51 protein-coding genes and 2 tRNA genes (2 of these 53 running past the window's edge) are annotated in these 57,671 nt (G+C 40.8%); 39 read left to right on the forward strand and 14 right to left on the reverse strand.

Features of this window, described 5'->3' with window-relative positions; genetic code table 11:
* The 9 genes from infC to J3L16_RS04360 all read left to right on the forward strand — a co-directional run.
* Nucleotides 1–71: the 3' portion of a translation initiation factor IF-3 gene (gene infC, locus J3L16_RS04320; RefSeq protein WP_207611861.1), read on the forward strand. 493 nt of this gene lie to the left of the window's left edge; 71 of the gene's 564 nt are visible here — the last part of the coding sequence; the start codon falls outside the window, past its left edge; it ends in the stop codon at nt 69–71.
* A 110-nt stretch (nt 72–181) separates the two neighbouring features.
* Nucleotides 182–379: a 50S ribosomal protein L35 gene (gene rpmI, locus J3L16_RS04325; RefSeq protein WP_207611667.1), complete on the forward strand. Its 198-nt coding sequence runs from the start codon at nt 182–184 to the stop codon at nt 377–379.
* A gap of 17 nt (nt 380–396) precedes the next feature.
* Nucleotides 397–753, forward strand: a complete 357-nt coding sequence (gene rplT / locus J3L16_RS04330; protein WP_207611668.1) for a 50S ribosomal protein L20 — start codon at nt 397–399, stop codon at nt 751–753.
* 200 nt (nt 754–953) lie between these two features.
* Nucleotides 954–1,934: a phenylalanine--tRNA ligase subunit alpha gene (pheS, locus tag J3L16_RS04335; protein WP_207611669.1), complete on the forward strand. Its 981-nt coding sequence runs from the start codon at nt 954–956 to the stop codon at nt 1,932–1,934.
* Nucleotides 1,935–1,945: 11 nt separating this feature from the next.
* Nucleotides 1,946–4,333, forward strand: a complete 2,388-nt coding sequence (gene pheT / locus J3L16_RS04340; RefSeq protein WP_207611670.1) for a phenylalanine--tRNA ligase subunit beta — start codon at nt 1,946–1,948, stop codon at nt 4,331–4,333.
* Between the two features lie 3 nt (nt 4,334–4,336).
* Complete coding sequence (locus J3L16_RS04345; RefSeq protein ID WP_207611671.1) at nt 4,337–4,636, forward strand: integration host factor subunit alpha; 300 nt, start codon at nt 4,337–4,339, stop codon at nt 4,634–4,636.
* Complete coding sequence (locus J3L16_RS04350) at nt 4,636–5,184, forward strand: hypothetical protein (RefSeq protein WP_207611672.1); 549 nt, start codon at nt 4,636–4,638, stop codon at nt 5,182–5,184. The genes J3L16_RS04345 and J3L16_RS04350 overlap by 1 nt, the downstream gene beginning before the upstream one ends.
* A gap of 16 nt (nt 5,185–5,200) precedes the next feature.
* The gene (gene nagZ, locus J3L16_RS04355; RefSeq protein ID WP_207611673.1) at nt 5,201–6,178 is read left to right on the forward strand and encodes a beta-N-acetylhexosaminidase; all 978 of its coding nucleotides are present in this window, start codon (nt 5,201–5,203) and stop codon (nt 6,176–6,178) included.
* Nucleotides 6,171–7,538: an SLC13 family permease gene (locus J3L16_RS04360; protein ID WP_347564639.1), complete on the forward strand. Its 1,368-nt coding sequence runs from the start codon at nt 6,171–6,173 to the stop codon at nt 7,536–7,538. The genes nagZ and J3L16_RS04360 overlap by 8 nt, the downstream gene beginning before the upstream one ends.
* Before the next feature lie 35 nt (nt 7,539–7,573).
* Here the strand turns inward: J3L16_RS04360 and J3L16_RS04365 are convergent, their stop codons facing one another.
* Genes J3L16_RS04365 through J3L16_RS04375 form a run of 3 tightly spaced genes read right to left on the reverse strand, consistent with a single transcriptional unit; the run spans nt 7,574 to nt 12,897 of the window.
* Entirely contained in the window at nt 7,574–8,797 is a 1,224-nt protein-coding gene (locus J3L16_RS04365) for a CsiV family protein (protein WP_207611674.1), read from the reverse strand.
* On the reverse strand, nt 8,797–12,291 hold the full coding sequence (gene mfd / locus J3L16_RS04370) for a transcription-repair coupling factor (protein WP_207611675.1): 3,495 nt from the start codon (nt 12,289–12,291) through the stop codon (nt 8,797–8,799). Before mfd ends, J3L16_RS04365 begins: the two co-directional genes overlap by 1 nt.
* Nucleotides 12,292–12,303: 12 nt before the next feature.
* Nucleotides 12,304–12,897, reverse strand: coding sequence for a PilZ domain-containing protein (locus tag J3L16_RS04375; protein WP_207611676.1), 594 nt, complete (start codon nt 12,895–12,897; stop codon nt 12,304–12,306).
* A gap of 99 nt (nt 12,898–12,996) precedes the next feature.
* On the opposite strand from J3L16_RS04375, the gene J3L16_RS04380 reads away from it, so the two are divergent.
* From J3L16_RS04380 to J3L16_RS04390, 3 genes are all read left to right on the forward strand, one after another.
* On the forward strand, nt 12,997–14,190 hold the full coding sequence (locus J3L16_RS04380) for a lipoprotein-releasing ABC transporter permease subunit (RefSeq protein ID WP_207611677.1): 1,194 nt from the start codon (nt 12,997–12,999) through the stop codon (nt 14,188–14,190).
* An 85-nt stretch (nt 14,191–14,275) separates the two neighbouring features.
* Nucleotides 14,276–14,839 carry a phosphoribosyltransferase family protein gene (locus J3L16_RS04385; protein WP_207611678.1) on the forward strand — a complete coding sequence of 188 codons (564 nt, stop codon included), beginning with the start codon at nt 14,276–14,278 and terminating at the stop codon, nt 14,837–14,839.
* A gap of 17 nt (nt 14,840–14,856) precedes the next feature.
* Complete coding sequence (locus J3L16_RS04390; protein WP_207611679.1) at nt 14,857–15,138, forward strand: SelT/SelW/SelH family protein; 282 nt, start codon at nt 14,857–14,859, stop codon at nt 15,136–15,138.
* A gap of 107 nt (nt 15,139–15,245) precedes the next feature.
* Here the strand turns inward: J3L16_RS04390 and xthA are convergent, their stop codons facing one another.
* On the reverse strand, nt 15,246–16,055 hold the full coding sequence (xthA, locus tag J3L16_RS04395; RefSeq protein WP_207611680.1) for an exodeoxyribonuclease III: 810 nt from the start codon (nt 16,053–16,055) through the stop codon (nt 15,246–15,248).
* A 92-nt stretch (nt 16,056–16,147) separates the two neighbouring features.
* On the opposite strand from xthA, the gene J3L16_RS04400 reads away from it, so the two are divergent.
* The 4 genes from J3L16_RS04400 (at nt 16,148) to J3L16_RS04415 (ending at nt 19,375) form a co-directional block, all read left to right on the forward strand.
* Nucleotides 16,148–16,522 (forward strand): DUF2750 domain-containing protein, encoded by a 375-nt coding sequence (locus J3L16_RS04400; RefSeq protein WP_207611681.1) that lies wholly within the window; start codon nt 16,148–16,150, stop codon nt 16,520–16,522.
* Nucleotides 16,509–16,922 (forward strand): SufE family protein, encoded by a 414-nt coding sequence (locus tag J3L16_RS04405; protein WP_207611682.1) that lies wholly within the window; start codon nt 16,509–16,511, stop codon nt 16,920–16,922. Before J3L16_RS04400 ends, J3L16_RS04405 begins: the two co-directional genes overlap by 14 nt.
* A 2-nt stretch (nt 16,923–16,924) precedes the next feature.
* The gene (locus J3L16_RS04410) at nt 16,925–17,530 is read left to right on the forward strand and encodes a YigZ family protein (protein WP_207611683.1); all 606 of its coding nucleotides are present in this window, start codon (nt 16,925–16,927) and stop codon (nt 17,528–17,530) included.
* Between the two features lie 144 nt (nt 17,531–17,674).
* Nucleotides 17,675–19,375 carry a S8 family peptidase gene (locus J3L16_RS04415; RefSeq protein ID WP_207611684.1) on the forward strand — a complete coding sequence of 567 codons (1,701 nt, stop codon included), beginning with the start codon at nt 17,675–17,677 and terminating at the stop codon, nt 19,373–19,375.
* Nucleotides 19,376–19,448: 73 nt separating this feature from the next.
* Here J3L16_RS04415 and J3L16_RS04420 read toward each other — a convergent pair whose 3' ends face one another.
* Nucleotides 19,449–20,672, reverse strand: coding sequence for a glycosyltransferase family 4 protein (locus J3L16_RS04420; protein WP_207611685.1), 1,224 nt, complete (start codon nt 20,670–20,672; stop codon nt 19,449–19,451).
* A gap of 384 nt (nt 20,673–21,056) precedes the next feature.
* Here J3L16_RS04420 and J3L16_RS04425 point away from each other — a divergent pair, with 384 nt between their 5' ends.
* Together J3L16_RS04425 and J3L16_RS04430 are read left to right on the forward strand one after the other, a co-directional pair.
* Entirely contained in the window at nt 21,057–21,902 is an 846-nt protein-coding gene (locus J3L16_RS04425; protein WP_207611686.1) for an HDOD domain-containing protein, read from the forward strand.
* Between the two features lie 37 nt (nt 21,903–21,939).
* A complete protein-coding gene (locus J3L16_RS04430; RefSeq protein ID WP_207611687.1) occupies nt 21,940–22,740 on the forward strand; it encodes an alpha/beta hydrolase in 801 nt (266 codons plus the stop codon).
* 8 nt (nt 22,741–22,748) lie between these two features.
* Here the strand turns inward: J3L16_RS04430 and glgC are convergent, their stop codons facing one another.
* Nucleotides 22,749–24,032: a glucose-1-phosphate adenylyltransferase gene (glgC, locus tag J3L16_RS04435; RefSeq protein ID WP_207611688.1), complete on the reverse strand. Its 1,284-nt coding sequence runs from the start codon at nt 24,030–24,032 to the stop codon at nt 22,749–22,751.
* A gap of 305 nt (nt 24,033–24,337) precedes the next feature.
* On the opposite strand from glgC, the gene J3L16_RS04440 reads away from it, so the two are divergent.
* Nucleotides 24,338–25,729 carry a transporter substrate-binding domain-containing protein gene (locus J3L16_RS04440; protein WP_207611689.1) on the forward strand — a complete coding sequence of 464 codons (1,392 nt, stop codon included), beginning with the start codon at nt 24,338–24,340 and terminating at the stop codon, nt 25,727–25,729.
* Between the two features lie 4 nt (nt 25,730–25,733).
* Here the strand turns inward: J3L16_RS04440 and J3L16_RS04445 are convergent, their stop codons facing one another.
* Nucleotides 25,734–27,392 (reverse strand): FapA family protein, encoded by a 1,659-nt coding sequence (locus J3L16_RS04445; RefSeq protein ID WP_207611690.1) that lies wholly within the window; start codon nt 27,390–27,392, stop codon nt 25,734–25,736.
* An 87-nt stretch (nt 27,393–27,479) separates the two neighbouring features.
* Entirely contained in the window at nt 27,480–28,907 is a 1,428-nt protein-coding gene (gene sbcB, locus J3L16_RS04450; RefSeq protein ID WP_207611691.1) for an exodeoxyribonuclease I, read from the reverse strand.
* A 156-nt stretch (nt 28,908–29,063) separates the two neighbouring features.
* Between sbcB and J3L16_RS04455 the strand changes: the two genes are divergently transcribed.
* The 3 genes from J3L16_RS04455 (at nt 29,064) to J3L16_RS04465 (ending at nt 33,929) form a co-directional block, all read left to right on the forward strand.
* Entirely contained in the window at nt 29,064–29,474 is a 411-nt protein-coding gene (locus J3L16_RS04455) for a CBS domain-containing protein (RefSeq protein ID WP_207611692.1), read from the forward strand.
* Nucleotides 29,475–29,572: 98 nt separating this feature from the next.
* Nucleotides 29,573–33,529, forward strand: a complete 3,957-nt coding sequence (gene hrpA, locus J3L16_RS04460) for an ATP-dependent RNA helicase HrpA (protein ID WP_207611693.1) — start codon at nt 29,573–29,575, stop codon at nt 33,527–33,529.
* A gap of 97 nt (nt 33,530–33,626) precedes the next feature.
* The gene (locus J3L16_RS04465; RefSeq protein WP_207611694.1) at nt 33,627–33,929 is read left to right on the forward strand and encodes a PilZ domain-containing protein; all 303 of its coding nucleotides are present in this window, start codon (nt 33,627–33,629) and stop codon (nt 33,927–33,929) included.
* Here J3L16_RS04465 and J3L16_RS04470 read toward each other — a convergent pair.
* Together J3L16_RS04470 and rnhA are read right to left on the reverse strand one after the other, a co-directional pair.
* Nucleotides 33,926–35,110, reverse strand: a complete 1,185-nt coding sequence (locus tag J3L16_RS04470; protein ID WP_207611695.1) for a class I SAM-dependent methyltransferase — start codon at nt 35,108–35,110, stop codon at nt 33,926–33,928. The two genes, J3L16_RS04465 and J3L16_RS04470, sit on opposite strands and share 4 nt — an antisense overlap.
* Nucleotides 35,111–35,191: 81 nt before the next feature.
* On the reverse strand, nt 35,192–35,659 hold the full coding sequence (rnhA, locus tag J3L16_RS04475) for a ribonuclease HI (protein ID WP_207611696.1): 468 nt from the start codon (nt 35,657–35,659) through the stop codon (nt 35,192–35,194).
* Between the two features lie 46 nt (nt 35,660–35,705).
* Here rnhA and dnaQ point away from each other — a divergent pair, with 46 nt between their 5' ends.
* The 6 genes from dnaQ (at nt 35,706) to J3L16_RS04505 (ending at nt 40,039) form a co-directional block, all read left to right on the forward strand.
* Nucleotides 35,706–36,413, forward strand: coding sequence for a DNA polymerase III subunit epsilon (gene dnaQ, locus J3L16_RS04480; RefSeq protein WP_207611697.1), 708 nt, complete (start codon nt 35,706–35,708; stop codon nt 36,411–36,413).
* 49 nt (nt 36,414–36,462) lie between these two features.
* Nucleotides 36,463–37,758, forward strand: a complete 1,296-nt coding sequence (locus J3L16_RS04485) for a TIGR03503 family protein (protein WP_207611698.1) — start codon at nt 36,463–36,465, stop codon at nt 37,756–37,758.
* A 142-nt stretch (nt 37,759–37,900) separates the two neighbouring features.
* A tRNA-Asp gene (locus J3L16_RS04490) sits at nt 37,901–37,977 on the forward strand.
* 25 nt (nt 37,978–38,002) lie between these two features.
* A tRNA-Asp gene (locus J3L16_RS04495) sits at nt 38,003–38,079 on the forward strand.
* A gap of 23 nt (nt 38,080–38,102) precedes the next feature.
* Complete coding sequence (locus J3L16_RS04500; protein ID WP_207611699.1) at nt 38,103–38,804, forward strand: ABC transporter ATP-binding protein; 702 nt, start codon at nt 38,103–38,105, stop codon at nt 38,802–38,804.
* Nucleotides 38,801–40,039, forward strand: coding sequence for a lipoprotein-releasing ABC transporter permease subunit (locus tag J3L16_RS04505; protein WP_207611700.1), 1,239 nt, complete (start codon nt 38,801–38,803; stop codon nt 40,037–40,039). The genes J3L16_RS04500 and J3L16_RS04505 overlap by 4 nt, the downstream gene beginning before the upstream one ends.
* Here J3L16_RS04505 and J3L16_RS04510 read toward each other — a convergent pair.
* Complete coding sequence (locus tag J3L16_RS04510; RefSeq protein WP_207611701.1) at nt 40,036–41,349, reverse strand: dicarboxylate/amino acid:cation symporter; 1,314 nt, start codon at nt 41,347–41,349, stop codon at nt 40,036–40,038. The genes J3L16_RS04505 and J3L16_RS04510 overlap by 4 nt on opposite strands.
* A 99-nt stretch (nt 41,350–41,448) precedes the next feature.
* Here J3L16_RS04510 and J3L16_RS04515 point away from each other — a divergent pair, with 99 nt between their 5' ends.
* Nucleotides 41,449–43,674: an Ig-like domain-containing protein gene (locus tag J3L16_RS04515; protein WP_207611702.1), complete on the forward strand. Its 2,226-nt coding sequence runs from the start codon at nt 41,449–41,451 to the stop codon at nt 43,672–43,674.
* Nucleotides 43,675–43,718: 44 nt separating this feature from the next.
* Here J3L16_RS04515 and astB read toward each other — a convergent pair whose 3' ends face one another.
* Nucleotides 43,719–45,059 carry an N-succinylarginine dihydrolase gene (astB, locus tag J3L16_RS04520; RefSeq protein ID WP_207611703.1) on the reverse strand — a complete coding sequence of 447 codons (1,341 nt, stop codon included), beginning with the start codon at nt 45,057–45,059 and terminating at the stop codon, nt 43,719–43,721.
* 278 nt (nt 45,060–45,337) lie between these two features.
* Here astB and topA point away from each other — a divergent pair, with 278 nt between their 5' ends.
* The 4 genes from topA to J3L16_RS04540 are packed head-to-tail and all read left to right on the forward strand — an operon-like array spanning nt 45,338 to nt 49,544.
* Nucleotides 45,338–47,974: a type I DNA topoisomerase gene (topA, locus tag J3L16_RS04525; protein ID WP_207611704.1), complete on the forward strand. Its 2,637-nt coding sequence runs from the start codon at nt 45,338–45,340 to the stop codon at nt 47,972–47,974.
* Nucleotide 47,975: 1 nt separating this feature from the next.
* Nucleotides 47,976–48,524 carry a DUF2058 domain-containing protein gene (locus J3L16_RS04530; RefSeq protein ID WP_207611705.1) on the forward strand — a complete coding sequence of 183 codons (549 nt, stop codon included), beginning with the start codon at nt 47,976–47,978 and terminating at the stop codon, nt 48,522–48,524.
* A gap of 14 nt (nt 48,525–48,538) precedes the next feature.
* Nucleotides 48,539–48,997, forward strand: a complete 459-nt coding sequence (locus J3L16_RS04535) for a GNAT family N-acetyltransferase (protein ID WP_207611706.1) — start codon at nt 48,539–48,541, stop codon at nt 48,995–48,997.
* Nucleotides 48,990–49,544 carry a nucleotidyltransferase family protein gene (locus J3L16_RS04540; protein WP_207611707.1) on the forward strand — a complete coding sequence of 185 codons (555 nt, stop codon included), beginning with the start codon at nt 48,990–48,992 and terminating at the stop codon, nt 49,542–49,544. The genes J3L16_RS04535 and J3L16_RS04540 overlap by 8 nt, the downstream gene beginning before the upstream one ends.
* Nucleotides 49,545–49,576: 32 nt before the next feature.
* On the opposite strand, the gene rne is transcribed toward J3L16_RS04540, so the two are convergent.
* Nucleotides 49,577–52,417, reverse strand: coding sequence for a ribonuclease E (rne, locus tag J3L16_RS04545; protein WP_207611708.1), 2,841 nt, complete (start codon nt 52,415–52,417; stop codon nt 49,577–49,579).
* Nucleotides 52,418–52,881: 464 nt separating this feature from the next.
* Here rne and rluC point away from each other — a divergent pair, with 464 nt between their 5' ends.
* On the forward strand, nt 52,882–53,826 hold the full coding sequence (rluC, locus tag J3L16_RS04550; RefSeq protein ID WP_207611709.1) for a 23S rRNA pseudouridine(955/2504/2580) synthase RluC: 945 nt from the start codon (nt 52,882–52,884) through the stop codon (nt 53,824–53,826).
* Nucleotides 53,827–54,498 (forward strand): HAD-IA family hydrolase, encoded by a 672-nt coding sequence (locus tag J3L16_RS04555; protein ID WP_207611710.1) that lies wholly within the window; start codon nt 53,827–53,829, stop codon nt 54,496–54,498. It abuts the gene before it with no gap.
* Here J3L16_RS04555 and J3L16_RS04560 read toward each other — a convergent pair.
* Nucleotides 54,495–55,121: a nucleoside triphosphate pyrophosphatase gene (locus J3L16_RS04560; protein WP_207611711.1), complete on the reverse strand. Its 627-nt coding sequence runs from the start codon at nt 55,119–55,121 to the stop codon at nt 54,495–54,497. The two genes, J3L16_RS04555 and J3L16_RS04560, sit on opposite strands and share 4 nt — an antisense overlap.
* Nucleotides 55,122–55,169: 48 nt before the next feature.
* Between J3L16_RS04560 and yceD the strand changes: the two genes are divergently transcribed.
* The 4 genes in view from yceD to J3L16_RS04580 are tightly spaced (at most 18 nt apart) and all read left to right on the forward strand, a layout consistent with a single transcriptional unit that may run on beyond the window.
* Entirely contained in the window at nt 55,170–55,691 is a 522-nt protein-coding gene (gene yceD, locus J3L16_RS04565) for a 23S rRNA accumulation protein YceD (RefSeq protein ID WP_207611712.1), read from the forward strand.
* Nucleotides 55,692–55,700: 9 nt separating this feature from the next.
* Complete coding sequence (rpmF, locus tag J3L16_RS04570) at nt 55,701–55,871, forward strand: 50S ribosomal protein L32 (protein WP_207611713.1); 171 nt, start codon at nt 55,701–55,703, stop codon at nt 55,869–55,871.
* Nucleotides 55,872–55,889: 18 nt separating this feature from the next.
* Nucleotides 55,890–56,927 (forward strand): phosphate acyltransferase PlsX, encoded by a 1,038-nt coding sequence (gene plsX, locus J3L16_RS04575; protein WP_207611714.1) that lies wholly within the window; start codon nt 55,890–55,892, stop codon nt 56,925–56,927.
* Nucleotides 56,924–57,671: the 5' portion of a beta-ketoacyl-ACP synthase III gene (locus J3L16_RS04580; RefSeq protein WP_207611715.1), read on the forward strand. Its footprint extends 218 nt past the window's final position; 748 of the gene's 966 nt are visible here — the first part of the coding sequence; it begins with the start codon at nt 56,924–56,926; its stop codon lies beyond the right edge, outside the window. Before plsX ends, J3L16_RS04580 begins: the two co-directional genes overlap by 4 nt.

Here is a 57,671-nt window from a genome sequence, read left to right on the forward strand (position 1 = left end):
TCGAGTCTTTTCCTCATAGAGTAGAAGGCCGACAAATGATCATGGTTATGGCCCCAACCAAGAAGCAGTAATGGTTTAAAGTTTTCGTCACTGCACATGTCGAAACACCTTGCTGCATAATTTTAATGACTGATACTGACTGCACGGTAAAGGTCGATATTAACAATGCGGAGTTTTAGCAATGCCTAAAATGAAAACAGTAAGCGGAGCTGCAAAACGTTTTAAAAAAACGGGTTCAGGTCGCTTTAAAAGCAAACAGTCTCACTTGCGTCATATTTTGACTAAGAAGAGCTCTAAGCGTAAACGTCACTTACGTGGCAAAAAATTGGTACATGCAGCTGACACTAAGTTAGTTCAACGCATGTTACCTTACGTTTAAGCATAGGAGACTGAATAATGGCTAGAGTAAAACGCGGCACGGTCGCACGTGCACGTCACAAGAAAGTCCTTAAACAGGCAAAAGGTTATTACGGTGCTCGCAGTCGCGTATATCGCGTTGCGGTACAAGCTGTAACTAAAGCAGGTCAATACGCATACCGTGACCGTCGTCAACGTAAACGTCAATTCCGTCAATTGTGGATTGCGCGTATTAACGCTGCGGCTCGTCAAAATGGTTTGTCTTACAGCCGTTTCATCAACGGTTTGAAAAAGGCATCTGTAGAAATTGATCGTAAGATACTCGCTGATATCGCTGTTCACGACAAGACTGCATTTACTGCACTTGTTGAAGCCGCGAAAGGCGCGTTAGCTTAAATATAACGAATATAGCTTAAGTTCTTAGAATACGGCGAGCCAGGATGTGCTCGCCGTTTTTCTTTATTGGAAGAGTGTTTTCTTGCCAAATCAGGTAAAATGCATACCAAAGAGAATATTCTTCCAATGAAACAGACTAGCCCCCCTTCATAACTTCGTGGTGGGGACTGAAAAACTGAACGAAAAGGGTTGTGATAACAATGGAGCTTGACGCAATAGTCAGCGAGGCGAAATCGCGTATCGATGCAGCAGAAGATGCTGCGACACTTGACGCCGTTCGCGTTGAATTTATGGGTAAAAAAGGCCGTTTAACTGACCTGCTAAAAGGGTTGGGAAAAGTCTCTGCTGAAGAACGCCCAGTGGTTGGCCAGAAAATTAATAAGGCTAAACAAGCAATCCAAGCGGCGATTGGTGAAAAAGGGGATGCATTAAAAAAAGCAGCCTTAAATAAGCAGCTTGAAGAAGAATCTGTTGATGTAACCTTACCCGGCAGAACAGAAAATCCGGGTAACTTACACCCCGTAAGTCGAACTATAGAACGCATTGAATCTTTTTTCGGTGACTTGGGTTTCGTAACCAAAACAGGACCTGAGATTGAAGACGGGTTCCATAATTTTGATGCGCTCAATATTCCAGCAAATCACCCAGCTCGTGCCGATCACGATACCTTTTATTTTAACCCAGATATGATGCTAAGAACGCAAACATCGGGTGTTCAAATTAGAACCATGGAAACTGAAAAACCGCCGTTGAGAATTATTTCTCCGGGCCGAGTTTATCGCAACGATTATGACCAAACTCATACGCCAATGTTTCATCAGGTTGAAGGTTTGATGATAGACAAAGATGTGAGTTTTGCTCATTTGCGTGGCATTATTCACGATTTCCTTCAGCACTTTTTTGAAGAATCACTACAAGTGCGTTTCAGACCGTCCTATTTCCCTTTTACTGAACCTTCAGCGGAAGTTGACGTTATGGGTAAAAATGGCCAGTGGCTTGAAGTGTTAGGGTGTGGAATGGTCCATCCTAATGTCTTAAAAGCCGTTAACATCGATCCTGAAGAATACACTGGTTTTGCTTTTGGTATGGGCGTAGAGCGCTTAACCATGTTGCGTTATGGCGTAACCGATTTACGTGCATTTTTTGAAAATGATCTTCGTTTCCTAAAACAGTTTAATTAAGCGGTCTTGTAATGAAATTCAGTGAAAATTGGTTAAGAGAGTGGGTTAACCCAAGTTTATCAACCCATGATTTAAGTGAACAACTTAGCATGGCTGGCCTAGAAGTTGATGGCGTTGAAGCGGTAGCGGGTGATTTTTCAGGTGTTGTTGTTGGCGAAGTCGTGGAATGCGGCCAACACCCAAATGCCGACAAGCTACGAGTCACTAAAATCAACGTGGGTGCCGATGAGCTTCTCGATATCGTCTGTGGTGCACCTAACTGCCGTTTAGGTATCAAGGTTGCTGTTGCCGTTGTTGGCGCAGTATTACCGGGTGATTTTAAAATTAAGAAAGCTAAACTACGTGGCGAGCCATCTTTTGGCATGTTATGTAGTTTTTCAGAGCTAGGTATTAACGACGACCACGACGGCATTATTGAACTGGCTGATGATGCGCCTATTGGTGACGATATTCGTGATTACTTAGGGTTAAACGACAGTGCAATTGAAATTGACCTGACTCCTAACAGAGCAGATTGCTTAAGTTTACGTGGTATCGCGAGAGAAGTAGGTGTACTTAACAACCTAGATGTTACTTCACCTGACGTTGTGGCTGTTGAAGGGACAATTGACGATGTTGTTGGTGTAAAACTGACTCATGGTGAGGGGTGCCCTCGGTATTTAGCGCGAGTGATTAAAAATGTTGATGTGTCTAAAGCTAGCCCGTTATGGCTAACAGAAAAACTAAGACGCAGCGGAATAAGAAGTATCGACCCTATTGTTGACGTGACCAATTACGTGTTACTGGAATTGGGTCACCCGATGCACGCGTTCGATTTAGCGGCAATTAAAGGCGACATTAATGTTCGCTTGGCCAATGAAAACGAAGAATTAGTGTTACTTGATGAGTCAAACGTTAAATTAAACGCTGATACCATGGTTATTGCTGACGACGAAAAAGCACTGGCTATTGCGGGTATTTTCGGTGGTTTACATAGCGGCGTAACCAAAGCATCTAAAGATATCCTATTGGAAAGTGCTTTTTTCGCACCGGATGCTATTGCGGGTAAAGCAAGGCAATATGGCTTACATACAGATGCGTCGCACCGTTATGAACGTGGTGTTGATTCTGAATTACAAGCAACCGCGATGGAAAGAGCTACAGCGCTTATCTTGTCGATTTGTGGTGGTGATGCTGGACCTGTTACAGAACAAGTTCATGCCGATTTGTTGCCAAAATCTAAGCAAGTGGTTTTAAGACAGTCTCGATTACATCGGGTAGTTGGCCAGTCTTATAATGTTGAAACCGTGACGAATTGCTTAACGCGATTAGGTATGGATGTCACGTTTTCTAATAATGAATGGACAGTGGTTGCGCCAAGCTATCGTTTTGACATAAAAATCGAAGAAGATTTAATCGAAGAAGTTGTCAGAGTGTGTGGCTATAACAATGTATCGAATATAGCGCCGTTGGCACAGTTGAAAATGACTGATGCGTCTGAAGCTGTTCGCTCTACTCAGTCTATAAAATCATTGCTTCTAGCTAAAGGCTATCAAGAAGCCATTACCTATTCTTTTGTTGACCCGAAAATTCAAAGCGCACTGTTTCCTGAAACTCAGGGGTTTGTGTTGCCACACCCAATATCGTCAGATATGTCAGTTATGCGTGTCAGCTTGTGGCCAGGGCTACTTGGAGTTACGTCTTACAATCAAAAACGCCAACAGTCGAGAATTCGTTTGTTCGAAACTGGGTTGCGCTTTGTACCTGATGAGAATCAGCCTCAAGGTGTATTACAACAAAATGTTTTGGCTGGTGTTATTGCTGGAAACCATGCTGATACAAATTGGAGTAATGACGACCGTGCAGTAGATTTTTTTGATGCTAAAGCCGATGTAGAAGCATTGTTAAAAGGTACCGACAAGGTTAACGACATTGAGTTTGTTAAAGCTGAACACTCAGCTTTACACCCTGGTATGTCTGCAAAGGTAATGCTAGAGGGTAAAGAAATAGGATGGTTAGGTGCAATACACCCTGAATTTACCAAGCTATTGGGTGTGTCTGGACGTGTATTTGTTTATGAGTTAACGTTAGATGGGTTGAAAGGTAGAAATTTACCTAGCGCTAAAGGGGTTTCACGTTACCCTGCAAACCGCCGAGATATAGCATTAGTAGTGAAAAATACGGTTCAAACAGGCGATTTACTTTCTTTTATTAGAAATCTTGGCGTAAATCAGTTAGTTGGCCTAAACTTATTCGATGTATACACAGGTGAAGGCATTGAAGCTGGCTTTAAGAGCTTAGCATTGTCTTTGATTCTACAAGATGTTGATAAAACACTGGAAGACAGCGAAATTCAAAACGCTGTTGATAGAATAATTAGTGGGTTAGCATCTGAGTTTAACGCATCATTGAGAGAGTAATCTATGGCATTGACCAAAGCCGAGATGGCGGAACATTTATTCGAAAAGCTAGGAATGAACAAAAGAGATGCAAAAGATCTCGTTGAGTCCTTTTTCGAAGAGATAAAGCAGTCTTTAGAGTCTGGAGAGCAAGTAAAGTTATCTGGCTTTGGGAACTTTGATTTACGAGATAAAAGTGAGCGGCCGGGCCGCAACCCTAAAACCGGCGAAGATATACCAATCAAAGCCAGAAGGGTTGTAACGTTTCGTCCGGGACAGAAGTTAAAAAGTCGTGTTGAACACGCCGAGCCAAATGAAGACTAGTGACAAAACAAAAAGTTAAAATAGGGCTAGCCATTGCTAGCCTTTGTATTATTTCATTTTATGTTATTTATACCTTCTTAAAACCCCAGGTTAATTATGCTGATTTGAGCCCTTACGTGTTACTCGACGCGTCAGATGTTCAATTAGCGGTTCAGCAATCCCTCCGAGAAAATACGCCTCAGCAATTAGAAGAACAAATAAAAAAAATTGTTAGCATCGCAAAAAAAATGCCTTTACCACCAGCTGATATTCAGTTTTTACGCAGTGATGATGCAAAAGACTATTTAGTTTTTCATGGTAAACGGGCATTATTTGATGAGTTGGTATCTGAACAATTTAAAACGTTAGGCTCTATCAGCGATTTAAAACAGCGCTTCCCCGAAGCGAAAGATAAATTTAAACAAGCTGATGAGATGCTATCCCAAAGAGATGTGTTGTTTGAGCAAATAGTTACAGGTTTTATCGACCAAGGCTTTACGCATCAACAAGCTCAGGCGCAAGCGAGAGCACAGTGGTACAATCGATTTAAACTTGATGTTGTAAAGTAAGGAGTCAAGCACGTCGATGGGCCCGTTAATTATAGATTTTCAGTCTACGCAACTCACCGAACACGAAAAAGTTCTATTACAACACCCTCTTGTTGGTGGCGTTATCTTATTTACCCGAAATTTTGAAAGCTCGCCACAACTTAAAACACTTACAGACAGCATTTCCCAGTTACGCCCTGATTGTTTGATTTGTGTTGACCACGAAGGCGGTCGAGTGCAGCGCTTTAGAGGTGGTGAATTTACAAAGCTTCCAGCGATGGGAAAATTGAAAAGTACTCAGCAGGCTTATGATTGCGGCGTGATTATGGCTTATGAGCTGAAGAGTCATGGTATTCACCTAAATTTTGCACCTGTGTTAGACAGAGACCTAGTGTCCAATGTGATTGGTGATAGAGGCTTTTCTGCCTATTCTGACGATATTGTTAAATATGCTAATCAACTAATTTGCGGTATGGATACAATGAGTATGCCAGCGTGTGGGAAGCACTTTCCTGGACACGGAAGCGTGGAAGCTGATTCTCATATTGCGTGCCCTGTAGACCCTCGCCTCTATTCGAGTATTCAAGATGACATTGAGCCTTTTGCGCAGTTAATTCAACAGCAGAAGCTTTCCGCTGTGATGCCCGCACATGTTGTGTACCCCGATGTGTGTGCCTTACCTGCGGGTTACTCTAAAACGTGGATCCAACAAGAGCTCAACCAAAAATGGGGATTCAAAGGGCTCGTATTTTCAGATGATTTATCCATGGAAGGCGCAAGTTTAGCTGGGACTCATGGCCAGCGAGCATTTGCGGCGTATGAGGCGGGTTGTGACTTTTTACTCTTGTGTAATGCTCCACAGCATATTGAGCCGGTGTTAAAAGAACTTGAGAATAAAATAACGGTCAAAGAACTTCCTAATACCAAACCATGGTTTCACCCCTTACCAGACGATGCAGACTCACGCTATAAAGCGTCATTAGATAGATTAAAAAGAGACACCTATTGTGATTAAACCCCGTTTTCTTGTTTTCGGCGTAATTGCCGCATTAGTTTCTTTTGTTATTTGCTCTTCATTAGGTGGCACTTATGCCATAGGAATGACTGCAAGTCTCACCGTGTTAATTGCAGTATTTTGGGTAACCGAGGCATTACCTATACCGGTAACCTCTATTATTCCTTTCTTTGCCTTTCCAATGACCGGAATTTTAACCGCGAAACAAGCCGCTTCAGCAATGGGAAGTCACGTTATATTGCTTTTGATGGGCGCTTTCATGCTGTCAAAAGCCATTGAAAAATCCGGTGTTCACGAGCGATTAGCTTTGAGTATTTTGCATCGTTCAGGCGCTAAGAGCTCTAGAGCATTAGTGCTTAGCTTTATGTGTACCGCTGCGTTTTTGAGTATGTGGATTTCTAATACGGCGACAACATTAATGTTACTGCCTATAGCACTTGCGGTACTTAAACGTTTAAAAACACAAGCCCTTGCACCTGTTCTTTTGTTATCTATTGCTTATGCAGCAAGCTTAGGCGGGGTAGGTACGCCCATAGGTACCCCTCCTAATATTATTATGATCAGTATTTATGAAGAATCCCTAGGTACTGTAGTTAGCTTTTTAGATTGGATGAAAACCGGTGTGCCTGTAGTGATTATAGGTATTCCTGTGATGGCGTTATGGTTAACACGAAAAGCAATTCCTTTAGGTGATTTTGAATTGCCAGAGCTACGTAAATGGACAGTTGCTGAAAAACGGGTTTTGATGGTGTTTGCCATTATTGCCTGTGCTTGGATAACACGTCCTTATTGGACTGGTGCACTAAACTTAACCACGGTAAACGACAGTACGATAGCGTTAGCAGGGGTGGTGTTAATGTGTCTTATTCCAAGTGGAGGAGATGAAAAAGATTCTTACTTGCTAGATTGGAATACGGCACAAAATATTCCTTGGGGTATGTTGCTACTGTTTGCTGGCGGAATTTGTTTAGCTAAAGCTTTTACTGAATCAGGATTAAGCGCTCTTTTGGGAGAGCAACTAAGCTACTTGTCTAATTTTCATATATTCATTACGTTGCTAATTCTATGTTTAGGGGTGAGCTTCTTAACTGAAATAACCTCCAATACCGCTACCGCAACCTTACTTATGCCTATTTTAGCCAGTGCCGGTGTGGCAATGAAGGTTGATCCTGCATTACTCATGATACCAGCAGCGATGAGCGCAAGTTGTGCCTTTATGATGCCTGTTGCCACTGCACCCAATGCCATTGTTTATGGCAGTGGAAAAATACCGATACAACAAATGGTAAAAGAAGGTGCAATACTCAATTGTATTTTAGCCGTGGTCGTTGTGGCTGTAGTGTGGGCCGTTAAGTTGTAATTGTCTTTCTGGCCCTGTTGACGTCACTTTAGCGATCAGGCTTTTTCGTAACGACGTATTTCCACTAAAACCCCAAACATAGGGTGGTCAAAATAATGCAGTTGCGAACTAATCACTCTGCGCAACTGCTTATAGGGAATACTGACCAATTGTTCTTGTTGTTCACCGTTTAACTCTAGTGTAATTGGTTGACGATAGGCAATATCGCCATCTATGTGTAAATAAGGAACGCGGTTAACATACTGCAAATACACTTTTAAGTTTCCGTCGACTTGCCAAAGTTCTGAAAGCTGGGTTTGTGTGTCTATCTGTATTGCTTCTTCTAAGGCTATTTCGCTACCCAACCGTTTTTCAAAGGCAGTGATATCTATCGGATCATTTCCGTAGCCATCTTGTAAAGCAACAGTGTAATCGAAAGCGGGGCCATATAACTGCTCAGTACTTTCTTCTGTATTATCTTCAATATATTTGAAGCCCTGTCTATCGTAGTCTTGCGCGTAATTTTTACCGCCGAAAACCCGTACACTTTGCGCATTTTCTTGGCCGAACTTTACCTCTTGTCGCCAAGCAACGTGAAGTAATCTAGTTAACCCTTTTTCACTTCTAATTCGCAAACTGAGTTCTTGTAACATCAAATCTTGTTTTGATAGTAACCCCGGCCCCCAAGATTCATCATGAGAAACGCCAAAGTGGTTTACAGGTAACAAGTTCGGTTTAGCAAATGCAGAGGTGTCATATTCGACACTGTCGTCAACACAACCAAATTTAGGAATATTTATTTCTATTTGAGGAGACTGGAACTGTTCATTCAAAAAACTATCAACCCAGTCGTCCACTGAAGGTGTTTCAGGAGGCGTATCTTCTTCGCTTGTTATCTGAGATTCTGGTGAAAGTGGCTCTGGCAAAAGCTGCTCTGGCAAAAGTTGCTCTGGCAAATGTAAATCACCAATAAGCTCTGTCAGTACTATAGGGGGCAATAATGATTCGGGCTTTTCTTCATGGCAAGGTTTTAAACTGTGATAAAGGCCACTGATATCCGGTTCGTTTGTATGGGTAATTAAATCTAAATCTGCTTTAGGGGCATTCAGTGTCGATGCATATTCAAATTGTTCCTGATGAGACTGTATAAGTTGATTTCTATCAAAAACGATAACTTCAACATCAAACCACCATTGCTTTTCTTCTTGAGCAAAAGTTATGCAAGGCAAGGTTAGCGAGGATAGTAATAAACATGATTTTATTGGATGTTTGATTTTCACTAGGCTAATTGCTCCTGCTCAAATTCGCTTAATAATGCTGATACTTTTTGTAATCTAGCCTTGGCGTCATCAGTTTTGATTACCCATTTCAATTTTTGACTACCTTCAAACTTGAATTCACGATTGCGCTTTTGTACTAACTGAATAATAAAGCCCGGGTTGACTTTCATCTCTGAAGAAAATAGCAAGGTACCGCCTAGACTATGCATTTCTATTTTTTCTATTCCTAGGGCTTTTGCTCTAATTTTGAGTGCAGCCATAGAGACTAAATTTTTTGCGGGATCAGGTAATAAACCAAATCGGTCAATACATTCTACTTGGAATTCATCTATATCATCTTGGTTTTTACAGTTAGCGAGCTTTTTATATAAAGATAGTCGCATGTTCACATCACCGATATAGTCTTCTGGCAACAGTGCTGCAATACGTAATTCAATATCTGTTTGCTGAGCTAATGCGTCGTCTAATGATGGTTCTTTACCTTCTTTTAAGGCCTCGACGGCTTGCTCAAGCATGTCCATGTATAACGAAAAGCCAACACTGGTGATCTGACCGGTTTGATCGTCACCTAAGAGTTCTCCTGCGCCTCTGATCTCTAAATCATGAGTAGCAAGTGCAAAGCCTGCCCCTAAGTCTTCTAAAGATGCGATAGCTTCTAAACGCTTAGTTGCATCTCTTGTCATGCGCTTGGGATGAGGAGTCAGTAAATAGGCATAAGCTTGGTGATGAGAACGTCCTACACGACCTCGTAACTGGTGTAGTTGTGCTAACCCTAAATGATCAGCACGATCCATTATAATGGTATTTGCTGTGGGAACATCGATGCCCGTTTCGATAATGGTAGTACACACTAGAACATTGAATCGCTGATGATAAAAATCAGACATGACGTTTTCTAATTCACGCTCTCGCATTTGGCCATGGCCTATGGCAATACGAGCTTCAGGTATTATTTCAGCAATTTCTGCTGCTGTTTTTTCTATGGTGTCTACTTGATTATGCAAGAAATAAACTTGTCCACCTCGTAACAGCTCTCGCATTATCGCTTCTCTGATAATGGGGTCTTGACGCTGCTGAACAAAAGTCTTTATGGATAAACGTTTTGCTGGAGGCGTGGCAATAATTGATAAATCCCGCATGCCAGAAAGCGCCATATTTAGCGTTCTGGGGATTGGGGTTGCAGTTAATGTCAATATATCTACATCAGAACGCAATGCTTTAAATTTTTCTTTCTGGCGTACACCAAAGCGGTGTTCTTCATCGATGATAACTAAACCGAGATCGGCAAATTTGATATCGTCTTGCAGTAGTTTATGAGTACCTACAACAATATCCACATCGCCAAGTTCTATGTCTTCAAGTACTTTGGTTTGTGCCTTACCTGCAACAAATCGAGACATCACCGAGATGTTAAATGGCCATTGGCTAAATCGGTCTTTGAAATTTTCGTAATGTTGCTGCGCGAGCAGGGTAGTGGGCACCAATATGGCCACTTGTTTACCTTGATTTGCAGCAATAAACGCTGCTCGCATGGCCACTTCGGTTTTACCAAAGCCTACATCGCCACACACCAATCTATCCATTGCATTGGCATTGCCCATGTCATTAATCACAGCATTGATTGCTTGGGTTTGATCTGGGGTTTCTTCAAAAGGGAAACTATCAGCAAATACTTCATAGTCTTCCCAATTTATGGAATAGGAATATCCGGGTTTTGCAGCGCGTTTTGCATAGACATTCAGTAATTCAGCGGCGACGTCTCTGACTTTCTCTGCTGCTTTTTTCTTGGCTTTACGCCATGCATCAGTGCCAAGGTGATTCAGAGGCGCATTGTCGACGTCTCCGCCACTGTATCGGGAAATTAAATGAAGAGATGAAACTGGCACATACAATTTTGATTCGTTTGCATACTCAATGTGTAAATATTCAGTAGCAACACCGCCAGCATCTAATGTTTCTAAGCCTTTGTAGCGTCCTACGCCGTGATCTAAGTGAACTACGGGCTGGTCTACAGAAAGCTCAGCCAAATTTCGAATGACCGCACTTTCATCTGTTGTGGCTTTTGCGTCTCTGCGTCGCCTTTGGCTAATTTTATAACCGAGTAGCTCTGTCTCTGTAATAACGTAGAGTGAATCCAGCGAACGAGTTAATTTAAAGCTATGTTCTAACCAGCCTACACATAAGCATATGGAAGCATCATGGGAGAGAGCCTGTTCGAAACTCTCTGTATTTGTCGGGCGTATACTAGAGCGCCCCAACACCTCAATAAGATTTTCTCGTCTACCATTAGTTTCAGCAACAAAAATGAGCTTTGCTTTACCTTGTTTTGCTTCTTCAAGTGCGCTTCTTAGTCCTTCGGCTGCGTCATCTTTTCCGGGATTCAAAGCAATTGTGGTTAATTCACTAAAGGGGGCAGCAGTGTTTGCACTTTGTGATTTACCGCTATCACCTAGTAAGGAAACACGAGGTCGTTGATTCAGTTGAGAGAATAAATTTTCTTCTGCAATAAAGAGCTTATTGGGCGTTAAAAGTGGTCGTGCAAGGTTGTATCTTAGCTGCTCATAACGTTCATTTATGTCTTTCCAGTGGCTACCACATGCCGTTTGAATGTCGCCATGAAGCATTAACAAGGTGTCATCTTGTAGATAATCGAAAAGTGTTGCAGTTTGTTCAAAAAACAAAGGTAAATAGTATTCGATACCGCCAACTAAATTGCCTTTGGAGACTGTCGGTAAGATGGAATCTTGTGCGTTATTTACACCAAATTCTTCAAGATACTGTTCTCTAAATAAGCCTAAAGCCTGCTTGGACGTGGGAAATTCTCTGGCTGGCAGTAACCTTATATTATCGACTTTATCGGAAGAACGTTGGTTTTCAGTGTCGAAAAAGCGAATGCTGTCTATTTCATCGTCAAATAAGTCAATGCGAAATGGCATATCGCTGCCCATAGGAAAGACATCAATAACACTGCCTCTAACACTAAATTCACTGTGACTAATAACTTGATTTACATGTAAATACCCAGCGCGTTCTAGTTGTCTGCGAAAGCTGTTTCTGTCTAAGGTTTCACCGGTTTTGAACAACATGACTTGCTGGGCAAGGTAGTCCGTTGGAGACAGGCGTTGCATAAGGGTGTTTACAGGGACAATAAACACACCTTTTTGATCATTTGATAGACGGTACAAGCTTTCTAAACGCTGAGAAATAATATCTTGATGAGGAGAGAAACCATCATAGGGTAGTGTTTCCCAATCGGGAAAAAGCGTAATGGGTATACTGCTGTCGTTTAAGAAAAAAGGAATACTTCTTTCTAGTTGCATTGCCGACGGTGTACTTGCGGTGATAATGACAAGAGGCCCTTGATGCTCTTTAATTGCGTGAGCTATGGCCAGAGCGTCGCTGCTTCCTGCTAAACAAGACCATTGTTTGTGATCTTGTTTAGTGGCTTTGGGATTAAAGATAGCAAGAGGTAAAGACAGCAAATTTTCTTTCATGTTGTATGTATATTACTCGTTAGCGTTAACTTTATGTCGGGCGCGCAATTGTTGTGTTTGTAAGTGTAAGGTCGCTTTTACCAACAATTCTTGGTCTGATTCTCTAATATGAGAAAACAGAAAGCCGATATGGTACCTATCTTCTTTTGCTTCGCAAGTGATGACTTCACCATGGGTATAAACTGCACTGTGCTCAGAAGGCACAAATAGTTTAATTTCAGCAAGTGTACCAACTTCAAATGGGGCATTGTGGTCAATAACCATACCACCACCACCGAAGTTAACTGTGTTATGGCGGTATTCTGGGTCGTCTTGTTGTTCAAGAATGTAGGATAACATCCAATCAATTTTCTGTGATTGCGCCTCTAAAAATGCCACGAGAGCTTCTGAATCTTGGCTAGCGAGTTTTAGTGAACGCAATAATCCGCCATCAATACCTGAAAACTGCCCAGCAAGTTTAAATGCATAAGGCATTTGAGCTTCAAATTCTGAAAAATCACAGGGCGTATTGGTTGCCAGTGGCAACACATTCACATTTAAAGGGTGGGCTATTTTAAAAAATTCTTCGAATTGCGCTTTTTTTTCTTCTTGTGTCAACACGGGCATCACCTTAGTTATCGACTTGTTACTGATTAAGCTTACACGTATTATGCGGAAATCTTAAGGGCCTAGTCTTTTCTTTGTATAAACTAAAGGTTTGAATCATTGTTTAATTGGATTTCTCCATACATAGCTTTGCGATACAGCCGTGCGAAGCAAACAACCAGTTTTGTATCTTTCATTAATCGTATGTCAGTGGCGGGGATTGCGCTAGGACTTATGGCGCTAATTACTGTTGTTTCTATTATGAATGGGTTTGAAGCCCAACTTAAACAGCGTGTATTAGGGGTTGTCCCTCACCTTGTTGTGAGTTCAGATACTGATTTAGATATTCAAAGTCACGACAAAGTTGAAGCGGTAATGCCATTTGAAGAAGTGGATGCAGTCATTCAGTCTCGCAGCGCTCTAAGAGGTATTCAAATCCAAGGTATCGAGCCAAATGTTATGGCGCAATACTCAGTGTTTAACGATAACTTGTTGTTTGGCTCACTGGATTTAAAGCCGGGAAGCTTTGAAGTCATAATAGGACGCTCCCTTGCCGTTCAAATGGATATAAACCCTGGTGACGAAGTGCGTGTAATTATAGCCGGTAAGTCTATCTACACACCTTTTGGTCGAGTTCCTAGCCGAAGACTGGTGAAAGTGGTTGGATTTTTTGATTTGAGTTCACAAGCCGACGACACGGCAATATTAATGCATTGGAAAGATGTTAAAAAACTAAAACGCAAGTCGGGTGATTCCGCGTCTTCCCTTAGATTATTTTTATACGATGCCTTTCAATATGACGTGGTAGCTGACTGGTTAAATGATAATAATCTTGAATCGAGCAGCTGGCGTGGGCGCCAAGGTACTTTGTTTGATGCAGTTAAAATGGAAAAAAATCTCATGTTTATTATGTTGTTACTTATTATCGCAGTAGCTGCATTTAACATTATTTCTTCTTTAGTTATGGTTGTAACTGAAAAACAGCCGGATATCGCAATCTTGCAAACGCAAGGTATGCAAGGTTCTTCAATAATGGGTATTTTCGTATTTAACGGTATTTTCAATGGTATTAAAGGGACTTTCTTTGGTGCTGTGTTGGGGTTTGCATTGGTTTACACTCTTAATCCTATTTTAAAAGCCGTAGGTGTGTCGTTAGCCTTGTCTATTGATGGAAATGTTGTTCCTTTTGTTGTGGATGGTATTCAAATCGCATCGGTAATTGGTTTTTCGATTTTATTGTGTTTGTTGGCGAGTTTGTACCCCGCGTATCGAGCAATGAAAGTGAAGCCTGCTAACGTACTACACAATAGCTAGTAGGTTTAGTCGGTGAAGCGGTAGAGAATTGAGTAAAAATTGCTTATACTCGCCGTCCTTTTTTTTGACTATATGAGCTGATCCCATGGATAAAGTCTTTCTAACATCTCAATCATTACTAGAAGATGCGTTTCGCTTAGCGTCTCAAGTTTATGAAGACGGCTTTAGACCGCAATTTATAATCGGGATTTGGCGGGGTGGTGCGCCAATTGGAATTGCCGTTCAAGAATTTTTTGAATTTATGAATGCGCCTACTGATCATATTGCTGTTCGCACATCATCTTACTATGGCATAAACAAGCAATCACGAGAAATTCGAGTGCATGGTTTGCATTATTTGGTTGAAAACGCCAACGCAGAAGACGGATTGTTGATTGTTGATGATGTATTCGACTCAGGCCGAAGTGTGGATGCCTTGTTAAAGCAAATTAAGAAATTAATGCGATTAAATACGCCTTCAGATATTCGAGTCGCTACGCCTTGGTACAAACCGCAAAATAATAAAACAGAAATTACACCTGACTATTATGTTCAGAAAAGTGATGAATGGCTTGTGTTCCCTCATGAACTAGCGGGTTTAAGTGAAGAAGAAATTCGCGAAGGGAAAAAAGAGCTAAGCGGTGTAATGGACGTGCTTTTTAAAAAGTAAGTATTGAGCTTCATCCTATGAATAAAATTGAAATTAAATATTGTTCTCAGTGTCGCTGGTTATTGCGAACGTCGTGGATGGCTCAAGAGCTTCTTTCTACTTTCGAGGGTGATATCGACGAGATGTCGTTGTTGCCCAGCTCTGGCGGTATTTTTGAAATTACTGCCAACGGCCAGCTTATATGGTCACGTAAAAGTGAAGGGCGCTTTCCTGAAATAACAGAATTAAAGCAAGTAGTGCGTGATGTGATTGCGCCTGAAAAAGACTTGGGTTGTATCGATAGAAAGAAAAAGAGCTAGCCACAGGACATTTGATCGAACTTTTCTCTTCGAGATAGTGGCGCTAATGAGAGTTGCGCCTGCAAGATTGGAGCTTATCAAATAGCAATAAGCTCCATTTTAACCCATTACAGTTTAAACTCGGTCCAAATAGGGGCGTGATCTGAAGGTTTTTCAATTGCCCTTAATTCATAATCAATATCTGCCGACGCGGTTTTTTCAGCCAATTTTTTCGTTGCTAAAATTAAATCAATGCGTAAACCTCTATTGTCTAGAAAGCCTTTTGAGCGATAGTCAAACCAGCTAAAACGCTCGGCTTCGTCTGGTTTTAGCATTCTAAAGGTATCAGTAAAGCCCCAATCTATTAGGGTATTAAGCCATTCTCGTTCTTCGGGTAAAAAGCTACATTTTCCTGTTTTTAACCAACGTTTTCTATTGGGCTCACCAATACCAATGTCTAAATCGGTATGGGAAATATTCACATCGCCCATAACAATCACATTTTCGTCTGGGTTGTGCTCAGTATCTAAGTGGTGCATTAAATCGCTATAGAACTTTTGTTTAGCAGGAAACTTTAAAGGATGGTCACGGCTTTCGCCTTGTGGGAAATACCCGTTCATCACGGTTAGCTTTTCACCATTGTCTAACGTGTGAGATGTCATTATCATACGACGCTGGGCATCTTCATCATCGGTGGGGAAGCCGTAAGTGACTGAGTCAGCCTCATTTTTACATAGCATTGCTACGCCGTAATGGGCTTTTTGGCCGTGAAAATAAACGTGATAGCCCATATCTTTAATGGCTTGTTCAGGAAATACGTCGTTGTGTACCTTTATTTCCTGCAAACCGATAATATCCGGTGCATGGCTGTCGATAAGCGCTTGAAGCTGGTGTAAACGGGCGCGCACGCCATTAATATTGAAAGAAACAACCTTCATTTGCTGAGTTTACTCTTTAGTTTAAGTACAATATTGCAAATGGTACCAAAAGCGCATTACAGACGCGACGAAAACCCCACAATGGATAACAAATGGCATTAACATTAACCGATACACTTGCTCAAGAATGGGCCGAATTAGAAGCTGAATTAAGACAACAGAGCTTCTTTGAGTACTTACCTAGTACATTAGAGGTCTGGGGCGTGCAGGGTAGCGATGGCTGGGTTATGGCAATTAGAAACGAATCTGAATGTTTGCCGATTTGGACTCATGAAAAATTGGCTGACAACTGGTTGCAAAAATTTCACCCTGACGCAAAACCTTGTCGAATTTCATTAAATGAGTTTAAAACTACATGGTTGCCGGGTTTAAAAAACAATCAGGTTAATTTGTTAATAAGCCCAAGTGCTGTAAAAGACGATGTCATCGTCATGAGTGCAGAAGAATGTAGTGATGAACTTAGCTGATCATAAAAGCAAGCAGTGGGTGTCTAGGTATATCGAAGCTACCTCATGGGAAGGGGCAACTCGTGTCTTAATGCTAGCCAGTAAACAACTTAATGCCCTTGATGAAGATCAAAGGAGCGAACTGCATGAAATCAGTGGTTGTGAATCTCGGGTATGGTTGAAAATGACCGAAGAAAACAAGCTTATACAACTGAAAGGGTATTCCGACGGTAAAATTGTTCGAGGTCTTATTCAATTGATTTTTGAACCAGTTCAAAACGTAGCTAAAGACGCATTCTGTGAGTTTGATTTCGATGGCCACTTAATTAACCTCAACCTTGAAAAGTATCTGAGTCCTTCGCGCAATAGCGGAGTGGCGGCGTTAGTGGCGAAACTCAAACAATTTCAACAAGACGTATAGTCATGTCTTATTTCATTCCCAATGAAACCTTAGAAACAACATTAGAAATTAAAAAAAGCTTGTTTCACGCTAGAATTGGACCTGCTACAACACGTCAAGATGCGATGAGTTTGGTCGAGGCGTGTAAACATGATTACCCCGATGCTCGCCATCATTGTTGGGCGTATAAACTGGGCGACCCTTCGTGTCCAGTGAACGCGGGTATGTCAGATGATGGCGAACCCAGTGGCACGGCAGGTAAACCAATGCTTAATGTACTTCAACATAAAGACATTGGCGATATTGCCGTGGTGGTTAGTCGGTACTTTGGTGGAACAAAGCTAGGTGCTGGTGGGCTTGTAAGAGCGTATTCTGGTGCAGTGCAGCAAACCGCTGAAAAACTACAAGTTGTAAAACACCTGCCATTAATGAAAGTCACAGTGGAAACCGAATTCAAACACGAGCAATATTTTCGGCATTTTGTTCAGCAACACCAAGGTTTGGTAGAGTATTGTGAATATCACCATAATGTAGTCATGACATTAGCCATTCCTAAATTCATTGAAAGTGACTTAAAAGCATTCGCCGCTAATGTGAATGCAGTGGTGTTAGCTAATCAACACAGTTAGAGGCTCACTCTTCTTTCAGGTATTGGATTTCATATAAAAATATAATTTTGATTACTTTACATACTTTTTGTTAAGGCGTATGTTTTGTGAGCAAGGATTTTTTGCATCAATTTAAATTTGACAAAACTAACGACAGGAATTCGTATGAAATTATCAAAAGTACTCCCTCTAGCTATTGCAACTCTCTCTCTTAGCGCTGTTTCAAATGTTTACGCAGAAAATACTGAATCAAACGTGAAAAAACGATTGATTGTTAAGTTTGCTGAGCAAACAGAAGATACACGCTCAAAAAAACAAAAACATAAAGCCAGAGAAGAGAAAATTGCAAATAGGCTTGCAAGAAAAGCTAAATACCTAAAAGAAACAGTTTCAGAAACGGAAGTTTTTGAAATTGAAGACATGGATGACAGTGAAATAACATGGGCGTTACAAGAGCTCAATGGAATGAGTGATGTTATTTATGCTGAAGAAGATAAATTAATGCAACATTATTTAGTACCTAACGACCCTCTTTATAGTAGTCAGTGGCATTATTATCAGCAAAGCACGAGTATTAACGCTGAGGATGCCTGGGATAAAGCTACGGGCGATGGCGTAATTGTTGCCGTGCTTGATACTGGGTACGTTGCCCATGCTGATTTGGTTGGAAATATATTACCTGGTTATGACATGATAAGTGACGCTTTCATGGCAAATGACGGCAATGGAAGAGATAGTGATGCACGAGATACTGGCGACGGAACAGCAGCGAATGAATGCGGCTCTGGTTCGAGAGCGTCTTCGAGTTCTTGGCATGGTACCCACGTGTCTGGCACTATTGCGGCAGTTACAGATAATAATCTAGGCGTCGCAGGTGTTGCTTATGATGCTAAAATTGTTCCAGTTCGCGTATTAGGTAAATGTGGTGGATTCACTTCAGATATTGCCGATGGAATTGTTTGGGCTTCTGGTGGCAATGTAGCGGGAATACCGAGTAACCCTAACCCGGCTCAAGTCATCAATATGAGTTTAGGCGGCTCTGGTTCTTGTTCTCAAACTTATATCAATGCAATCAACACTGCTAGAAATAACGGTACTACTGTTGTTGTTGCAGCGGGTAACTCAAATGTAAATGCGTCTAGTGCCGTACCTGCTAACTGTCCGGGTGTTATTTCAGTAGCCGCTACAGGTCCTACAGGGGCAAAAGCCAGCTATTCAAATTTTGGTTCAGTAGTGGATGTTGCTGCTCCAGGTGGGGATTTAGCTTTTGGCCAAACCAGTGGGGTGCTCTCTACACTTAATACCGGGACTGCAGGGCCTTCAGCTGATAGCTATGAATATTATCAGGGCACGTCAATGGCAACGCCTCATGTTGCAGGTATTGCGGCTTTGCTTTACGAACTAGACCCATCAATAACACCAGACGAAGTTGAATCGATTATTGTTGATACTGCGAATTCGTTTCCAGGTAATTGTAGTCAATGTGGCTCTGGTATTGCGAACGCCAATGATGCAGTCGATGACATTTTAGGGAATTCTTCCGGTGGTGGCTCTGATAGCTTTACACCTATTACATTTTCTGTGAGCGTTCCTAATATGACCACAGGTAATTTCACTCATTACACATTGAATGTACCTGAAGGCGCATCAGAGTTAGATGTGAATATTTCAGGCGGGTCAGGTGATGGTGATCTTTATATTCGTTTTGGGGCTCAGCCGACGCTTAATGATTGGGACTATCGCCCTTATTTAAACGGAAATAACGAATCGGTTAATATTGACGATCCGCAAGCGGGAACATGGTATATAAGTGTGCATGCATTTAGCACTACATCAGGCATAACCTTGTCAGGTGGGCTTGAATAAAAAACCATTGTAAGTCAATTCTATTTAAACGTAGGCCAAGCAAAATTAACGTTTTACTTGGCCTTTATTTATCTTAGCTTTGTGCTTTATCAATTGAGTTGTTTTTTGCTTCAATCCACTGTGACATATACTGATGGCTTCTCATTGTTTGGTGATTGAAAGCTCGGGATAAAATATGTTTTTCTCTAAACGACTTTAAGTTTCGATGTAGTGTTTCAGTTTCAATATAGAAGTTACTATGTTGTTTTTTTTCTTTTGCCAATTTAGCCTTAAGTTGAAATGTGTTTAGGTGATGTTTTTCCCATTGTAACTTGTCATTGTAAAGTGAAATAACGCTGTCTATAAATGATTCGTCGTTATGCGTAACCTTACCAGGCCATTGTTCTTCGATACATATACCTTTAATTGCCAACGGCGTTACTACACTGGGTGTTCCATTAGTGATCGCTCTAATTAACTTACCTTTTACGCCAGCACCAAACTGAATTGGTGCAAGTGAAAGCCGATAACCTTTGAAGGCGTCGTCAGCATTTTCAATCCATCCTTTGACAATAAAACCCGACTTTTTATTGGTCAGTGCTGTGGCTTTTTTAGGCGGATAAGCGCCATAAATATGACATTCAACGTTAGGGAGTTTTGCTCTTATTTTGGGCCAAAACCTACTAAGTGTTAATACTGCATTCCAGTTTGGCGCATGTTTGAAATTACCAATAAAACTCACATGCTGGCGTTGTTCAAATGAAGGTGAACTAGATCCATCGCAATGAGGTAACAGCGGATAATAGTGCAGCAAATCTGATTTTATGTTTGCGTATTCAGTTAACCAGTTGAGTTCATTCTTTGTGATGACCAAAGTTTTATCACAGCGCATAATAGAGGCGACTTCTCGTATCATTACATCATTAATCGTACTGTCTAGTTTAGTTGTTTTGGTTTCTAAATGAGTTTGCTGACGAAGTCCGTGTAAATCTTCTGTATTTAATATTTTTACCGCATTGGGGAGACAATTAGACACTCGCCAGCCAAATTGTTCTTCGGTCATAAAGCGGTCAAAAATTACAATATCTGGATTGGATTCGCTGACAAAGGAGTCAAAGCTACTGTTATTAAGTTCAATATTAACTTGTTTTATTCCTAACAAATCTAAGTTGAAAGCATGCGTGCTTTCTTGTGCCGCGCAAGCAAATTCGACGTTCCAGTTACGCTGACAAGCGCCACGCAAAATCGTGAGCATATTTTCCCCTGCGGCTGAAGAATTAGGCTCTGGCCAGACACTGCCAATAACAAGACATTTCAAACGTTTTACTCCTTCGATATGAGGTATTAATGATTAACGCAGGACTATTGCCGCCGTGAACAGTGGGTGTTATTTGACTTCCTACATTAAAATTCTGGCCACGATATCGGGATTATTAGTTAAGAGCAATGGAATAGTATGCTAGAAACCACTGAAATACCTATAGTGGTGTTATTCAATATCACATAATAAGTAACTAGTCGTTCAACCAATATAGCGTTGATGCTTTTGTCAATGAGATAGGGCTAAAAAAAACGCCTGTTCAGATTTCAATCAAAATAAGGCTGTTTGTATTAGTAATGGTCTATTAATTCGAAAAATCTGGCATTCAGGCGAGGACTAGTCTATTTAATAATAAGAGCCAAAATTAATGAAATAAAGAATATGAATATTGAAGAGTATGCTCAAAAGGCAGAAAGTTTATTTGCGTTACCTGACTCCGTCGTACAATTGAAGTCATGTATGGATGACGATGCAGCGAGTATTGATAACGTAGGCGCTATCGTTTTGACCGATCCTGGGCTTGCTGCTCATATTTTGAAAGTTGCTAATAGTGCTTTGTACAATTTCCCCAACAAAATAGACACTATGAGTAAGGCACTTCAAGTAATTGGAACTAGAGCCGCCTATGATTTAGCGCTATCTTATGGAGTATCTTATGCATTTAAGGATATTCCGGGCTATGTCATTGATTTAGACCGTTTCTGGGAACAGAGCATTTGCTGTGGTTTATTAGCCAAACAAATAGCTGAATTTCACAATCACAGAGAGCCAGAGCGATTTTTTGTTACAGGTCTACTCAACAATATTGGCGAACTTATTGTTGCGTCACTAAATGAAGAGGCAGCAAAAAAGAATTTAGACTTTTCTAAAGATGTCACTCCACCGGAATTGCAACATGAGGTATTGGGGTTTGATTACGCTTCACTTTCAGGAGCATTGTTGAAAGCTTGGTGCTTACCTGAGTCAATTTACGCTCCGCTACAAGTTATTCACAACGGGAGTGAAGAAGAATTAACAAGGGATGCGCAGATAGTGAAACTGGCTTACTACTTGGCGTTAGATAATGTTAATAATGAGATTTATGAAGCGTATGAAAACATAACGTCAGACATGCATCAAAGGTTAGATTTGGAAACGGAAGATTTAGAAGAAGCCCTTGATAAAACTAATATTGAATGTATGGGATTAATGTCTTTGTTCAGCCCAACATCGTTTATGCTGTATTAACTTGGGGTACCATTGAGCGTGTATAGTTAGCTTTTCTATGGCAGTAATCGATTTACACTTTGCTCATGCAAATGGATTTCCGGCTGGAAGTTATCATCAGATATTTTCTCGTATAGAAGAACCGTTTAATTGTTTTTCCAAAGCTATTTTTGGTCATGAAAATTCGTTAGATGACGATGATAACTGGAACTTATTAGCGACTGAGCTAATTGATTACTGTGAATCAAAAAAAGTTGAAGGTCGTCCTTTATGGGCGGTTGGCCATTCAATGGGAGCCGTAGTTTCTTTTAAGGCCTGTTGCCACAGGCCTGATTTGTTTGCGGGGTTGATAATGCTAGATCCTCCTCTTATTGTTGGCCCAATGGCACCGATATTTAAAATTTTCAAAAAAACTAAATATGTCGACAAATTGAGTCCTTCAGGTCAAAGTCGAATGAGAAAAAATAGGTGGGCCATAGACGAAGATGTGGTGGCTTATTTTAAACAAAAAGCACTTTTTAAAAATATAGAAGAGTCATGTATTCAAGACTATGTAAACGCAGGCGTAACTATTCACAACGGTGAAAAGCGCCTAAAGTTTAAGCGACATGTGGAAACTCAAATTTTTCGCCAGTTACCTCATGACCTAAATTCTTACACGGGGCAATTACAGTGTCCTGCGCATGTCGTTGTAGGGCGAACAAGTAACGTATGCCACAAAGCCATGTATAAGCCTTTTGCTAAAAAACACAAGGCAAAGCTGCACATATTACCGGGGGGACATATGTTTCCTCTTGAGTACCCCAAACAAACCGCAGAGTTACTTAAGCGCATAGTTAGTAAAAGCATGGTTAGTTAAAAGTAAAGCTATGTAAAAGCATAGTGGGGCAGAGTGCCTACAGGTTGGCCTAGCATTTCCCGAGTTACTAACACTACATCTTTATCTGACACTCTAAACCCTCGGGCTCTATCGTGTTCGTGGTCATAACCAATTACAGTACCTTCAGGCACTACACAGCCTCTATCAAGAATAACGCGTTTAAGTTTACAATGTCGCATGATTTCAACATTGGGTAAAATGACAGCCTCTTCAATTAAACTGTATGAATGTATACGGACATTAGAAAAGCATAAACTTCTGCGTAATGTTGACCCTGAAATAATGCAGCCTCCTGATACAACAGAGTTTATAGCTTCTCCTCGTCTAGATGAGTCTTCCCATACAAATTTAGCAGGCGGTAGCTGTTCTTGGTAAGTCCAAATAGGCCATTTGTTATCATACAGGTTTAACGCTGGCACCGGCTCAACTAGTTCCATGTTTGCCTCCCAAAAGGAATCAATTGTACCCACGTCTCGCCAGTACTGAGTACCACCTGAAGCGGTTTGAAAGTTGTAAGCGTATACTGGCTGGTCTTTAATAATAGACGGTATGATATCTTTGCCAAAGTCGCGGTCCGATTCAGCTGTTTCCGCATCTTTGGCAAGGGTCTCAAATAAAAATTCGGTATCGAATACGTAATTGCCCATGGAGGCTAAGCAGCGAGAGTCGTCACCTGGAATAGATGACGGGGAGTCTGGTTTTTCTTCAAAACCTAGAATGCGGTTGTTTTCGTCAACTTTCATAACGCCAAACGCGCCTGCTGCTTCTTCTTTTGGTACGGCCATACAGCTAACTGTCATTTTTGCGCCGGATTCAACATGAGCAGCAATGATATTTCCGTAATCCATCCGGTAAATATGGTCGCCAGATAAAATCATCACATACTTGGGTAGTTCGTCTTTTATAATATCTATATTTTGAAAAACAGCATCAGCTGTACCTTCGTACCAATTGTCCGAAAATCGCTGAGATGCGGGAAGAATTTCAATGGATTCGCCTAATTCTTTTTTAAAATGTCCCCAACCTCTAACTAAATGGCGAATAAGTGAATGGGATTTGTATTGGGTTACAACACCAACTCTGCGAATACCTGAATTAACGCAATTCGATAATGGGAAATCAATGATTCGGAATTTACCACCAAAATAAAGCGCGGGTTTGGCTCTCCATGCAGTCAATTCATGTAATCTGGAGCCTCTTCCTCCCGCTAGTATCAAAGCATAAGTATCTCGGGTTAAATTACTGATGTAACGTGAGGAGTTCTCTTTCATGTATATTAATCCCTTTTTACAAATTTGAATTGAGCTTTATGACTTAACTAATAGACTACCATTGCAATAACATTATTCTTTCAAAATAGTGACATTATTTAACGAATTAAACAATGAACTATAGGCAAGATGTGGTGATTAAATTATGGATTTAGGTATAGTTGCCTTTATAACTAACTTAGTTTTGGTTTAAACGCAGTTGAAAAGCACTTTTTACTCATTTTTTATCTTCGGAATTTGTTTGCATGTTTTTAACAACGATGATGTAACCTATGAATTTCACATTGTATTTTAAATGCATTTTTGTGTGCCTTTTCGCGTTGCTGTTTCTTGCCTCTGCAACAGCGCAGATTATTTCCTCTGATAAAGAGTTGCGGTATTGTGTTAGCCCTGATCGCATGCCCTTTGAAGGTGTTTTGAATAACAAGCATGTAGGTATATCTAAAGACTATATTGACTACATAGGCGACTATACAAATATTGATTTTAAATTGGTAGTGACATCGTCGTTGTTAGAAACATCGAGATTGTTAAAAAATGGCACTTGTGACGTAGTGTTTATTTTAGAAGGTTCTTTTGGACGTGACCAAGATCTATTGTTTACTCATCATATTTTTGAATCGCCAAATGTATTGATTACTCGAATTGATTTTCCTGCTATTCCTGGTTTAGGCGCTATAAAGAAGCGTAAAGTGGCCGTAGAAAAAAGGTATCGCCATATGGATTACCTCACCAAAAACTACCCTGGCTTAGATTTAGTGTTAGTAAAGAATGAAGAGGAGGGCTTACTATTAGTTAATGATGGAAAAGTTGATGTTATGATTTCCTCATTGCTAAGTGCATCTATCATTATAAATGAACGTAAACTGGACCGACTTATAATGACTGGATATGCGGAAACTAATGATACTTTGGTTATGGGGTTCAGCAGAGAAAAGTCAGGCTTGTATGCTGAAATTAATCAGACTATTGAATCCATGCATTATAGCTTTCAAAACCACAGTTATCGTCGTTGGTATAGAGTTAATCCCGTACTTCATTCTTCGAATCAATGGGTAGGGTATACGTTATTTATTTTCGTTGTAGCAATTATTATTTTAATTTGGATTAGGGCTGCAAAAAATAGGGTGCGAAAAGAGCTCTCCATCAGAGAAAAGGATTTAGAAAGATTACAGACAGTATTGCTGTCTAAAAACCGTGAAATTGAATTTCTTTCTACTCAAGATGAACTAACCAGTTTAAATAATCGCAGCCATATGCTGCATAAGATAGAAGATGAAATCTGTCGATTCAATCGCTTTCGTTCACCAGTAACTCTTATTTTGATTCAAATAGAAACTAAGTCAGCACCGAATTTACCTGATACCGATGAGCAAATTAATCACCCAATGACGTCACTATCCGAAATTGTTGTAAACAAGACCCGAGATGTTGACATTTTATCTCGTTGGAGCAGTGACGAAATATTGATAGCGTGCCCGCAAACCAATTTAATTTCCGCGCAGATGTTAGCTGAACGAATATTGACTGAAGTTGAACTTCAATCTCTACAGGACTTTGCGGAGCAAAAAATATCAATTGGAATTGGTACATTAAATGAAAATGACGATTTTTCATCTTGGTTAAACAGGGTGTCTGCAGCGTTACGATCAGCTAAAAAGCAAAGAGGCCATAGTTTAGAAGTTTCTGATTTCTAGGGTGTTAGCGAGTAATTGGCTCATATATCCAGTTGTGGTCTTTATAGAATATGTGAGCTCTATCGTATTCTCTTTCAGAACGCCAGTTGCGATTGTCCAATTGTGTGTTTACGCCCGAATAGAGTTTTTCATTTGCCACAACCTTAATTTGGCTAGTGTAGGAGTCTTTTTCAATTTTAAGCTCATCAACTTTTTTTTCTAACCACTTTAAAAGGCCAATTTCGTCATTAAATTTAGCTCTAGTTTCATCCAACTTACCAAGTAACTCTGAAGGTACAGATTTTGATGAAATGATTTGCATTTGTTTTTTATGGCGGTCGGTATTTTGTTTTATTTGTTGGACTAAAGCATTTATTGAATCTATTCGTGACAAAAGTTGGTTAAAACCCTGACTAAAATCAATGTTAAGGCTTCCACCTGATACTGCCCCTAACGTTCCAGCTAGAACATGACGAGTTGTTTCTATTTCACACCCAAATAGACTTCCATTAGGATTGTCATGCTTACCGACAACAACACTGCCTCCGCAACTAATTTTGCTGTGTGCGAGTTGTTTACCAACACTAACATCTTCTAAACAGGTAATATGAAGACCTTGACCATGTTGCACATGGATACCACCTGATGATTTTAATATGCAGCTAAAGTCTTCGTTTTCTTGAGTATCTTTCCCGACAGCGCCTTCAGTAATAATTATATCACCGCCAGCTTCAATGTAAGCCGATTCAACAAAACCAATTACAGTCACGTCTCCAGACGCTTCTATCTTCATGTTTTCGGCAACATCACCTTTGACTAATACGGCACCGTCATATTTGATATGACCCGTGCTAACATCAACGCCTTTTGATATGAAAGTGTCGTCCACGGTCATCACTAAATTGAAAAATTTAGGCATCCCTGAAGTTATTGAGACAACTAAATTCTTATCTTCTGAGCTTATTTTTGTTCCTTCCCCGAGGTTGATGGGGATCCATTGACCTTGTAACGGCTCTAATGGCGTGTTTTTTACCGTGTATCCAGCGCGACCATCTGTTGGTGGTAACCTTCTTAAAACGGGAACATCAGCTTTAACGCAAACAATATCACCTAGGTTTCTAGGGTCAGTTTTTCCATCTTCTGAAACTTGCGGTTTGAGTACTCTTTCTAAGGCGTTTGGAACGAGGGGCTTAACATGAGAACTGTGGCCGTTTTTTGCGGGTAGCCCTTTGGCGATGCAGTCTTCGATGATGTCACCAGGCGCGGCTTGTTTTAGCCTTTTTAGCATGCGTACAATACGCTTTTGACTCACTCCTCGGATAATATTGTTTTTCTTGGCTAATGTTAAGACGGCTTTCTTAGATGGGTAATGTCCCCCGTAAGGAGCTGTTAAAGTGAGAGTTGCAGACATCTCATCATCATCTATATGAAAAGCAACTTGTGCGTTTTTTCGTTCTCCTATTTCTACTTCAATAGAAGAAGAGTTATTTGATTTTTTGAAATCATTGGCTTGGCCACAAACTTGCTTTAATGCGGATTCGGATACGTAAACTTCATTAAATTCGGTATTTTTTAGCCATGCATACACTAACTCTACAGATATCTCTTCGTCCATTTCGCTAGGCGAAACTGTCATTATTAGGTGCTGCAGGCTTTCATCAAATTTAATGGTTACGCCATTCATTGCTGATTTCCCGTTATTTTATTTAGTTTATTATCGGCATGGATACGCAATTCGTTACTGCTAATGTAATCCTTAGTATTCGCTAAATCAAAGTTTTTGAACATATTGGTGCAGAGTATGCAATACAGACAGTGAATTAGGTTGGTTTTGATGAAGTTCAGCAAGCCTATCTAGCTCTAATGCAAATTCAGTTAAGCTTAACCCCGTTAGACCTTCGGTAAAGCTCAGCTCTCTGTGGCGTTGCCAACTTGTCATTTCTTCATATGACAAAGACGAAGGGAAATTACGCCCACGATATAAGAACAACAATGACTTCAATGTGCTAGGTTGAAGTTGAGAAATTAGCGTTCCCAGTTCTCCTGGCTCTGCTTGGCGTATCACTTCGCATCGGTGTTTATCGTCGTTAGACATAAATCCGTCTGAATAGAGCCGTTGTTCAACTGGAGGAGGCGGAAATTCTGAAGGAATACGATGAACATCAATCACCTTGGAAATGCAGTCTAGGTTTTGAGTTACTTTCTTGTAATTCGCTAGGCATAGGTTTCTATCTAAACCAATTTCTGTCGAGCGCTGTTGATCAATGGCTTTTGCTGACGTAATAAAAGGGCTCTTGTTAATGTGAATTAATTTGATCCCGGGTCGGTCATCCGGTGACTCTAACTCTTCTGCTTTGGCGTATAATTTTTCATGTATTTGTTCGACTGAATGGTTCAATATCACATCAATATTGCGGCTTAAATCAAGACAAATTACTGCATTAGGCTGAGTAGGGTGATAGGCCAATGGCAAAACCCAAGTACAACACCCTTGCGATGCGGGAATTTTGGCAGAAATGTGTAATAGTGGAGTGAGTGTTTCTAAGTTTATGAGTGCTTGAACAGTTTGTTTTTTGCGTAACGAAAGTCCGTAATCAAACAATTTAGGCTGGGTGTCTTTCATTAACTTAGCAAAGGCGATGGTGGCCCTTACATCGGCTAAAGCATCATGGGCACCAACATGTTCGATATTGTTTTCACGGGTAAGCACTTCCAATTTAAAGGAAGGATGTCCGTTTTCATTTAAAGGCCAGTTGATCCCATCGGGCCTCAAAGCATAAAACGCACGGGCTAAATCAATAATATCCCAACGGGAATTGCCATTTTTCCACTCTCTGGCATAAGGGTCGATAAAATTTCGAAAGAACAAGAAACGAGTGACTTCATCATCAAAACGCATACTGTTGTAGCCAACGCTACAGGTATTGGGGACACTCATTACGTCAAGAATTTTTTGTGCAAATTCAGTTTCTAACAACCCTTTTTGCAATGATCTTTGAGGAGTTATCCCTGTAACTAAACAAGCGCTTGGGTGGGGAAGGTAGTCGTTGGGAATTTGACACATAATATCAATTGGGTCACCAATAACTTCTAAATTTTCATCAGTTCTAATTGCAGCAAATTGGCACGGATAATCTTGTCTTGGGTTAACGCCCCAAGTTTCGTAATCATGAAAAAGGAAGGAAGGTGAATGATTCATACCGGCACATTTTGTAATAATTATTTTAACAGTATATTTCAAACTACTTGCAGATGCAGGTGAAATGTCATAGATATAGATAAGACACGCTTAAAAATTCAACGTATTAATTAAAGTTAGCCTGATCAATAACACTATAAAAAAATAGGATGAGTAATGGAATCTCTAGAAATACAAAAATACATGAATGCTAGACCCGTCAAGTTAGATGTTAAAATGACAGTGGCAGAAGCGGTTGATTTACTCCTTTCCAGAAAACAAACCGGTGGGCCTGTAGTCGACTACAACAACAAAGTAGTTGGTTTTTTATCGGAACAAGATTGTATAAAGCACATGATAGACAGTAGCTATTACCGTGAACAAATATGTCGTGTAGAAGATATAATGGTGCGTCCTGTTGTCTCGGTTAAAGCGTATAATTCCGTACTAGAACTTGCCCAGACAATGATTAGAGAAAAGCCAAAAGTTTATCCTGTGGTTGATGACGATGGCTACTTAGTTGGAGCAATTGATAGATCAGCAGTGCTGGCTGCGTTGAACAAACATTTTGATTCAGGTTTTTCATAAAAAAATAAGAATTATGTTCGGTGCTGGTAAAGCGCCTCAGCTTATTTTACCATGCGCGGCTTTGTACATCATAGTTATAGTTGAGCTGGCCCAACGAAATGAGCATTCCAGAACAAACAATCGCTGAACCCGAAAAGTGGGTAGAGTCGGGCGACTATGCCTCTTTTTTTACTTTTGTAACTGAATGCTTAAGAAGCTGCTTACAAAAAGATAAATATAAAATTAAAGCCCGTCTTCATCGTATTCGCGGTGCCTTTAATGATTCAGAGAAACAAGTAGAAAATTTAGATTCAGTGTTAGGCTTGCTAGCTGAACTAGAACGCTCTCGTCAGCGCTATCAAGTTAGAAAAAATAATATTCCTAAAACCGATTATCCCGACCTTCCCGTCTCTGAAAGAAGAGATGATATTCTCGAGGCAATCCAAAATCATCAGGTGGTTATTATTGCCGGTGAAACAGGATCGGGTAAAACTACGCAACTTCCCAAAATATGTATTGATGCCGGTCGTGGAATAACTGGACTTATTGCTCATACCCAACCAAGACGCCTCGCAGCAAGAAGTGTTGCGACCCGTATCGCTGAAGAGCTATCTACGCCTCTTGGCGAAAAAGTAGGGTTTAAAATCCGGTTTAGCGATCAGGTAAGTGACAACACCTATATCAAGTTGATGACCGACGGTATGTTATTGGCGGAAATGCAACAAGACAGATTTTTAGATGCGTACGACACTATCATTATTGATGAAGCTCACGAACGCAGCCTCAATATCGATTTTCTTCTGGGGTATTTAAAACAGCTTTTAGCTAAACGGCCAGATCTAAAAGTTATCATTACCTCGGCAACCATAGACCCAGAACGATTTTCCAAACACTTTAGTAACGCCCCAATTATTGAAGTGAGTGGTCGAACTTATCCTGTAGAAATCCGATACATGGATACAACGGATAACAACGAAAACGATCAAATTGATAATATTATTCATGGGGTTGACGAGCTTATGCTTGCGCCCAAAGGCGACATACTTGTCTTTTTAAGTGGTGAGCGGGATATTCGAGATACCCAAGATGCATTGTCAAAACAACAATATAAACATACTGAAATTGTGCCCTTGTTTGCGCGGTTATCGGCAAATGAACAAAACAAAATTTTTCAGTCTCATAGCGGACGTCGCATTGTTCTAGCGACCAATGTCGCTGAAACATCCCTGACTGTGCCTGGTATTAAATACGTAATTGACCCAGGAACGGCTCGTGTTTCACGATACAGTGCTCGATTAAAAGTACAAAGACTACCCATAGAGCCAATATCACAAGCGTCAGCCAATCAAAGAGCAGGGCGCTGTGGTCGTGTTTCAGATGGTATTTGTATACGTTTGTATAGCGAGGACGATTACCTTTCTCGACCTGAGTTTACAGACCCAGAAATTTTAAGAACAAATTTAGCGTCTGTTATTTTACAGATGATGGCGTTAGGGCTTGGGGAAATCGAGCAATTTCCTTTTGTTCAGCCACCGGATAATCGCAATATTACTGATGGTTATCGACTTTTAGAAGAGCTACAAGCAACGCAATTGCAAAAAGGTAAACAGGTGTTAACTGCAATTGGACGTCAGTTATCTCGCCTTCCTGTTGACCCTCGTTTCGCAAGAATGGTTATAGAGGCGGGTAAGAATGATGCATTAACTGAAGTCATAGTGATTGCCGCTGGGTTAAGTATTCAAGATCCTAGAGAACGGCCTCAAGATAAAAAACAAAAAGCAGACGAAGCGCACAAACATTTCGCTGATAAGCATTCTGATTTTATTGCACTGCTTAATTTATGGAATGCGTTCTCTGAACAACAAACTGCATTAAGCAATAGCCAAATACGAAAATGGTGTAAATCTCAATTTATTAACTACTTGCGGATGCGTGAGTGGCAAGACATCGTAAGCCAAATTAAAAAGTCACTTTCAAATGTGCAACTAGGGCTCAATTCTACCCAAGCCTCTTTTGACAGCATTCATAAATCACTCTTGGCCGGTTTACTTTCACACATTGGTATGAAAGATAAAGAAAAAGGGTATTTAGGTGCTCGAAATAGCCAGTTTTATGTTTTTCCCGGTTCGGAGTTAGCAAAAAAGCCGCCTAAATGGGTAATGAGTGCGGAGTTAGTGGAAACCTCTCGTTTGTTTGCGCGTATGAATGCCAGTATTGATCCCGCTTGGGTAGAGCCTCTGGCTAAACATATGACTAAATCAAGTTTTAGCGAGCCTCATTGGTCAAAAAGTCGCGGCGCGGTTGTCGCGTATGAGAAAGTCATGCTGCTAGGTATTCCTATTGTGGCTAAACGAGCGGTTAACTATTCAAATATTGATGCTCCCTTGTGCCAATCGTTATTTGTTCGTGAAGCACTGGTAAATGGCGACACTAAACTTAATATCGCGGTTTTGAAGGACAACCAAAATAAGCTCGCTGAAGCTGAAGCGGTAGAGCAAAAAACACGACAACGAGATTGGGTGGTATCGGAAGACGACCTTGTTAATTTCTATCAAAGCCGTATTCCGGATAATGTCGTATCAGAAGCGAGTTTTCTAAAATGGTGGAAACACAAAGCGGACCAACAAGGCTTGGTATTTACAGAAAAAGACATATTTCAGAAAAGCCCTACCAGCAATGTTCAAAACGCATTTCCAGATTCTTGGAAACAAGGTCAGTTAAACCTTCCGTTGAGATACGAGTTTGAGCCCAATGCCGTTGATGATGGAGTTACTCTAGTTGTGCCTTTGCCTGTCCTTAATCAGCTTACATCTGATGGGTTTGACTGGCTTGTACCGGGGCTTCGTTTGGAGAAACTCACTGCGTTGATTAAGTCCTTACCCAAACGTTTACGCAAAAACTTTGTTCCAGCTCCAAATTTTGCTGAAGCTGTGTTACCGGATCTCGTTGACGTGGATAAAAAGGGACACCCCGTCGCCTTAATTGACGCTCTTGCTCTGAAGTTATTCAGAATGACAGGCGTAAAAGTAGAACGAGAAGACTGGCAGTTATCTTTGTTACCTAAACACCTAACCATGCATTTTTCCATCGTTGATGGTAACGGTAAGCAATTGGCATTTGGTGATGACTTATTTACATTACAAGAAAACCTAAGTGGTAAAGTTAAAGAAACCTTTGAAAAGGCTGTCACGCCAGAATTTGAGCGAAAAGGGTTAACAAAATGGGATTTTGAAACGCTTCCCGAAACGTTTACACAAAAGCATGGGGGGTTTGATGTAAAAGCGTACCCTGCCTTAGTTAAAAATGGGAATACCGTAGACATTGTTCTTCTTGATAGTGAAATAGAAGCACAAAAGAATCACTTTGAAGGTGTTGCTGCATTGCTTAAATTGGCTATGCCATCACCGGTGAAATACTTACAAGAAAAGCTGCCTAATAAAGCTAAATTGGGCTTATATTTTAACCCTTTTGGTAAAATACAAGCGTTGATAGATGATTGCATCTTAGCAGGCATTTATTCGTTAATTGACGAGTTTGTAGATTTTAGTCAGGCGAGCTTACGTACGAAAGATGGTTTTACCCAATGTGAAAACTATGTTCGGGGTCGCCTTAATGACGAAGTGCTTGCCATCGCAGTGGTGGTAGAGAAAGGTTTAACTTTAGCTCATGGTATTCAAAAGCAAATGAAAGGTAACGTTCCGCTTACCCTTATTCAATCTGTGGGCCATATAAAAATTCATCTAGATTCCCTCGTTTATGCGGGCTTTGCATCAGACTTTAGAAAAGCTAAGCTCAATGACTGGTTGCGCTACTTGCAAGCATTAGAAAAACGATTGGAAAAGGCGAAGATTGACCCACAAAGGGATAAATTGAATCAGTTGTCTGTTGATAAAGTAAATAAATCAATCGAATCAGCAAAAACGAAAATAGTAGGTAATGAAATGGAGCCTACCTTCAACGAACTTCGCTGGATGACTGAAGAGCTAAGAGTGTCGCTTTTTGCCCAGCAACTAGGTACGGCTTACCCTATTTCTGAAAAACGTATCTTGAATTTCATTCAATCAGAGTGTGGCTAAAGTAACAATAGATGTTCCCTTTATTTGACAACTTAGGACAAGGGGCCTATATATTGATGTGAAGTATTTTTTTAACGAGTTAACGGAGTAGTAGGGCATGTTAGGATACGATGACAAGCGTAATTTTTTTCGTATGATGGTTAATTCTCCTTGTCAGGTGACCGTCCTCGACGAAGAATCTAGCAGAAGTATACAAGCAATTTGCCGTGATATAAGTGCAACTGGTATGTCATTAGAGGTTGATGAACCTTCAATAGCATTAGGGGCTCAATTGGATGTTCAAATTGAATCAACCAGTTCTCAAATCCCCTCTTTAGCAGCGTCTGCTAAAGTTGTTCGATGCGAAGCTGCTTCAGAAAACAGCTGCATCGTAGGGGTAGAAATTTCAGAAATGCGTTAGTCGGTTACTCGGCACACAAGGCCTTTTAAATAATGGCCTTGTGGGTATGTCGATAAAATCGGATGATCGCTCGATTGAGATAGAAACTGTATAAACTGTACCTTTCTTCCCGCGTCTAACGCCGCATCTGCAATGATTTTCTGAAATAAATCTGATGGCATTAACCCCGAACAGCTAAATGTCATTAATATTCCGCCATTCTTTACCGCATGAATACCATACATATTAATATCTTTGTAACCTCTAGCGGCTTTGTTTAGGCCTGATTTACTGTCTACAAACTTAGGCGGGTCGAGTATTACCATGTCGAACTGTGTTTGTTCTTTGTGATAAGTACGAAGCGCTGTGAATACATCGGCTTTATATTGAGTAAACTGATCAGCAGAATGACCATTTTGCAGTATGTTTTCATTACCTAAATTTAACGCGTCCTGAGATACATCAATATTGGTAACATGGCTTGCACCACCCGCTAAGGCAGAACATGCAAATGTACAGGTATAACTAAAGCAGTTAAGTACTGTTTTGTCTTTTGCTAGCAAACGGGCAATGTAACGATTGTCTCTTTGATCTAAATAGAACCCCGTTTTATGGCCTTTCAATATGTCCACATTCAAGCGCATTCCATTTTCTTCGATACAGTGTTGAACGTTTTCATCGCCACTAAGGTGTTGTACAACTTGTTGAAGGCCTTCTTTTTCTCTAACTGCAACATCACTGCGTTCATAGACAGAGTAGTCTGGATAAAGCTTGTTTAATGCAGAGACTATTTTGTCTCGGTGCTTGTCAGCGCCTGCACTTAATAGTTGCATTACCGCCACCTTGTCGTAGATGTCAATGGTTACACCGGGTAGGCCATCAGATTCACCCGCTACTAGCCTGTAGCCATTACTATTGAGTGCTAAGGATTCTCGCATAGATTTAGCTTCTTGAAGTCTATTTAAGAAAAACACATGATCAATGGATTGAGATTGATTGAACGTCCAAAAACGCACTCTGATTTGTGAATCTGGTGAGTACGCGCCTCTTCCTAACCATTCACCGCTGTGACTATAAACATCAACAGTATCGCCTGAGTTAACCCGCCCCTTGACTTCAAAAACAGCTTTAGAAAAAATCCAAGGGTGTTGCTGTTTAGCTGATTTTTCTCGGGTCTCATGAAGAACGATAGAGTTTGCCATTGTTAAAACATACCTAATAAATTGGGGCCGCAAGTATAGCGGGGAGTGTTGAGCTATGCGATAGTCATGTATAGATAAATGCTACTGAATGTAGCCTTTATCTTCTACTAAATTTGAACTTTGGGCAGCATCTCTGGCTAAGGTATCACAAATTTCGTTTTCCTCATGACCACTGTGTCCTTTTACCCATTTCCATTCTATATCATGACGTTGACATGCCGTGTCTAAACGCTGCCATAAATCAGCATTTTTCACAGGTTTTTTGTCTTTAGTACGCCATCCATTTTTCTTCCAATTAAAAATCCATTGCTGAATGCCATTTTTCACATATTGGCTATCTGTGGTGATGGTAACGGTGCAATCTTCTGTTAGCGATTCCAATGCCACTGAAGGCGCAAGTAATTCCATTCTGTTATTGGTTGTCAATTGGAACCCTTTGGATAAACGTTTAGCGTGTTTACCGAATTTCAATAATGCGCCATAGCCTCCTGGACCAGGGTTACCTAAGCAAGAACCGTCAGTAAATATGTGTACGTGTTTTTTTTCCATTAGCCGATGATATACTAGTAAAAGTTAATATTTGTAGAGATTGTATATGCGTCAGATTGTTTTAGATACTGAAACCACAGGGATAAACCCTAAAGAAGGTCACAAAATTATCGAGATAGGCTGTGTTGAAGTTATAAATCGACGTTTAACGGGAAATCACTACCATGTTTATATTAATCCTGAACGCATTGTTGAAGACGAAGCTATTGCGGTTCATGGAATTACTAACGAATATTTAAGAGATAAGCCTAAGTTCGAAGAGATTGTGACTGATTTTGTCGACTTTATTCGCGGTGCCCAACTCGTTATTCACAACGCGCCATTCGATATAGGCTTTATGGATCATGAGTTCAGCCAAAGCCAAGCTGCGCGTTCAGTACGTTCCAGTGATATATGCAGTGTGTTAGACACGCTAACCCTTGCTAGAAAGATGCACCCAGGTCAAAAGAACAATCTAGATGCACTGTGTAAACGTTACGGAATAGATAATAGCCATCGAGAATTACATGGTGCGTTATTAGATGCAGAGATACTGGCTGACGTTTACTTATTGATGACCGGGGGCCAAACAGACCTTAACCTGATTAATAACGGGGCAGCTAATCAAACAAACACGGTGGGAGAGATTATTCGGCTTTCAGCACGAAACAAACCATTAAAGGTTATTAGTGCAAGTGCCGATGAATTAACACAACATGAAAATCGATTAGATATAGTTGAGAAAGCCAGTGGGCAGTGTCTTTGGAGAAAATAAACGCGTGAATCGGTTATTGTTATTAAGCGCCATACTACTTTGGAATAGTATGATCGTTAATTCAACAGTAGCACAAGTTAGCGAGTCTACATTAGTTGACGATAAAGATGGCTCACCGATACATTCATTAGGCTCTGAATATCAAAATAGTATTGAGCTGTTAAAAAATCGGTTTCGTGTTGACCATAATATCGAAGAATTAACCATGATTTTTTTTCGTGAATATGGCTCATCACCTATTGTTTTAGTTAGGCCAGATGGGTCTAAGATTTTTCAAAGTAATGAAGACAGTGAAAAGATTTCGTGGTTTGATGCTGAAACTTACGATCTGATCCGTATTAAAAACCCAACACCAGGGCCATGGCAGGCAGTAGGGCAAATTAAGCCTGGAAGTCGTATTATGGTTTTATCTGAAATAGGGCTTCATAGCGACCCCATCCCCGCTATTTTATTTTCTGGTGAAATACTTAAACAGACAGCTTATTTAACGAATGGCGATGAGCTTATTGATTATGGACCGTTTAGAGATGTGGTCCAATTAACCATAGAATTAGTCAGTACGAATAATCCTGAGTTCGACAATTTTGGCGCATTGCGCGAGGAAATAGCCCGTTATCAAGATAACGGACGAGGGTTTGATGAACGCCCTTTAGATGGGGTATTCACTGGACAATTTAATTTGAATATTGCGCCAGGTGAATGGAAACCCATATTTAGAGTTGCTACTCCTATGTTTACTAGAGAACATGAAGATAAGCCAATCAGAATTTATAAAAACCCTATTATAATAAATGAAGAGCTTCATGGTGGCGGTGAAAATTACCATAAATTAATCATCGATGTGAATAGAGAGCTTGTGGATATAACGAGCTTGATTGTCGATGGGCAAATTAGGTTTCCTAATGGAGATGTACAGAATTTCTCGCTAACAGAATCCAGCGAACTCGCTAGGGAGCATATGATCGTTGCATACGAAGATGGCGTCTTTAGAATTAAGCTGACAGCTTATGGAAAAACAATTAATAATAGAGATTTTGTTTTGGATGTACCTGAGTACAGCTTTTTAGTGAAAAATGCAGAACCTGAAACTGATGTTACCGATATAAGTGCAGAAGAGCCTGTAGCGTCTGAAGAACAAACTGAGCAGGGTGATACTCTACAAAATGAAGTTGATGAAGAAGACGCATTTCCACTGTCTATGATAATTTGGATTAATGTCGGAATATTGAGCTTGGGGCTAGTTGGTATTTTTGTCATTGTAATAATACGAAATGGCTTACCTTCAATACGGTTAAATCCGCTCGCATTGTTCAAGAAAAAAACAAAAAACACAGATGAAGATTAAAAAATGTTCGAACGAAACTTTTATAGAACTTTTGTCAAAAAAAACGTTGACTGCATACGACCAAGGCCGTATCATCTGCGCCGCGGTTGAGGGACAGCTTAGTTAGCTAAGTCTTTAACTGCTTGAAAGTAAAGAGTTTTGCGGAGCGGTAGTTCAGTTGGTTAGAATACCGGCCTGTCACGCCGGGGGTCGCGGGTTCGAGTCCCGTCCGCTCCGCCATTACTCCTTATTTTTATACTACCTTGGAGCGGTAGTTCAGTTGGTTAGAATACCGGCCTGTCACGCCGGGGGTCGCGGGTTCGAGTCCCGTCCGCTCCGCCATATTCCTAGAATGGCTTTGTTAAATGATTACCAATAATCACATCAAAGATATTCCCGTTTTATCTTGCACTGACATTGTAAAAAGCTACGATGATGGTGCAGGTAAAATATCTGTTTTAAATCAAATTTCATTACAAATACAAGCATCAGAAAAGTTGGCAATAGTCGGCGCATCTGGTTCAGGTAAAAGCTCTCTTCTACACATTTTAAGTGGCTTAGATTCGCCAACATCAGGTAAGGTTTATGTTAACGGCCTAGATATTTGGAACGAAAGCGTATCTAAGCAAGCTTCAATAAGGAACCAACACTTAGGGTTTGTTTATCAATTTCATCATTTATTGAATGAGTTTTCCGCTTTAGAGAATGTTGCAATGCCGTTGCGTATAGCGAAGAGATCTAAGGATGAGTCTGAACAAAAAGCGGAAGAAGCGCTGACGTTAGTGGGTTTATCGCACCGCTTAAGTCACCCCCCAGGTAAACTTTCTGGAGGCGAGAGACAAAGAGTTGCCATAGCTCGAGCTATCGTTCATCGCCCTGATATAATGCTCGCAGACGAACCGACTGGTAATCTTGATAGCAAAACAGGAGAACAAATTTATGATCTCCTATTGTCTATTCAAGCTGAAACAAAAATGGCGCTGGTTATTGTTACTCATGATCTTAAGTTGGCCTCGCAAATGGAACGCAGTTTGACTTTAGATAATGGCAAGCTAATAACGCTGTGAATAGCTTCCTTGCCTGGCAAATAGCCAACCGCTTTCGCAAGACTACAAGTAACTCAGGTTACCTCTCTTTTATGTCATTCAGTTCTATTGCTGGCATTGGCTTAGGGTCATTTGTTTTAATTATGCTATTAAGTGTAATGAATGGGTTTGAAAAAGAGTTAAGGTCAACATTGTTGTCTGTTATTCCTCATGGTGAAATATTTTCCGTATCTAATGATGGAATTGAAGGTTGGCAAGAGCTTAAAAATAGTATTGAGAGCGACTCGAGAGTTAACTTTGCTACACCGTTCACACAGATAACAGGTTTATTGCAAAATAAAGCGGAATTAAAACCCGTTTCATTATCAGGGCTAGATTACAACGAAAGTGTAACGGATATGCTTTCTATCGCTGTGGATCAAACTGCATTTTCCCTTCTTAAAGACCAGCCCTTTGGTATTATTCTAGGACAGTCAATTGCTCAACAAATCGGAGTCGGTATTCACGATACTGTAGATTTTTTAATACCCCAGTCAAATCAAGGAAACAAATTTACTGCCCCCAAAAGAGTGCAATTTGAAGTTGTTGGCTTTTTACATATGGGAGGCGAAGTTGACGCGAAGCTAGGGTTAATTAATTTAAAAACGGCATCTGAATTGTTAGGTATTCGAAGTGGTGCTCAAGGAATTAGATTGTCTCTGATTGACCCTTTTGATGCGAACCAAGTGGTGCGAAAATACGGATATGAATTAGCCCAGCCTGTTTATATGTCTGATTGGACTCGTACTCATGGTCATATATTTCAAGATATCCAGCTTGTTAGAATGGTCGTATACGTCGTCCTTACTTTGGTAATTGCGGTGGCGTGTTTTAATGTTGTATCCACATTAGTGATGGGAGTAAGAGCCAAACAAGCTTCTATTGCGATTTTAGTGAGTATGGGAGCGACAGATTCGTTTATTCGTCGTATATTTTTGTACCAAGGTTTAACAAACGGCTTAATCGGTACATTTATTGGTGTAGTAGCGGCATTGCTTATTGTGCCTAATGTATCGGATACCGTGATTTGGATAGAATCGTTGTTGAATATGAAATTGCTTTCATCTGATGTTTACTTTATTGATTTTTTACCTACATCTCTAGAGTGGCTGGATGTGATTTTTACGGTCAGTATTTCTTTAATAATGAGTACAATAGCAGCTTATTATCCAGCAAGACGCGCAGCGCGCATCAAGCCGGCAAGTGTTTTAAGTTAATTTTCTTTATTGGGTTCTAGCCCAGCGTTCATATCGTTATAAACATCAACGTTTAGCTCACCTTCTGACTTTGCAACAATACAAGCGACTGTACAATCACCGGTGACGTTTACAACGGTTCTGGTCATATCAAGTAGCCTATCTACGCCGATGATAAGTGCAATGCCTTCAACGGGTAAATTAACTTGTTGTAGCACCATGGCTAGCATGATTAAGCCGACACCAGGTACGCCAGCAGTACCAATGGACGCTAGGGTCGCGGTTAATACAACTAAAAGATAATCTGAACCTGTTAAATCAACACCATAGACTTGCGCTATAAAGACAGTTGCAACGCCTTGCATAATTGCTGTGCCGTCCATGTTGATAGTGGCGCCAAGCGGTAAAGTGAATGAACTGACTGAGTTGCCTACACCGAGTTTTTTGCGGGCTGTTTCCATTGTAATTGGCAACGTGGCGCTACTACTTGATGTTGAAAACGCAAACAATGCAGTATTGCGGATTTTTTTAAACAAGATAATAGGACTTAATCCAGTGAATACTTTAAGGAGTGTGGGGTAGGTTACTAGCGCATGTATAACCAACAATATTAGCAAGAGGACAAAATACTTCAGAAGTTGAGTGATGGTTTCTAACCCTGTAGATGCAAACAGCTTCGCCATTAAAACAAAAACACCGTAAGGCGCTAATCCCATAACTAGGGTAACTAATTTCATTATTACGTCATTAACGTCGTTAAAAAAGGTATTGAGACGTTTACCTGCTTCGCCACTCATTGACATTGCTATGCCAAATAGCACTGCAAATACAATGATTTGCAACATATTACCTTCTGCAAGTGCGTTAATAGGGTTTGACGGAAACATGTTAATGACTACTTCACTTAAGCTTGGCGCTTGATTCGGGCTGAAGTCTGATTGTGTGCTTAACGCTTGTTGTCCTTCACCTGGGCCTACAAAAATGGATACAGTTAACGCCAAAGTAATAGCGATACAGGTAGTAAAAATATAAAGTCCAACAGATTTAACCCCTAAACGGCCTAACTTTGATGGCTCGCTAAGCGCTCCTGTTCCACAGATAAGAGACACAAATACGAGTGGTACAACAAGCATTTTGAGACTAGATATAAATATAGAGCCAAGCGTCGATAAAACACCGTCAACCAACACTGAGTAAACCGAATAACCATGCTCCATTTGCGTAGCTTCATCATACAATAAAGCGCGTACAATAAAGCCGAAAACAATACCAAACAGCATTCCAAAGAAGATTCTTAACGTGAGAGAATATTTTTTATTTTTATTAGACATAGAAATCCGCGTATTTTATTGCCATTATTAAAATCGAAGGCACTAGTGTGCCAGATTATGACCCGATGTCGAAGCAAAATTAATGAGGTCCAGGAAGACATGAGAAAACGCGTAACACATTCAGTGTATTTATTAGTACTCCTTTTTATGCTCGCAGCATGTGGAGGAGGTGATGGCCTTTCAAGGGAGGACACAAGTAATGACGATGATACCGATTCAGGATCAACTAGCCCTAATATAGTTACTTTAACTATTAGCGAGCCGGATGGAACCGAAGGTAATGTTTTAAGCGAATCAACACCTTTGTTGGTGACAGCGCTGGTGACAGACGCCGAACAAAACCCCATTGATGATGAGCTTGTTACTTTTAGCTTTTCAACAGAAAATATTGCGACCTTTGATAATTCAACAGGGACCGCGTTAACGAATAATGCAGGTATTGCTACTATTGGAATTATTGTTGGTGAAGCATCAGGTAGCGGACTAGTAATCGGAACGATTAGTTCTGGTGAGACAGATAACGTAGGTTTTAATAGCGAAGGCGCTATCGCCTCTATCGACACGCCATCGTCTTTATTGTTGTTTGCAGATGCGACACAACTCGCATCAAGTGGCGTCAGTACACTAGAATTATCTGCTATCGTTAGAAACGAACAGAACGTGTTACTTGAAAATATTGCCGTTAGTTTTAGCGCAGATCAGCAGGCGTCTCTTGCGATAATACAAGGAACAACAGACACTACGGGCATTGCAACTGCATCGTTATCGACCATAAGTAGTCCTGAAAATAGAATAATTACAACCACTGCTTCAATTTCAGGATTTCCTGAATTAACACAAGAGCTTGAAATCGCGGTAGTAGGCACATCAATTTCCATTTCAGGACCAAACTCTATCGTCATCAGTGACCCTTCTGAATATACTATTTTACTTGAGGATTCTAGTGATGCGGGAATTGTTGGAGAGAGTGTAGTATTAACGGTTGTAGATGCCTCAAACACGGATTTGACCGATACATTAATCAACCAAAATCAAGTCATCACCAATGCAAATGGTCAACTGACATTTGATTTTGTCCCTTTAATTTCAGGTTCGTATACTTTCACCGCTACGGCAATAGGCACATCATCTAGTTTTAGCGTGAACGTTCAAGAAGATGACTTTGGTTTTGTTAATGCGCCCGATATTACAAATATTAATGAGGACTTTGTACTTAATCAAAACCATACAGTGACTTTGCAATGGCTAAGAGAAAATCAGCCACTGGTGGGAGGAACTGTTACTTTATCTTCATCAAGAGGTACAATCTCAGATACAGAATTAGTTACTGACTCAGATGGCTCAGTGACGTTTACAATTCAATCAGATAATGCAGGGCTAGCAAGTCTGTCCGCCACAGGTAATGATGGTGAAAATAACTCTGTAACCGCAACCACAGAGGTTTCCTTTATTGCTGTTACGCCTTCTACTGTGATTGTAGATGCCACTCCCGATTCCATTGGACCCAATGGCGAAACCAGTACGATCTCGGCCATTGTACGTGATGAAGATGGCAATAGAGTCGGTAATCAAGTGGTTAATTTTAGCGTGAGTGACGTTGCTAATGGTTCACTAAGTCCCGCGCAAGCAACCACAGATAGAACTGGCGTTGCGTCTACTGTGTATACCTCAAACTCCTCATCAAGTAACGAAGCGGTTTTTGTTACTGCATCGGTAGGTGGCGTTGAAGGACAAGCTACATTAACTGTAGGTGATAGCCCACTTGATATTTCATTAGGTACAGGCAACATTATTGAATCACCGGATTTATCTACTTATAGTAAAGAATTCAGTGTGTTTGTAACCGATGCTGATGGGAACCCGGTTTCTGGTACTGAAATCTCTATGAGTGTTACACCTTTGCGTGAAGCTGACGGTGCTACTTTCTTTAAAGGTTTCTGGGTATTCGATGATGAAGGTGGATTTTACATTCCTGTAGTTAATGACTCATGTGTCAATGAGGATGAGAACTTTAATGGCAGTTTAGATGATGGAGAAGACACTAATGGTGACGGGCAGCTTACTCCTGGCAATGTGGCGGTAGTCACTCCTGCATCTATTATCACTGATGAAAATGGACAAGCATTAGTAAACGTCGTTTATCAAAGACAGTTCGGTGCATGGTCTAGAGTGCGTTTAACAGCCAGAGGTCAATCTAATGGTACTGAGTCTAGCCAGTCTATGTTGTTTACTTTGTCAGTAGCTGCTGAAGATATAGTAACCGAAGAATCGCCCCCGCCAAATAGTCCATTTGGTATTACAGTGGGTTGTGACAATATTAACTAATTGAGTTATCGATCTATTGAAAAGGCCCCTTATTAGGGGCTTTTTTAGTTCTGTTGAAAGGTATAAACGCTGCCTAAATTTAGTATTGTTGTTAACTCATCTAATGCGGTGCGTACCTCATGCAATAAAAGAGGATCACATAAGTCATTTTCAGCTAGCTTATCTCTGTAGTGTTTGTTGACCCAAGTCGTTAGTCTGTCATATTGCAACTGATTAATTACGGTGCTCGGATTAACCGCGTTTAATTCATCCTCGTTTAACGCAACTCTTAAACGCAAACATGCAGGCCCTCCGCCGTTTTTCATACTTTGTTTTACATTTAAATAATGTACGTGTTTGATGGGGGTATTTTGTTGAATAAGCGTTGTTAAATAGCGATTAACTTGCTCGTTTTCTTGACACTCAGTAGGGGCAATTATTGCCATTTCACCTGATGGTAACGTGACGATTTGTGTATTAAATAAGTAAGATTTAATTGCATTTTCTACTGATACTTCACTGGTTTGCACACAAATATAATGAAGTGAATCGGCACGTAATTTTTGCTTAATTTCAGCAAGTTTCAAGTCGGTGTCTAAAAAAGCTTGTTCATGGAAAAACAAAACATTTTCGTTGCCTACTGCAATAACATCGTTGTGAAACACGCCTTGGTCGATTAAATCAGGGTTTTGTTGAATAAATACGGCATTATCTGGTGATAAACCATGTAGCCTAGATATCGCTTGGGATGCTTCGTATGTTTGCCTTGCAGGAAATACTTTGGGACTAAGCTTTGACTCATCAAACGCATAGCGACCATAAACAAAAAGCTCTACACCTGAATGACTATGGTTTGCGCACAATCTAGTATGGTTTGCTGCGCCCTCATCGCCAAAATGCTCATTAAAAGGCAGTGGAGCATGATGAACAAACCTTGATGTATCGGAAAAGGTGGCTTTTAGTACTCTGCTTGTGATCTCAGGCTCTGTTGCTCGATGGAATTTATTCGTTAAATTCGCAGGGGTAAAATGCACTTTGTTGTCTGCGGTATCTGCACTTGGTGAAACTGTAGCGGCATTTGCTGTCCACATACTAGATGCAGAGCAACACGACAAAAACACACTGGGCGCTTGTTGATATGCATCACGCATCACTTTAGCATCGTCGCCAGTAAAGCCCAATTGTCTTAACATATAGATATTAGGGCGCTCTTGCGGTGCTAGTACGCCTTGTTTCAAGCCCATATCTGCAAGGGTTTTCATTTTTGCTAACCCTTCGAGTGCGGCTTGTTTAGGGTTACTTATCGCACTAGCGTTGTTACGAGATGCTATGTTACCAACGGATAAGCCTGAATAATTGTGGGTAGGACCGACTAAACCGTCAAAATTCATTTCATAACTACGCATAAATCATTCCTCTATACTGTAATAAATACATGACTCAAACCAAATTGAAGGGCATTATACGGATTTTAGGATGGCTGCCAATTTTGACTGGTTGTTTTTTAATCATTTTAGATTAAAACTCAGCTTTAAACAGAATAAGTATGAAGAAGAACTTGTTTTCTATTCATATTGTATATATATGTAAAAATAGAAAAGCGTAATGCAACTGAGTATTCTCACCCGGTTTCAGTTGTGAAAAATAGTATTTTGATAGTTAAATCAATAGGATACAACCATAAATGGCAAAATCATTGGTGATCGTGGAATCGCCGGCTAAAGCAAAAACGATAAATAAATATCTTGGCCAAAATTTTATTGTTAAATCTAGCGTTGGACATGTAAGAGATCTTCCAACTAAGGCATTGGGGAATGTCGCTCCCAAAAAGCCAGCGAAAGAACTTAAAACGCTTTCAGATAAGAAACGAGACGACTATTTAAAGAAATACGATTATCAAAAATTAGTTGATCGTATGGGTATTGATCCGCAAAACGATTGGAAAGCGCACTATCAGATTTTGCAAGGCAAAGAAAAAGTTGTATCCGAACTTAAAAAGCTAGCAAAAGACGCTGATACTATATATCTCGCAACGGATTTGGATAGAGAAGGGGAAGCAATTGCTTGGCACCTTCAGGAGTTATTGGGGACCAAAGGCAAAACGTATCAGCGCGTTGTATTTAACGAGATTACAAAAAAAGCCATAACAGAGGCGTTTGACTCACCAGGTGAAGTCAACACCCACAGAGTTAACGCGCAGCAAGCTCGTCGTTTTCTAGATCGCGTTGTGGGTTTCATGGTTTCGCCTTTGCTTTGGAAAAAAATCGCTAGAGGTTTGTCGGCGGGGCGGGTTCAATCCGTAGCAGTACGCCTTGTGGTAGAGCGCGAAAGAGAAATAAAAGCATTTGTTCCTGTAGAGTTTTGGGATATTCACGCTGATTTAAGCGCTAAAGCAACTAATTTGCGTATGTTAGTGGCTAAGCAAAATGGCAAAGCCTTTAAACCAGAAAATGAAAAACAAGCTTCAGCGGCTGTAGAAAAATTAAAGGGTGCGGATTACTCTGTGTTAAGCAGAGATTCGAAACCGACTCAAAGTCGTCCTTCTGCGCCTTTTATTACGTCAACCCTTCAACAAGCAGCAAGTACCCGATTGGGCTTCGGTGTAAAGAAAACCATGACAATGGCCCAGCGTTTATATGAAGCGGGGCACATTACCTATATGAGAACCGATTCAACTAATCTAAGCCAAGAAGCTCTTGATAGTTGCCGGGACTATATCTCTGAGCAATTTGGCAGTGCTTATTTTCCAGAATCGCCAATACGGTACGGTAGCAAAGATGGCGCACAAGAGGCTCACGAAGCTATACGACCTTCAAATGTATCAATTGTCGCAAGTTCTCTTAAAAGTATGGAGAGAGACGCACAGCGCTTATATGAGCTGATTTGGCGTCAGTTTGTTGCCTGTCAAATGACACCTGCGAAATATGATGCGACGACGCTACGAGTCGAAGGCGGCGAATTTGAGCTTACAGCAAAAGGTAGAGTACTTAAATTTGATGGCTGGACACGAGTTCAACCTCAAATTAAGAAAAAAGGTGATGAAGAGCTTGCCTTACCTGATGTAAATCCTGGCGATAAGCTAAAACTAGAACAGCTTGATCCAAAGCAGCACTTTACCAAGCCAGTAGCGCGATTTAATGAAGCGTCTTTGGTAAAAGAACTTGAAAAAAGAGGCATTGGACGTCCTTCAACCTATGCAAGTATTATCTCAACTATCCAAGACCGCGGTTATGTTCGTTTGGATACGAAGCGTTTTTACGCTGAAAAAATGGGTGAAATCGTTAACGATCGGCTAGTTGAAAATTTCGATAATTTGATGAATTTCGACTTTACCGCAAACATGGAGCAACAGCTCGATGATATTGCCGATGGAAAGGAAAGTTGGAAAGAAGTCCTAAATCGTTTTTACGGTGATTTCTCGAAGAAACTTGAAACCGCAGAAAAGTCTGATGAAGACGGTGGTATGCGTCAGAATCAGGCCATTCCAGCTGGCATAGAGTGTGAAACCTGTGGCCGAGAAATGAATGTTAGAACGGCTAGTACAGGGGTGTTTTTGGGGTGCTCAGGTTACAACCTTCCTCCAAAAGAACGCTGTACTAAGACAATGAATCTCACTGCGGGTGAAGAAGTCATCAATGTGGATGACGATGAAGAACTCGAAACAGAAGCGCTGCGTTCAAAACGACGTTGTGATATTTGTGGTACAGCAATGGATAGCTATTTAGTTGATGAAACTAAAAAGTTACATGTGTGCGGGAACACGCCGACATGTGAAGGTATCTTTATTGAAAAAGGCACCTTTAAGCTTAAAGGGTATGACGGCCCTATTATTGAATGTGACAAATGTTCTAGTGATATGGAGCTTAAAAGCGGCCGTTTTGGTAAGTATTTCGGTTGCACCAGTGAGACATGTAAAAATACCCGTAAATTGCTTAAAAATGGTGAAGCAGCTCCACCGAAAGAAGACCCTGTGGACTTGCCCGAGCTTGAGTGTGAAAAATCAGATGCTCACTTTATGTTAAGAGACGGCGCAAGCGGTATATTTTTAGCGGCTCATGATTTCCCTAAGCACAGAGAAACCAGAGCGCCTAAAGTTGAAGAACTCGCACGTTTTCGCTCTCGTATTTCACCTAAGTTTTATTATTTGGCAGACGCGCCGGCGAAAGATCCTAAAGGAAACCTTGCAATTGTTCGCTTTAGCCGAAAAACAAAACAACAATATGTTATGAGCGAAGACGATAAAGGTAAAGCGACTGGTTGGTCAGCCTTTTACGAAAACGGTAAGTGGGCAGAACAAGAAACGAAGAAGAAAAAGAAGTAGTATGAAAGGTTCTTTACAAGATCAATTGTTAAAAGCTGGTTTGGCAGACAAGGGGTCTGCTAAGCAGGCCCGTGCTGAAAAAAGAAAGCGTCAAAAGCAAAAGAAAAAGGCGGCTCCAGAATTATCTGAAGCGCAATTAGCTGCGGAAAAAGCAGCAGAAGAAAAGCGCAACAAAGACAAAGCACTTAATCAGGCTCAACAAGAAGAAAGAGAGAAAAAAGCCCTTGTTGCTCAAATAAAACAACTCATTGAAGTTAATCGTCAATCGTTTAACCGAGGCGATGTTGTGCTGAACTTTACCGACGACAATGTGGTAAAACGCATGTATGTCACCGATGCGATACACACGCTTGTTGTGGATGCGCGGCTTGCTGTGGTTAAGTATGGTGCTGATTACGCTTTGGTTCCCGTTCCAATTGCTGACAAAATTGCCGAACGAGATAGTTCGTTTGTTGTTTTTCGAGCTGATGACAGACCAGAAAATGAAGCTAAATCAGAGGACGATGATTGGTACGCAGAGTACGACATTCCCGATGATCTTATGTGGTAGGGCAGTAGAAGGTTATGGAAATTGAAGTAGACTACCTAGAAAGTGACGATGTCATTGGTTTACTTCAAGAGCACCTGCAAGATATGCACGCAACGTCCCCGCCAGAAAGCGTTCATGCGCTTGATGTCAATGGCTTAAAATCCCCTGAAATAACCTTTTTTAGGGGAACTGTTCATGGGCAGTTAGTGGGTTGTATTGCAATTAAACACTTAGAAAATAACGAAGCCGAAATTAAATCTATGCGTATTGCCAATGAATACAGAGGGCATGGATACGCCCGGCAACTGCTAACCCATATTATCGAATATTCTAAAACGCTAAATCTTACTCGGCTCAATTTAGAAACAGGCAGTCAGACATTTTTTGATCCGGCCCGCGCACTCTATTTCAAGTTTGGGTTTAAAACCTGCCTACCTTTTGCTGATTATAAAGCCGATCCAAACAGCCATTTCATGTCTCTTATTCTTGACTAATTCACATCAACGTATCACAAGATGGATAGAAAACGACCCACTCAGAGTAGAGGTTTTAACTGCGGCTAAAACCCTCAATCTAAAGAATTGGCACATAGGTGCGGGTTTCGTTAGGAATTTGGTGTGGGACAAGCTTCATGGTGTTAACACAACTCAGTTAAATGATATCGATTTGATTTATTATGATGAAGATAAGAGTAGCGCAGAATTAGATCTTTATTATGAAAATCAATTAAAGGAAGCTATGCCAATAAATTGGTCGGTAAAGAACCAAGTCCGTATGCACATACGCAATAACCATCAACCTTATTTACACATTTCAGATGCTATTAGCTATTGGCCCGAAATAGAAACAGCCGTGGCCGTTAAATATAATGAGAATAATGTCTTGGAGTTTGTTGCGCCGTTTGGCTTAGAGCACTTATTTAGCTATACGATAACTCAGAATAGTAAAAATTGTGACTCCGACATATTCAATGCCAGAGTTAAAAATAAAGGGTGGTTATCAAAATGGCCCAAATTGAAGGTAATAAAAAACGCGACATAAAGCCGCGTTTCTTATTAATCAAACTGACTTACTTAACTGTCTTGCAGCAAATCTTTTTGAACAGGCTCTTGTTCTGCTTTAACTTCTTCTACAGCTGCTTTTTCACCATACAATTCCGTAGGGTTAAATGCAGCCGCTTCTGCTCTAGACGTCGCGTTTGCTTGACAAGCAATACTGTCAGACTTAACAATCGCAGGTCTCGCTTCATCGGCTTTAGCAGTTAAAGGTACGTCTTGAAAATTAGCTTCCAATTCCGTAGGTCTTTTAGCCGGATGAGATGCCGAACGTGCAAAACGATTGAAAACAGCGAAGGCTTTAGGGGCTTCAGCCACCTCTTCTTTTGTTGAAGGTTTGGCATCTTCCACAGGTGCTTGGCTTTCAGTTTCTACCGCTTTTTCTTCCGTATTAGGAGATTCAACAACAGGTGCCTCATCTACGACTTTAGCAGGTTCTACAACAGGCGCATTACTCGCATCTTCAACTACGGGAGTTTCAACTGGCGCTGTAGGCTCGGTTTGAACTTGTGAGCTTAGGTTCAGTTCTGCTTGTGCTGGCGATGTTTCGTTAGCAACTGGTGTTTCAACAGCATCTTCAACGGTAGTTTCACCAGACGTTTCAGTATCTTGCTTTTTACGTTTTTGTCCAGCGGCTCTTACATGGCGAGGACTACGACGGTTTCTGCTTTTTGGTGCATTTTCTGACGATGCTGATTGCTCTGAATCCGTAGTTGATACAGTTTCAGCAACTTCAGTGTTTGCAACAACGTCTTGTGTGTCTTTGACTACAGCTTTTGCCGCTTTAGGTGCCGTATTTGCCGTTTCAAGGTTTTGACTTGGAAGGTCATTAACCTGTTGTTCCACTGCGACTTCGTCGTTCACCTTAGGCGCACTGTCTACACGAACAGAGTTACGCTTATCACGTCGCTGTCTGCGTTCTTGTACCTTTTTCTTCTTAGGAGGCTGACCTTCAGGTTTTTCTGTTCGAGTACGCTGTTGTTGCGGCTTATCCGATTTTTGTTGTTTCGGTTGGCGTTGCTCGTGCTCATCTGAATCGTAATTGGACTTACGTTTCTTGTTCTGTTGATTGCGACGACGATCATTATTGCGCTGGTTTCTATTTTGGCCATTGCGATTACGATTGCGATTATTTGGCTTTTTAGTTGGTTCCGGCTCAGCTTCAGGCGCAAATAAGCTCGATAACCATTTTGATACTTTGGCTATTAAACCGTCTTCAGATTTCGCTGAAGACGTCGGCGCAGTTTTCGATGGTTTAGGTGCTGGAGGAGGAGACATACCTTGTAAAGCAGGCTCTTCTCTGCGTTTTACAGTTTGTTCTGTAATAGTAGAGGTTTCTTCTTCCACTTGAGTTAACGTGGCATTATAGCTCGGCTCGCTCAGAGTTTCGTCTTGGCGTCTTCTCGTCACTTCGTACTTAGGCGTTTCAAAGTTCGGGTTAGGCAATATTAAAATATCAACTTTGTGACGTTCTTCTAAGCCCTGCAACGCTTTGCGTTTTTCGTTGAGCAAATAAGTTGCTACTGGAACTGGAAGCTGAGCTTCAATTTGTCCCGAGTTTTCTTTAATGCTCTCTTCTTCTAAGATACGAAGCACAGAAAGAGCTAAAGACTCATTGCCACGAACCGTTCCGTGACCAGAACAACGAGGACATACTGTATGTGCAGACTCACCTAGACTTGGACGTAAACGTTGGCGAGACATTTCAAGCAAGCCAAATCTAGATATACGGCCTAACTGTATACGCGCACGATCAGCTTGTACCGCATCTTTCATTCTATTTTCAACTTCGCGCTGATGGCGAACAGGCGTCATATCGATAAAGTCGATAACCACCAAACCACCTAAATCTCTTAGGCGTAATTGACGAGCGATTTCGTCAGCCGCTTCTAAGTTTGTATTAAAAGCTGTTTCTTCAATATCTCCGCCTTTTGTCGCTCTAGCAGAGTTAATATCAATAGACGTTAATGCTTCTGTTGGGTCAATAACGATAGAGCCACCAGAGGGCAGTCTTACTTCACGTTGAAACGCTGATTCGATTTGACTTTCAATTTGGTAATGACTGAATAAAGGGACATCGCCACGGTATAGCTTGATACGCTTAGCAAAATCAGGGCGCACCAACTCAACATGTTTCATCGCTTTTTCATAAACGTGAGTTTTGTCGATAAGAACTTCGCCAATGTCTCTGCGTAAATAGTCTCGTATTGCTCTTACGATAACATTACTTTCTTGGTGAATTAAAAACGGAGAAGGGCGCTCGGCAGCAACTGCTGAAATTGCATTCCAGTGGTGAAGTAACACAGATAAATCGTGTTCCAACTCTTCGAAAGATTTTCCAACACCTGCAGTACGTACAATTAAACCCATGCCATCAGGTAACTGAAGCTTGTTTAAGGTTTGTTTTAATTGTGTTCTTTCATCGCCTTCGATTTGACGAGATATTCCGCCAGCACGAGGGTTGTTAGGCATTAGAACGAGGTAGCTACCTGCTAACGACAAGAATGTGGTTAAGGCTGCGCCTTTTTGACCGCGTTCTTCTTTATCAATTTGGATGATAACTTCTTGGCCTTCTTTCACAACATCTTTAATGTTAGGGCGGCCTTCGAAGCGGTATCCGTCAGGAAAATAAGTGCGTGCAATTTCTTTTAAAGGAAGGAATCCATGACGATCTGCGCCGTAATCTACAAATGCTGCTTCAAGACTAGGCTCTACACGCGTAATCTTACCTTTGTAAATATTTGCTTTCTTTTGTTCGTGTCCAGGACTTTCTATATCGAGATCATAAAGTCGTTGCCCATCTACTAGGGCAACACGCAACTCTTCTTGTTGAGTTGCGTTGATTAACATTCTTTTCATTGTATCTAGCTCTGTTTAAAACAGCCGCGTTCGATACAAAACTAATTGACGAATACAGGTTGTAATCACGCAATCTCTCGACTGGATGGCCCTCAAGTTGTTTACCGTATTACCAATATAAATGGTGTCGGGAACGGCGCCCCTTAATACTTGTTTTCTATTATGCGAGCATTATTCTTTAAATGCTCGTGTCAAATTAATTCTGTAATAACAGCGGTCTGAAATTTATATAAATAATTAGCGTTAACGCACAAGTAGAAGGTTGATAAACCTTTATATTGTCCTCTTGTCTGCGCCACGTAAGTGCATTTTTGCACTCTTCTTTAATAACCGCTTTAATCGTCTACTGTGCATTTGTTATTAATGACACATTTTTTAGACGTTATTAAAACAATGTGAGTATCTCATTAATTTAATCGTTATGACAAGTCGCATAGCGTATAAAAACACGTTAATATGCGCGGATGACTGAAATAATCCAAAAATCTGTTGAATTTGTCACTATTGGCGAAGACAACGAGCAACAACGTATCGATAACTTCTTAAGAACCAAACTTAAAGGAGTGCCGAAAAGTCTTGTTTATAGAATTGTTAGAAAGGGCGAAGTTCGAGTAAACAAAAAGCGCATTAAACCAGACTATAAGTTGGTTAATGGCGATATTGTTCGCATTCCTCCGGTAAAAATTACAGACTCTGAAAATGAATTACCTAGCGCCAATTTAAACCAAGTAAGTCAGTTAAATGACTGCATTTTATATGAAGATGAACGCTTGATGGTAATCAATAAACCAAGCGGCATGGCGGTTCATGGTGGCAGTGGTTTAAAATTTGGGCTGATTGAAGGGCTTCGTTCATTACGTCCTAAAGCGCAATTTTTAGAGCTGGTTCACAGGCTAGACAGAGACACATCAGGGTGTTTGCTAGTCGCAAAAAAACGCTCTGCTTTACGTCATCTGCACGAACAGCTGCGTGAAAATAAAATGAGCAAGGTGTATCACGCATTAGTAGTTGGTAACTGGCCTAAAACCCGTTTTAAAGTAAAAGCACCTTTGAAGAAAAACACCCTTCAATCTGGCGAGCGTATGGTGAATGTCAGTCCAGAAGGAAAACCTTCTGAAACTCACTACCGTATTTTACAAGAGTTTACGTCATCCACATTGGTAGAAGCAAAACCAATAACAGGTCGTACACATCAAATTCGTGTACATTGTTTACATGCAGGGCACAGTATTGCCGGAGATACTAAATATACCTCAGCACAAGACAATGCATTATTTAATCACGCAAAATTAAATCGCTTATTTCTGCATGCGCGTTCTATTCAGTTCGTTCACCCATTAAGTGAAAAACAAATGAAATTTGAAGCGCCTTTAGGTGAAATGCTAGAAAGCGTACTGGAGAAGTTGTAAATGCCTTACCAATTACTTATTTTTGATTGGGATGGAACCTTAATGGATTCCCAACAGAAAATTGTAACTTGTATACAAAGTGCGGCAGCGCAATGTGATGTAACGGTTCCTAGTGATAATGACGCAAAACAAATCATTGGTTTGAGTTTGTTACCCGCGATAAAAAAGCTATTCGATTTAAATGGCAGTAATGAAGAAGAACTGGCAAACAAACTTGTAGCAGCTTATAAGACGATTTTTTTAGAACAAGACCAAACCCCGTGCCTTTTATTTGATGGTGTGTTGGCTATGTTAGATGACCTGAAGGCAAGTCACTGTGATCTAGTCGTTGCCACAGGAAAAGCGAGAAGGGGATTAGAAAGAGTATGGCAAAGCTCTAATACCAAATCCTACTTCGTTGATTCACGTTGTGCAGATGAAGCTGAATCAAAACCTTCTCCTGACATGCTTAAACAGTTACTGGCTGCTCGTAACGTAAACGCGGAAGATGCCATTATGATTGGCGATACTGCGTATGATATGGCTATGGCAAAGTCGCTTGGGATGACAAGTATAGCCGTCACATACGGTGTGCATGATATTGAATTACTTAATACGCAAACACCAACCTACACAGTAAATAGTGTAAAAGAATTGCATTCTTTATTAACCAGTTTAATAACAGCGAATTAATCGCTGTTTGTTGAACTGGGTTTAGGCATGAAATTAAATATAGAGTGGTTGAGTGATTCTAGGCCTTGAGTGAGCCCAATCATTGGCATACCTATTAAGGCGTTAGGGTCGGTATTGTGAATAGCGTTAAATAAAGTAATACCCGCTTTTTCCATTTTAAAGCTTCCTGCACAATCAAATGGTTGGTCTATATCTAAATATTGAGCTATCTGTTCCTTTGTTAGCTCTCTAAAATCAACAACTGTAGTATCTAAGTGAACGTATTCTTTATTTGTTTGAGTACATAAAAGGTATAAAGCTGTGTAAAAAGAAACGGAGTTACCACTGCATAGATTCAGTTGTATCACTGCTTTTTCTTTGGTTTTAGGTTTACCTAATATATGTATCTTTTCGTTTGTAGTGACTTCAGCAACTTGATCAGACCCCATAATAACGGCATTGTGATATTCGTTTGCGATAGCGTTAGCTTTTGAGGTAGCCAAGCGAATAGCGAGTGACTTCCCGTTTTCATTGGGTATAGGCGTTTCGTCAATATTCGGGCTTTTGAAGGAAAATTGGATATTTGCATCGATTAAACGTTGATGTCGGTAACGAGAACCCGATGCTAAAATCAATTGAGTCATATTTATTTCTTTGACAGTAGGCTAAGTGACGTATATTATGCGCGCGCTATGCAAAAAGTGAAACTACCTCATCAAATAGATCCAGTTAAAAGTGCATTGCAGCGTTCTGATTACGAAGGCGTTGTAAATACAAGCGACATGGTTCGACTCAATAACATTGTCGTTAGCAGTGACGATTATGTTGAAGCGAACGTACAGTTTTTAAAAGACGAACAAGGTCTTACTGTATTTCGCGGCAGTTTGATGACGTCAGTTGAACTTTTGTGTCAAAGGTGTAACGAGGCATTTAAGCAAAACTTAAATGTAGAATTTTGTTATAGCCCCGTGCAGGGGGAAGATGAATTCGATTCGTTACCAGAAGCTTATGAACCCGTAGAAGTAGATGAACATGGGATGGTAAATCTGCTTCAGTTGTTTGAAGATGACTTAATGGTGTCTTTGCCACTTGTACCACGCCACGCAGAAGCGGAGTGCACAGTGACAGAAAGTGACATGCAATTTGGTCAACTTAAACCGGAAGATGAGCGACCCAACCCGTTCGCGGTGTTGAAAGAACTTAAGCGAGATTAGGAGTAAGTTATGGCAGTACAAAAAAGTAAAAAAGCACGTGCAAAACGCGGTACTCGTCGTTCACACGATGCGTTAACAGGTGCAACTCTATCTGTTGATGCAACGTCGGGCGAAACACACCGTCGTCACCATGTGTCAGCTGATGGTTACTACCGTGGCAAAAAGGTCGTTAACGGTTAATCCGTAAGCGATTCTATTTTGACATCTCTGACCATCGCGTTAGATATGATGGGGGGCGATAATGGCCCCTCATCTACTATTCCTGCTGCAATCCGAGCAGCAATACGTTATAAAAATATTCATTTTTTATTGTATGGCGATAGCGATACGATTTCTTATCAGCTCGATAAACACGCTGACAATACAACTAAACTTATTTTAAATCGTTTAGAAATACGCCATTGCTCTGAATCTGTAGAAATGACAGATAAGCCGTCATCTATATTACGTAACAAAAAAGACGCATCTATGCGTCGTATGCTTGAGTCTGTGGCATCTAAAACTGCCCAAGGATGTGTATCAGCGGGCAATACGGGGGCGCTATTTGCACTAGCGTACTATCTAATCAAAACCCATGAAGGTATTGACAGACCTGCGCTAGTTAGTGCTTTACCTACGGCAAAACAAAACCGTGTATTTTTATTGGATTTAGGTGCAAATGTTAATTGTAATGCCGAAACCTTGTTTCAATATGGCGTCATGGGCTCTGTACTAGCTGAGCATGTTGCTGAAATTCCCAAGCCTCGAGTCGCCTTACTTAATGTGGGTGAAGAAGATATTAAAGGTAACGCCCAAGTCAAATCAGCTGATCAGTTACTAAGGGCATCTGAGTCAATACACTATGTTGGTTATGTCGAAGGGGATGACCTGTTTACTGATGTGGTTGACGTGGTTGTCACTGATGGTTTCACTGGTAATATTGCATTGAAATCAACCGAAGGTTTGGCAAAGCTAATTATAAATGAAGTGAAACATTATTCAGAACGCAATTTACTAACGCGGGTGACAGCCAGATTAGCCCTACCTTTGTTAAAGAAAATTTATAACAGGGTGAACCCCGACCAGTATAATGGCGCGAGTTTGATAGGATTGCGGGGCACTGTTATTAAAAGTCATGGAAACGCCTCCTCTGAAGCTTTTTTTTATGCAATACAACGCGCTATTGATGAAGCATCAAACCGCGTACCTGAAAAAATTAAAACGTCCATAGAGACAGTTATGTTGGAGCAACTTTGAAAACTTATTCTCGCTTTATTGGCACTGGCAGTTACTATCCAGAAGAAGTTCGTACAAATGCCGATTTAGAACAAATGGTAGATACTAGTGATGAATGGATCACAGACCGAACAGGTATAAAAGAACGTAGAATTATTGGTGTAAACGAGACCGCTGCAACAATGGGCGCAGAGGCATCTAAAAAAGCTATAGAAGCCGCTGAAATTGACCCTAGCTCAATTGATATGATTGTTTGTGCTACCACCAGTGGTCGTTACGCGTTACCAAGTACAGCCTGCGAAATACAAAGCATTCTTGGGTTAGATGGTATTCCCGCATTCGATGTTGCAGCCGCCTGTGCTGGTTACTGTTATGCATTAAGTGTTGCCGACCAATATATTAAATCAGGTATGGCTAAGCGCATCCTTGTTATTGGCACAGACTGCTTAAGCCGACTAGTCGACCCAGCCGATCGCAGTATGGTTATTTTGTTTGGTGACGGTGCTGGCGCAACGATTATTGAAGCCAGCGAAGAACCCGGTATTTTATCTACTCATATTCATGCAGCAGGTTCTTATGGTGAACTACTGCAAGTAGGTAATCCCACTAGAGGGGACGAAGCTTCTGTCCATGCTAATTGGGGCGTGATGAAAGGCAATGAAGTGTTTAAAGTCGCTGTCACAAAGTTAAGTGAAGTTGTCGAACAAACGCTAAAAGCCAACAACATGGATAAATCTGAGCTTGATTGGTTGGTTCCTCATCAGG

Source organism: Alteromonas sp. 5E99-2 (genome assembly GCF_017368475.1).
Lineage (GTDB): Bacteria > Pseudomonadota > Gammaproteobacteria > Enterobacterales > Alteromonadaceae > Alteromonas_F.

Coding starts and splice junctions, on each gene's coding strand:
- rpmI (WP_207611667.1), top strand. CDS start 182: ATGCCTAAAATGAAAACAGTAAGCGGAGCTGCAAAACGTTTTAAAAAA.
- rplT (WP_207611668.1), top strand. CDS start 397: ATGGCTAGAGTAAAACGCGGCACGGTCGCACGTGCACGTCACAAGAAA.
- pheS (WP_207611669.1), top strand. CDS start 954: ATGGAGCTTGACGCAATAGTCAGCGAGGCGAAATCGCGTATCGATGCA.
- pheT (WP_207611670.1), top strand. CDS start 1,946: ATGAAATTCAGTGAAAATTGGTTAAGAGAGTGGGTTAACCCAAGTTTA.
- J3L16_RS04345 (WP_207611671.1), top strand. CDS start 4,337: ATGGCATTGACCAAAGCCGAGATGGCGGAACATTTATTCGAAAAGCTA.
- nagZ (WP_207611673.1), top strand. CDS start 5,201: ATGGGCCCGTTAATTATAGATTTTCAGTCTACGCAACTCACCGAACAC.
- mfd (WP_207611675.1), bottom strand. CDS start 12,291: ATGAAAGAAAATTTGCTGTCTTTACCTCTTGCTATCTTTAATCCCAAA.
- J3L16_RS04375 (WP_207611676.1), bottom strand. CDS start 12,897: ATGCCCGTGTTGACACAAGAAGAAAAAAAAGCGCAATTCGAAGAATTT.
- J3L16_RS04385 (WP_207611678.1), top strand. CDS start 14,276: ATGGATAAAGTCTTTCTAACATCTCAATCATTACTAGAAGATGCGTTT.
- J3L16_RS04390 (WP_207611679.1), top strand. CDS start 14,857: ATGAATAAAATTGAAATTAAATATTGTTCTCAGTGTCGCTGGTTATTG.
- xthA (WP_207611680.1), bottom strand. CDS start 16,055: ATGAAGGTTGTTTCTTTCAATATTAATGGCGTGCGCGCCCGTTTACAC.
- J3L16_RS04400 (WP_207611681.1), top strand. CDS start 16,148: ATGGCATTAACATTAACCGATACACTTGCTCAAGAATGGGCCGAATTA.
- J3L16_RS04405 (WP_207611682.1), top strand. CDS start 16,509: ATGAACTTAGCTGATCATAAAAGCAAGCAGTGGGTGTCTAGGTATATC.
- J3L16_RS04410 (WP_207611683.1), top strand. CDS start 16,925: ATGTCTTATTTCATTCCCAATGAAACCTTAGAAACAACATTAGAAATT.
- J3L16_RS04415 (WP_207611684.1), top strand. CDS start 17,675: ATGAAATTATCAAAAGTACTCCCTCTAGCTATTGCAACTCTCTCTCTT.
- J3L16_RS04425 (WP_207611686.1), top strand. CDS start 21,057: ATGAATATTGAAGAGTATGCTCAAAAGGCAGAAAGTTTATTTGCGTTA.
- J3L16_RS04430 (WP_207611687.1), top strand. CDS start 21,940: ATGGCAGTAATCGATTTACACTTTGCTCATGCAAATGGATTTCCGGCT.
- glgC (WP_207611688.1), bottom strand. CDS start 24,032: ATGAAAGAGAACTCCTCACGTTACATCAGTAATTTAACCCGAGATACT.
- J3L16_RS04445 (WP_207611690.1), bottom strand. CDS start 27,392: ATGAATGGCGTAACCATTAAATTTGATGAAAGCCTGCAGCACCTAATA.
- sbcB (WP_207611691.1), bottom strand. CDS start 28,907: ATGAATCATTCACCTTCCTTCCTTTTTCATGATTACGAAACTTGGGGC.
- J3L16_RS04455 (WP_207611692.1), top strand. CDS start 29,064: ATGGAATCTCTAGAAATACAAAAATACATGAATGCTAGACCCGTCAAG.
- hrpA (WP_207611693.1), top strand. CDS start 29,573: ATGAGCATTCCAGAACAAACAATCGCTGAACCCGAAAAGTGGGTAGAG.
- J3L16_RS04465 (WP_207611694.1), top strand. CDS start 33,627: ATGTTAGGATACGATGACAAGCGTAATTTTTTTCGTATGATGGTTAAT.
- J3L16_RS04470 (WP_207611695.1), bottom strand. CDS start 35,110: ATGGCAAACTCTATCGTTCTTCATGAGACCCGAGAAAAATCAGCTAAA.
- rnhA (WP_207611696.1), bottom strand. CDS start 35,659: ATGGAAAAAAAACACGTACACATATTTACTGACGGTTCTTGCTTAGGT.
- dnaQ (WP_207611697.1), top strand. CDS start 35,706: ATGCGTCAGATTGTTTTAGATACTGAAACCACAGGGATAAACCCTAAA.
- J3L16_RS04485 (WP_207611698.1), top strand. CDS start 36,463: ATGATCGTTAATTCAACAGTAGCACAAGTTAGCGAGTCTACATTAGTT.
- J3L16_RS04500 (WP_207611699.1), top strand. CDS start 38,103: ATGATTACCAATAATCACATCAAAGATATTCCCGTTTTATCTTGCACT.
- J3L16_RS04510 (WP_207611701.1), bottom strand. CDS start 41,349: ATGTCTAATAAAAATAAAAAATATTCTCTCACGTTAAGAATCTTCTTT.
- J3L16_RS04515 (WP_207611702.1), top strand. CDS start 41,449: ATGAGAAAACGCGTAACACATTCAGTGTATTTATTAGTACTCCTTTTT.
- astB (WP_207611703.1), bottom strand. CDS start 45,059: ATGCGTAGTTATGAAATGAATTTTGACGGTTTAGTCGGTCCTACCCAC.
- topA (WP_207611704.1), top strand. CDS start 45,338: ATGGCAAAATCATTGGTGATCGTGGAATCGCCGGCTAAAGCAAAAACG.
- J3L16_RS04530 (WP_207611705.1), top strand. CDS start 47,976: ATGAAAGGTTCTTTACAAGATCAATTGTTAAAAGCTGGTTTGGCAGAC.
- J3L16_RS04535 (WP_207611706.1), top strand. CDS start 48,539: ATGGAAATTGAAGTAGACTACCTAGAAAGTGACGATGTCATTGGTTTA.
- rne (WP_207611708.1), bottom strand. CDS start 52,417: ATGAAAAGAATGTTAATCAACGCAACTCAACAAGAAGAGTTGCGTGTT.
- rluC (WP_207611709.1), top strand. CDS start 52,882: ATGACTGAAATAATCCAAAAATCTGTTGAATTTGTCACTATTGGCGAA.
- J3L16_RS04555 (WP_207611710.1), top strand. CDS start 53,827: ATGCCTTACCAATTACTTATTTTTGATTGGGATGGAACCTTAATGGAT.
- J3L16_RS04560 (WP_207611711.1), bottom strand. CDS start 55,121: ATGACTCAATTGATTTTAGCATCGGGTTCTCGTTACCGACATCAACGT.
- yceD (WP_207611712.1), top strand. CDS start 55,170: ATGCAAAAAGTGAAACTACCTCATCAAATAGATCCAGTTAAAAGTGCA.
- rpmF (WP_207611713.1), top strand. CDS start 55,701: ATGGCAGTACAAAAAAGTAAAAAAGCACGTGCAAAACGCGGTACTCGT.